At 67.9% G+C, this 57,671-nt stretch carries 44 protein-coding genes, 2 tRNA genes and 1 riboswitch (2 of these 47 running past the window's edge); of the genes, 22 read left to right on the forward strand and 24 right to left on the reverse strand.

All coding sequences use genetic code 11. The features are described 5' to 3' along the window. The 13 genes from AAFN46_RS00495 to AAFN46_RS00555 all read right to left on the reverse strand — a co-directional run. Positions 1–599, reverse strand: partial view of an ABC-type transport auxiliary lipoprotein family protein gene (locus AAFN46_RS00495; RefSeq protein ID WP_347806724.1) — the 5' portion only. Its footprint begins 109 nt before the window's first position; the window shows 599 of its 708 coding nt (coding positions 1–599); it begins with the start codon at positions 597–599; the stop codon falls past the left edge of the window. A 96-nt stretch (positions 600–695) separates the two neighbouring features. Continuing rightward, positions 696–1,262, reverse strand: a complete 567-nt coding sequence (locus AAFN46_RS00500; RefSeq protein WP_347806725.1) for a PqiC family protein — start codon at positions 1,260–1,262, stop codon at positions 696–698. Next, positions 1,259–2,209 carry an MlaD family protein gene (locus AAFN46_RS00505; RefSeq protein WP_347806726.1) on the reverse strand — a complete coding sequence of 317 codons (951 nt, stop codon included), beginning with the start codon at positions 2,207–2,209 and terminating at the stop codon, positions 1,259–1,261. Before AAFN46_RS00505 ends, AAFN46_RS00500 begins: the two co-directional genes overlap by 4 nt. After that, entirely contained in the window at positions 2,206–2,982 is a 777-nt protein-coding gene (locus tag AAFN46_RS00510; RefSeq protein ID WP_347806727.1) for an ATP-binding cassette domain-containing protein, read from the reverse strand. Before AAFN46_RS00510 ends, AAFN46_RS00505 begins: the two co-directional genes overlap by 4 nt. 1 nt (position 2,983) lies before the next feature. Continuing rightward, the gene (locus tag AAFN46_RS00515; protein WP_347806728.1) at positions 2,984–4,099 is read right to left on the reverse strand and encodes an ABC transporter permease; all 1,116 of its coding nucleotides are present in this window, start codon (positions 4,097–4,099) and stop codon (positions 2,984–2,986) included. Positions 4,100–4,227: 128 nt separating this feature from the next. After that, positions 4,228–6,489, reverse strand: a complete 2,262-nt coding sequence (gene parC / locus AAFN46_RS00520; protein ID WP_347806729.1) for a DNA topoisomerase IV subunit A — start codon at positions 6,487–6,489, stop codon at positions 4,228–4,230. Between the two features lie 7 nt (positions 6,490–6,496). Then, the gene (locus AAFN46_RS00525) at positions 6,497–7,021 is read right to left on the reverse strand and encodes a TIGR02281 family clan AA aspartic protease (RefSeq protein WP_347806730.1); all 525 of its coding nucleotides are present in this window, start codon (positions 7,019–7,021) and stop codon (positions 6,497–6,499) included. Continuing rightward, positions 7,018–8,004 carry an esterase-like activity of phytase family protein gene (locus AAFN46_RS00530; protein ID WP_347806731.1) on the reverse strand — a complete coding sequence of 329 codons (987 nt, stop codon included), beginning with the start codon at positions 8,002–8,004 and terminating at the stop codon, positions 7,018–7,020. The genes AAFN46_RS00525 and AAFN46_RS00530 overlap by 4 nt, the downstream gene beginning before the upstream one ends. Further along, complete coding sequence (gene parE, locus AAFN46_RS00535; RefSeq protein ID WP_347806732.1) at positions 8,001–9,899, reverse strand: DNA topoisomerase IV subunit B; 1,899 nt, start codon at positions 9,897–9,899, stop codon at positions 8,001–8,003. Before parE ends, AAFN46_RS00530 begins: the two co-directional genes overlap by 4 nt. A gap of 18 nt (positions 9,900–9,917) precedes the next feature. Then, positions 9,918–10,526 (reverse strand): YqiA/YcfP family alpha/beta fold hydrolase, encoded by a 609-nt coding sequence (locus tag AAFN46_RS00540; RefSeq protein WP_347806733.1) that lies wholly within the window; start codon positions 10,524–10,526, stop codon positions 9,918–9,920. A gap of 105 nt (positions 10,527–10,631) precedes the next feature. Next, positions 10,632–11,447: a 3',5'-cyclic-AMP phosphodiesterase gene (gene cpdA, locus AAFN46_RS00545; RefSeq protein ID WP_347806734.1), complete on the reverse strand. Its 816-nt coding sequence runs from the start codon at positions 11,445–11,447 to the stop codon at positions 10,632–10,634. Positions 11,448–11,593: 146 nt separating this feature from the next. Further along, complete coding sequence (locus AAFN46_RS00550; RefSeq protein ID WP_347806735.1) at positions 11,594–12,046, reverse strand: DUF1249 domain-containing protein; 453 nt, start codon at positions 12,044–12,046, stop codon at positions 11,594–11,596. Further along, positions 12,037–12,636, reverse strand: a complete 600-nt coding sequence (locus AAFN46_RS00555; RefSeq protein WP_347806736.1) for an NUDIX domain-containing protein — start codon at positions 12,634–12,636, stop codon at positions 12,037–12,039. Before AAFN46_RS00555 ends, AAFN46_RS00550 begins: the two co-directional genes overlap by 10 nt. A 234-nt stretch (positions 12,637–12,870) precedes the next feature. Between AAFN46_RS00555 and AAFN46_RS00560 the strand changes: the two genes are divergently transcribed. The 8 genes from AAFN46_RS00560 to AAFN46_RS00595 all read left to right on the forward strand — a co-directional run bounded on the left by AAFN46_RS00560 (position 12,871) and on the right by AAFN46_RS00595 (position 23,146). Beyond that, entirely contained in the window at positions 12,871–13,749 is an 879-nt protein-coding gene (locus tag AAFN46_RS00560; protein WP_347806737.1) for a PAS domain-containing protein, read from the forward strand. Between the two features lie 224 nt (positions 13,750–13,973). Further along, positions 13,974–15,722, forward strand: coding sequence for a ThiF family adenylyltransferase (locus AAFN46_RS00565; RefSeq protein ID WP_347806738.1), 1,749 nt, complete (start codon positions 13,974–13,976; stop codon positions 15,720–15,722). 2 nt (positions 15,723–15,724) lie between these two features. Continuing rightward, the gene (locus AAFN46_RS00570) at positions 15,725–16,933 is read left to right on the forward strand and encodes an acyl-CoA dehydrogenase family protein (RefSeq protein WP_347806739.1); all 1,209 of its coding nucleotides are present in this window, start codon (positions 15,725–15,727) and stop codon (positions 16,931–16,933) included. Next, on the forward strand, positions 16,930–19,452 hold the full coding sequence (locus AAFN46_RS00575) for an MMPL family transporter (protein ID WP_347806740.1): 2,523 nt from the start codon (positions 16,930–16,932) through the stop codon (positions 19,450–19,452). Before AAFN46_RS00570 ends, AAFN46_RS00575 begins: the two co-directional genes overlap by 4 nt. Then, entirely contained in the window at positions 19,445–20,332 is an 888-nt protein-coding gene (locus tag AAFN46_RS00580; RefSeq protein WP_347806741.1) for a hypothetical protein, read from the forward strand. The genes AAFN46_RS00575 and AAFN46_RS00580 overlap by 8 nt, the downstream gene beginning before the upstream one ends. Positions 20,333–20,343: 11 nt before the next feature. After that, complete coding sequence (locus AAFN46_RS00585) at positions 20,344–21,126, forward strand: outer membrane lipoprotein-sorting protein (RefSeq protein ID WP_347806742.1); 783 nt, start codon at positions 20,344–20,346, stop codon at positions 21,124–21,126. Then, positions 21,126–22,328: a DUF1302 family protein gene (locus AAFN46_RS00590; RefSeq protein WP_347806743.1), complete on the forward strand. Its 1,203-nt coding sequence runs from the start codon at positions 21,126–21,128 to the stop codon at positions 22,326–22,328. The genes AAFN46_RS00585 and AAFN46_RS00590 overlap by 1 nt, the downstream gene beginning before the upstream one ends. Before the next feature lie 68 nt (positions 22,329–22,396). Next, positions 22,397–23,146, forward strand: coding sequence for a DUF3298 domain-containing protein (locus tag AAFN46_RS00595; RefSeq protein ID WP_347806744.1), 750 nt, complete (start codon positions 22,397–22,399; stop codon positions 23,144–23,146). A 53-nt stretch (positions 23,147–23,199) separates the two neighbouring features. Here AAFN46_RS00595 and thiC read toward each other — a convergent pair whose 3' ends face one another. Next, positions 23,200–25,086 carry a phosphomethylpyrimidine synthase ThiC gene (gene thiC / locus AAFN46_RS00600; RefSeq protein WP_347806745.1) on the reverse strand — a complete coding sequence of 629 codons (1,887 nt, stop codon included), beginning with the start codon at positions 25,084–25,086 and terminating at the stop codon, positions 23,200–23,202. A gap of 81 nt (positions 25,087–25,167) precedes the next feature. Continuing rightward, positions 25,168–25,274: riboswitch (TPP riboswitch) on the reverse strand. A 179-nt stretch (positions 25,275–25,453) separates the two neighbouring features. Here thiC and AAFN46_RS00605 point away from each other — a divergent pair. Both AAFN46_RS00605 and AAFN46_RS00610 read left to right on the forward strand, forming a co-directional pair. Next, the gene (locus AAFN46_RS00605) at positions 25,454–26,899 is read left to right on the forward strand and encodes a TolC family outer membrane protein (RefSeq protein WP_347806746.1); all 1,446 of its coding nucleotides are present in this window, start codon (positions 25,454–25,456) and stop codon (positions 26,897–26,899) included. A gap of 130 nt (positions 26,900–27,029) precedes the next feature. Then, positions 27,030–28,964: a methyl-accepting chemotaxis protein gene (locus AAFN46_RS00610; RefSeq protein ID WP_347806747.1), complete on the forward strand. Its 1,935-nt coding sequence runs from the start codon at positions 27,030–27,032 to the stop codon at positions 28,962–28,964. 115 nt (positions 28,965–29,079) lie between these two features. On the opposite strand, the gene AAFN46_RS00615 is transcribed toward AAFN46_RS00610, so the two are convergent. Both AAFN46_RS00615 and AAFN46_RS00620 read right to left on the reverse strand, forming a co-directional pair. After that, positions 29,080–29,166, reverse strand: a tRNA-Leu gene (locus AAFN46_RS00615). 108 nt (positions 29,167–29,274) lie between these two features. Further along, positions 29,275–29,361, reverse strand: a tRNA-Leu gene (locus tag AAFN46_RS00620). A 196-nt stretch (positions 29,362–29,557) separates the two neighbouring features. Between AAFN46_RS00620 and rnr the strand changes: the two genes are divergently transcribed. From rnr to alr, 8 genes are all read left to right on the forward strand, one after another. Then, the gene (gene rnr / locus AAFN46_RS00625) at positions 29,558–32,074 is read left to right on the forward strand and encodes a ribonuclease R (RefSeq protein ID WP_347806748.1); all 2,517 of its coding nucleotides are present in this window, start codon (positions 29,558–29,560) and stop codon (positions 32,072–32,074) included. Continuing rightward, on the forward strand, positions 32,071–32,823 hold the full coding sequence (gene rlmB / locus AAFN46_RS00630; RefSeq protein WP_347806749.1) for a 23S rRNA (guanosine(2251)-2'-O)-methyltransferase RlmB: 753 nt from the start codon (positions 32,071–32,073) through the stop codon (positions 32,821–32,823). The genes rnr and rlmB overlap by 4 nt, the downstream gene beginning before the upstream one ends. Before the next feature lie 333 nt (positions 32,824–33,156). After that, the gene (gene rpsF, locus AAFN46_RS00635; RefSeq protein ID WP_347806750.1) at positions 33,157–33,570 is read left to right on the forward strand and encodes a 30S ribosomal protein S6; all 414 of its coding nucleotides are present in this window, start codon (positions 33,157–33,159) and stop codon (positions 33,568–33,570) included. A 28-nt stretch (positions 33,571–33,598) separates the two neighbouring features. After that, positions 33,599–33,829: a 30S ribosomal protein S18 gene (gene rpsR / locus AAFN46_RS00640; protein WP_021701047.1), complete on the forward strand. Its 231-nt coding sequence runs from the start codon at positions 33,599–33,601 to the stop codon at positions 33,827–33,829. 40 nt (positions 33,830–33,869) lie between these two features. Then, positions 33,870–34,763: a hypothetical protein gene (locus AAFN46_RS00645; RefSeq protein WP_347806751.1), complete on the forward strand. Its 894-nt coding sequence runs from the start codon at positions 33,870–33,872 to the stop codon at positions 34,761–34,763. 21 nt (positions 34,764–34,784) lie between these two features. Continuing rightward, positions 34,785–35,231, forward strand: coding sequence for a 50S ribosomal protein L9 (gene rplI / locus AAFN46_RS00650; RefSeq protein ID WP_347806752.1), 447 nt, complete (start codon positions 34,785–34,787; stop codon positions 35,229–35,231). 151 nt (positions 35,232–35,382) lie between these two features. Then, positions 35,383–36,777, forward strand: a complete 1,395-nt coding sequence (gene dnaB / locus AAFN46_RS00655) for a replicative DNA helicase (protein ID WP_347806753.1) — start codon at positions 35,383–35,385, stop codon at positions 36,775–36,777. A gap of 147 nt (positions 36,778–36,924) precedes the next feature. Beyond that, positions 36,925–38,004, forward strand: a complete 1,080-nt coding sequence (gene alr, locus AAFN46_RS00660; protein ID WP_347806754.1) for an alanine racemase — start codon at positions 36,925–36,927, stop codon at positions 38,002–38,004. 10 nt (positions 38,005–38,014) lie between these two features. On the opposite strand, the gene AAFN46_RS00665 is transcribed toward alr, so the two are convergent. Further along, complete coding sequence (locus tag AAFN46_RS00665; protein ID WP_347806755.1) at positions 38,015–39,913, reverse strand: diguanylate cyclase; 1,899 nt, start codon at positions 39,911–39,913, stop codon at positions 38,015–38,017. A 201-nt stretch (positions 39,914–40,114) separates the two neighbouring features. Between AAFN46_RS00665 and AAFN46_RS00670 the strand changes: the two genes are divergently transcribed. The 4 genes from AAFN46_RS00670 to AAFN46_RS00685 all read left to right on the forward strand — a co-directional run bounded on the left by AAFN46_RS00670 (position 40,115) and on the right by AAFN46_RS00685 (position 49,516). Then, positions 40,115–42,424, forward strand: a complete 2,310-nt coding sequence (locus AAFN46_RS00670) for a YgiQ family radical SAM protein (protein WP_347806756.1) — start codon at positions 40,115–40,117, stop codon at positions 42,422–42,424. A 272-nt stretch (positions 42,425–42,696) separates the two neighbouring features. Next, positions 42,697–46,008: a transglutaminase family protein gene (locus tag AAFN46_RS00675; protein WP_347806757.1), complete on the forward strand. Its 3,312-nt coding sequence runs from the start codon at positions 42,697–42,699 to the stop codon at positions 46,006–46,008. Positions 46,009–46,121: 113 nt separating this feature from the next. Then, a complete protein-coding gene (locus AAFN46_RS00680) occupies positions 46,122–48,614 on the forward strand; it encodes a circularly permuted type 2 ATP-grasp protein (RefSeq protein ID WP_347806758.1) in 2,493 nt (830 codons plus the stop codon). Further along, on the forward strand, positions 48,611–49,516 hold the full coding sequence (locus AAFN46_RS00685) for a transglutaminase family protein (RefSeq protein WP_347806759.1): 906 nt from the start codon (positions 48,611–48,613) through the stop codon (positions 49,514–49,516). Before AAFN46_RS00680 ends, AAFN46_RS00685 begins: the two co-directional genes overlap by 4 nt. Here the strand turns inward: AAFN46_RS00685 and betA are convergent. The 7 genes from betA to AAFN46_RS00720 all read right to left on the reverse strand — a co-directional run. Beyond that, positions 49,485–51,185 carry a choline dehydrogenase gene (gene betA, locus AAFN46_RS00690; RefSeq protein ID WP_347806760.1) on the reverse strand — a complete coding sequence of 567 codons (1,701 nt, stop codon included), beginning with the start codon at positions 51,183–51,185 and terminating at the stop codon, positions 49,485–49,487. The two genes, AAFN46_RS00685 and betA, sit on opposite strands and share 32 nt — an antisense overlap. Before the next feature lie 102 nt (positions 51,186–51,287). Next, positions 51,288–52,760 (reverse strand): betaine-aldehyde dehydrogenase, encoded by a 1,473-nt coding sequence (gene betB / locus AAFN46_RS00695; RefSeq protein WP_347806761.1) that lies wholly within the window; start codon positions 52,758–52,760, stop codon positions 51,288–51,290. Positions 52,761–52,846: 86 nt separating this feature from the next. Further along, the gene (gene betI, locus AAFN46_RS00700) at positions 52,847–53,497 is read right to left on the reverse strand and encodes a transcriptional regulator BetI (protein WP_347806762.1); all 651 of its coding nucleotides are present in this window, start codon (positions 53,495–53,497) and stop codon (positions 52,847–52,849) included. 167 nt (positions 53,498–53,664) lie between these two features. Further along, entirely contained in the window at positions 53,665–54,516 is an 852-nt protein-coding gene (locus AAFN46_RS00705) for a glycine betaine ABC transporter substrate-binding protein (protein WP_347806763.1), read from the reverse strand. Between the two features lie 181 nt (positions 54,517–54,697). Next, positions 54,698–55,642 carry a choline ABC transporter substrate-binding protein gene (locus AAFN46_RS00710; protein WP_347806764.1) on the reverse strand — a complete coding sequence of 315 codons (945 nt, stop codon included), beginning with the start codon at positions 55,640–55,642 and terminating at the stop codon, positions 54,698–54,700. Between the two features lie 34 nt (positions 55,643–55,676). After that, a complete protein-coding gene (locus AAFN46_RS00715; RefSeq protein WP_347806765.1) occupies positions 55,677–56,564 on the reverse strand; it encodes a proline/glycine betaine ABC transporter permease in 888 nt (295 codons plus the stop codon). Between the two features lie 2 nt (positions 56,565–56,566). Beyond that, positions 56,567–57,671 carry the 3' portion of a glycine betaine/L-proline ABC transporter ATP-binding protein gene (locus AAFN46_RS00720; protein WP_347806766.1) on the reverse strand. Its footprint extends 92 nt past the window's final position, so only the last 1,105 of its 1,197 coding nucleotides appear in the window; its start codon lies beyond the right edge, outside the window — the gene reads right to left on this strand; it ends in the stop codon at positions 56,567–56,569.

A 57,671-nucleotide genomic window follows, 5' to 3' on the forward strand; every position in this document is an offset into this window, starting at 1 on the left:
GCCTCGGCCGTCGGCTGGTTGCGCAGGGGTTCGATGGCCTGGGCCAGCTGCTCGGCCAACTGGCGCAGCAGGCGGCTCTGTGCCTGCACCTGGTCGGCGACGCTGCCTGTGTGAGGCTCCTGCAGGCGCAGCAGGCGGCTGTCGCGCAGCTGGCCGGTGCGGTCGAGCAGGCGCCACTGCGCCTCCAGCACGGCCGGCTGATCCGGGCCGGAGTCGAGGCGGATGACGCTGAGCAGCACCTGCACCTCGGCCTTGAACTCGGCGGTGGTCGGGGCCAGCACGGTGCGCTGGCTGTCCAGACGCCAGGCCAGCTGGCGTAACAGCAGCTGGTCGATGTCGGCGGCCAGGCTGCCGGCCCAGCGCGCGTCCTCTGCGACCAGCAGGCTGCCGTCGGGCTGGCGCTGCAGGACGGTCTCGCGCTGCAGGTAGTCGGCGATGGAGATCGGGCCGAGCAGCACGGCCAGGCCCTGCTCCTGGCGCGGCGGCTGGGCGTCGCCGTTGTCCAGCTGGTACAGCGGCAGCGTATGGCGCGCGGTACAGCCGGCCAGGCCGAGCAGGCCGGTCAGCAGCAGGACGACGGAGAGGCGCAGCGCAGTCATTTCTTCACCCGGAAGCCTTGGTACGGAAAGCGGCGGGCAGCGGCCCGCGGCCGCGTATCATCCGCCAAAGTGCGGCCGGACTCCAGCGCCGGCCGCTCAAGTGCCTGGCGGCAGACCGCGCACGGCCTCGGCCAGGCGCTCGCCGAGCCGACGCAGCAAAAGGCCCTGGGCCGCCACCTGGCCGTCCAGGCTGCCGTCGTGGGGCTGCTCCAGGCGCAGCAGGTCGCTGCCCCGCTGCCGGCCGTCGCCATCCAACAGCCGCCAGCGCGCCTCCAGCACCGCCGGCTGCGCGGGACCGGAGTCGAGACGGGTGATCTGCACCAGCAGCTGGGCGTCGGCGGCGAAGCCGACCCGGTCTGGGTAGAGCGCCAGATTGTCGCTGGGCAGGCGCTCGGCCAGGGTCGCCAGCAGCAGACGGCCGACGTCGTCCTTCAGGCTGCCGGCCCAGCGCGCCTGCTGGCTGACTTCCAGGCGCTGCTCGCTGTGGCGCTGCAGCAGGTTCTCGCGCTGCAGGTAGTCGGCCAGTTGCAGCGGGCCGAGCAGCACCGCCGGACCGGGACCGGCGGCGTTCAGCGGCGGTGCCGGCAGCTGGTAGAACTGCGGCGGCGGGCCGCTCGCGCAGCCGGCGAGCAGGAGCAGGGCGAGCGGCAACAGGGCTTTCATGGCTGGGGCTTCCCGAAGATCAGCGCTTGCGGTTGCTGGTCGAGGCCCTCGGCGGTGCGCTGCAGTGCCTTGCTGGCGCGGCCGAGATCGTCGAGGGCGCGGCTCAGCTCGTATTGCAGTTCGGACTGCGGGCCCAGGCTGCGGCGGCTGTCGACGAGCAGGGCGTTGGCCTGCTCCAGCGCCTGGCGCAGGCCGGCCGAGGCCTGGCGGATTTCCCTCAGGGTGGCGTCGAGCTCGCCGCTGCTGCGTTGGGCGGCATCGAGCAGGGCGGGCAGGCGCCGCTCCAGTTGCAGGCTGAGGCGGTCGAGGTTGGCCAGGGTGCCCGAGAGGCTGTGCAGCCCCTGGTTCAGGTCGTCCGAACGGGTCAGGCGCTCGATGCCCCTGAGCGCTTGGGTGGCCGAGTCGATCAGCTCGCGCAGGGGCAGTTCGCGCATCTCGGCGACCAGGTCGCCCAGCAGGGTGGCGGCCTGGTCGATGCGCGAGGGCACGCTGGGAATGACGGGCAGGTCGACCTCGTTGGGCTCGCGCACATAGCCGGGCTGGCCGGGGAACATGTCCAGCGCCACTATGGCCTTGCCGGTGAGCAGGCTGGGGGTCTGCAGCTGGGCGCGCAGGCCGCGCTTGACCAGCTGCGCCAGGACCTTGTCGAAGCTGCGCTTGCCGGCCGTGCGCTCGGGCTGGATGCGCAGTATCACCGGCATCACCACGTCCTTGATCTTGCGATCGTAGGACAGGCGGATCTCGCGCACGTTGCCGATCTTCACCCCGCGGTAGGTGACGTCGGCGCCGACGTCCAGGCCGTCCAGCGCGCCGGTGAAGTACACCACGTACTCGCTGGGCTGGCTGAACCAGCTCTCGCGCGACAGCAGCAGGATGCCGGCCACCAGCAGTGCCAGGCCACCGAGCAGGAAACTGCCGATCAGCAGCGGCTTGCGGCTCTCGCTCATGGCGCCTCCTCGGCCAGGCGCGTGTCGCGGCGCAGGAAGCGCTGCACCGCCTGCGGGCCGTGGGCCAACAGCTCGGCGGGCGGGCCCAGGGCCAGCTGGGTGCCGCTCTGACCGTCGAGGAACAGGCAGGTGTCGGCCACGGTGAAGATGCTCGGCAGCTCGTGGGTCACCAGCACGATACTGGCGCCGAGGCTGTCGCGCAGTTGCAGGATCAGCTCGTCCAGGGCCATGGAATTGATCGGGTCGAGGCCGGCCGAGGGCTCGTCGAGGAACAGCATCTGCGGGTCCAGGGCCAGGGCGCGGGCCAGGGCGGCGCGCTTGCGCATGCCGCCGGACAGCTCGGCCGGATACAGCTCGTCGCAGCCGCCGAGGCCGACCAGCGCCAGCTTGAGCGCGGCCAGCTCGGCCAGTTCGGCGCGGCAGAGGTTGGGCCGGTAAGCCTCCAGCGGCAGGCAGATGTTCTCGCGCAGGGTCATCGCGCCCCACAGCGCGGCGTTCTGGTAGAGCACGCCGAAGTCCTGCTGCAGCTTGGCGCGGCGCGCCACGGGCTGGGCCCAGAAGTCCTCGCCGTTGAACAGCATGCGCCCGCCCAGCGGCGCCTGCAGGCCGATCAGGTGGCGCAGCAGGGTGCTCTTGCCGCAACCGCTGGCGCCCATGACCACGAACACCTCGCCGCGCCGCACGCTGAACTGCAGGTCGCGCTGGATCACCCGTGTGCCGTAGCCGGCGTCGAGTCGCTCGGCGACCAGCACGGCATCCATCATGCTCGGCATCTCAGATGCCCAGCTGGGTGCAGATCAGGGTGATCAGCGCATCGGCGATCACCAGGGCGACAATGATGCTGACCACCGCGCGGGTGGTCGCCTGGCCCACGGCCTGGGCGTTGCGCCCGCTGGAGAGGCCGTAATGGCAGCCGATCAGGCCGATCAGCACGGCGAACACCAGGCTCTTGAACAGGCCCAGCAGGAAGTCGCCGAGGCTGAGCATCGCCAGGCTCTGGTTGAGGTACTGGGCGGCGGAGATATCGAACAGCCCGGCGCCGATGATGAAGCCGCCGAGAATGCCGAGCGCGTCGGCGAAGGCGCACAGCAGCGGCATGGCCAGCAGCAGGGCGAGCAGGCGCGGCAGCACCAGGAACTCCAGCGGCGGGAAGCCGAAGGTCTTCAGCGCGTCGATCTCCTCGTTGGCCTGCATGCTGCCCAGTTCGGCGGCGTAGGCCGCGCCAGTGCGCCCGGCCATGATCACCGCGGTCATCAGCGCGCCCATCTCGCGGGTCATGCCGATGGCCACCATGTTGGCGATATACAGCTGGGCGCCGAACACCTGCAGCTGGGCGGCGCCGACGAAGGCGAGGATCAGGCCGACCAGAATGGCGATCAGCGCGACTATCGGCAGGGCGCCCGGGCCGCACTGCTGCAGGGCCAGCCAGAAGTCGCCGGCGCGCATGCGCGCCTGGCCGCGCAGCAGGCCCCACAGGGCCAGGCAGATGTCGCCGAGGAAGGTGGCGGCGTTGAGCAGGCTGGCGCAGGCGTCCATGGCCAGCAGGCCCAGGCGGGTCAGCGGACCGCCGGGGCGGGCCCGGCCGTCGGGTTGGATGGGGTGCGCGCTGCCCAGTTGCAGCAGGCGTTCGACGTCCGTCGGCAGCTCCAGCCAGCGCAGGGTCAGCTGGCGCTCCTCGGCCTGGCGCAGCAGGCGGCGCAGCAGGGCCAGCAGGCTGCTGTCCCAGCTCGCCACGCTGACCCTGACCGGCAGCTCGCCGGCCTCGTCGACGCAGGCGTCGAGCACCGTCTGCAGGTCCGGCTTGCGCATGGCCAGGGTCCAGTGGCCGCTGACGCAGAGATGCGTGCGGCCCTGGGAGTCCTGTTGCCAGCGCAATTCGGCGGCAGCCATGTCGCTTCTCCTTGCCGGTCGTTGCGCGGCCTCGGCGCTGCCGCAGGGTGATCGCCTTGTCCCTCGCCCGATTTGGACGCGAGGGGGCACTGACCGGCGGCCTGCTCCCGGAGATGGGGCGAGGCGCCTCAGGCGCCCGGCGTCTCCACCAGCAGCGAGTCGACCCGCTGGAAGCCGCGCGGCAGCTTGTTGCCGCGGCGGCCACGCTCGCCCTTGTAGTGCTCCAGATCGTCCGGCCTGAGCGACAGGGTGCGTTTACCGGCCTGTAGTACTAGCGTAGCGCCGCTCGGCAGTACGGCGAGGTCCGTGAGGTATTCCTCGCGCGACGCCACCCGCTCGCCGGGGATGCCGATGATCTTGTTGCCCTTGCCTTTGCCCAGTTGCGGCAGGTCCGCGACCTTGAACAGCAGCAGGCGACCCTCGGTGGTCACCGCCGCCAGCCAGTCGTTCTCCAGGCTGGCCACCGGCTTGGGCGGCACCACCTGCGAGCCGCTGGGCAGGGTCAGCAGGGCCTTGCCGGCCTTGTTCTTGGCCTGCAGGTCCTCGCCCTTGACCACGAAGCCGTAGCCGGCGTCCGAGGCGATCACATAGAGCGCGCTGTCGTCCGGCAGCAGCAGGCATTCGAAGGTGGCGCCCGGCGGCGGCTGCAGACGGCCGGTGAGCGGCTCGCCCTGACCGCGCGCCGAAGGCAGCGAATGGGCGGCCAGCGAGTAGCTGCGCCCGGTGGAGTCGATAAACACCGCGTACTGGTTGGAACGGCCGGGCGCTGCGGCCTTGAAGCCGTCGCCGGCCTTGTACGAAAGACCGGTGGCGTCGATGTCGTGGCCCTTGGCGCAGCGCACCCAGCCCTTCTCCGACAGCACCACGGTGACCGGCTCGGTCGGCATCAGCTCGGTTTCCGACAGGGCGCGGGCCTCGGCGCGGGCGACGATGGGGGAGCGGCGTGCGTCGCCGTATTTCTCGGCATCGGCGAGGATTTCGCTGCGCACCAGCTTCTTCAGCTTGGCCTCGCTGCCGAGCAGGGCCAGCAGCTTGTCGCGTTCCTTGGCCAGCTCGTCCTGCTCGCCGCGGATCTTCATCTCTTCCAGGCGCGCCAGCTGACGCAAACGGGTGTCGAGGATGTAGTCGGCCTGCACCTCGGTGAGGCCGAAGGCGGCCATCAGCACCGGCTTGGGCGAGTCCTCGGTGCGGATAATGCGGATCACTTCGTCGAGGTTGAGGAAGGCGATGAGCAAGCCTTCCAACAGGTGCAGGCGCTTCTCAACCTTGTCCAGGCGGAACTGCAGGCGCCGCCGCACGGTGCCGACGCGGTACTGCAGCCACTCGCTGAGCAGGGTGCGCAGGTCCTTGACCTGCGGCTTGCCGTCCAGGCCGATGACGTTGAGGTTGACCCGGTAGCTCGACTCCAGATCGGTGGTGGCGAACAGGTGGGTCATCAGCTCCTCGGCGTCGACCCGGTTGGAGCGCGGCACTATGACGATGCGGCAGGGGTTCTCGTGGTCCGACTCGTCGCGCAGGTCGGCGACCATCGGCAGCTTCTTGGCCTGCATCTGCGCGGCGATCTGTTCCAGCACCTTGGAGCCGGAGACCTGATGCGGCAGGGCTGTGACCACTATGTCGCCGTCCTCCACGCGGTACACGGCGCGCATGCGCACCGAGCCGCGGCCGCTCTGGTAGATCTTCAGCAGGTCGGCGCGCGGGGTGATGATCTCCGCCTCGGTGGGGAAGTCCGGGCCCGGCACGTGCTCGGTGAGCTGCTCGACCGTGGCGCCCGGCTCGTCGAGCAGGCGCACGCAGGCGCTGGCGACTTCACGCAGGTTGTGCGGCGGCACGTCGGTGGCCATGCCCACGGCGATGCCGGTTGTGCCGTTGAGCAACAGGTTGGGCAGGCGCGCCGGCAGGGTCGCCGGCTCGTCCATGGTGCCGTCGAAGTTCGGCACCCAGTCCACGGTGCCCTGGCCCAGCTCGTCGAGCAGCAGCTCGGAGTAGCGCGACAGGCGTGCCTCGGTGTAGCGCATGGCGGCGAAGGACTTGGGATCGTCCGGCGCACCCCAGTTGCCCTGGCCGTCGACCAGGGTGTAGCGGTAGCTGAACGGCTGCGCCATCAGCACCATGGCCTCGTAGCAGGCACTGTCGCCGTGCGGGTGGTACTTGCCGAGCACGTCGCCGACGGTACGCGCCGACTTCTTGTGCTTGGCGTCGGCATCCAGGCCCAGCTCGCTCATGGCGTAGACGATGCGCCGCTGCACCGGCTTCAGGCCGTCGCCGATATGCGGCAGGGCGCGGTCCATGATCACGTACATGGAGTAGTTCAGGTAGGCCTGTTCGGTGAAGTCGGCCAGCGACCGGCGTTCGACGCCTTCCAGGCTCAGATCGAGGGTTTCGCTCATGCGGGCCTCATGGTTGGGTGTTTTGGCGCAGCACCAGGGTGCCGCCTTTCTGAGTGAATTCGAGTTGCTTGAGGGCGCTCATGCCGAGCAGTACCTCTTCGCCGTCCATGCCGGGGGTGATCAGCGCCGCCACGTCGTGCAGGCGGATATCGCCCAGCTGCAGCAGGCCCAGGCGGGTGCGCCAGCCGGTGACGGTGCCGTTGGCGGTGCGGATGCGCACCTCGCCGCCGCGCACCAGGCCGAGCCGTTCGGCCAGGTCCTGGGGCACGGCCACGGCGCTGGCGCCGGTGTCGAGGAGGAAGGTCAGGCTATGGCCGTCGATCTGCCCGTCCAGCAGGTAGTGGCCGCCGCGCGAGGCGGCCAGGCTGATCTCGATATAGCCGTCGCCATGCACCGAATGCAGCTGGCGATTGGGGTGGGCCTGGCGCTCCTCCCAATCGCCGAACCAGTAGGTGGCCATGGCCAGCGCGGCGATCCAGGCCAGCGCCAGCATCACCCGGGCGGCGCGCTGGCCGGCGACGGGCTCGCTCATTTCGCCCCCCAGCCGCCGGCGGGTGCCTTGAACTGCCAGAGCAGCGAGCGGCGCTCGCCGTCGCCGCGCACCTGGCCGTCGTTGTCCAGGCCGACCCAGGCGCCCTCGGCGTTCAGCACCAGGGCCTCGGCCGAGCCCCAGGGTTGCGGGTAGCGGCGCGCTGCGGGACTGGCGGTGTCGGCGAAGGACCAGCACTTCTCCTGCTCGCCGTTGCTCGGGTCGCGCCGGCAGATCAGGTGCTCCAGACGCTGCAGGGTGAACAGCTTGCCCTCGTGCAGGACCAGGTCGGAGAAATCCAGCGGATGGCGCTTGTCGCTCTGCGCCTCGAGCGGCGAGCGGCGCTGGCCGGACTCGCTCTGCAGCACGCAGCCGCCGCTGCAGCGCCAGCGACTACCGCTCTTGTGCAGTACCAGCAGGCCGCGGCGCTCGCGCTCGGCGGCCAGCCACAGGGTCTCGCCGTTCGGCGCCACGGCCAGGCCCTCGAACAGGGCGTTGTGGCTCAGCAGCATGCCGCTGGCACGGGCCTGGCGGATCAGCGTGTCGGGCAGCTGCAGCCACTCGGCCGGGCCGCCGGGGGCGATGCGCAGAACGCCGGCGTAGGCCTCGCTGAGCAGGTAGCGGTTGCCCTGGGCATCGCAGCTCAGCGCCTCGAAATCGAGCATGCCGCCGCGCAGCCGGCCGACCGTCCAGGTGCGTGCGCGCAGGCCCCAGGGCAGGGCCGAGGCGGGCGGTGGCGGGGCGTCGAAGCGCAGGGCCTCGGCCTGCCAGGCCTGCTCGCCCGGCTGCAGGCGGTAGAAGCGCTCGTCGTCGCGGTCGGACAGCGCCAGCCATTCGCCGCCGCAGCGGGCCAGGCCGGACAGGTGGCCGCTCTCCAGCCCCTCGATACGGTGTTCGGCGACCAGGCTCAGCGCCTGTGGCTCCCGTTCCTGCGCGCCGGCCAGGCCGGCGCCGAGCAGGGCGAGCAGGGCGACGGCGCGCCTCACGCCAGGACCTCGGCCAGGTTGCCCTTGGTCTCCAGCCAGCTCTTGCGGTCGCCGGCGCGCTTCTTCGCCAGCAGCATATCCATCATCTCGTGGGTGGCCTGGAAGTCGTCCAGGCCCAGCTGCACCAGGCGGCGGGTGTTGGGGTCCATGGTGGTCTCGCGCAGCTGCAGCGGGTTCATCTCGCCGAGGCCCTTGAAGCGGGTGACCTGCGGCTTGCCGCGCTTCTTCTCGGCGGTCAGGCGCTCGAGGATGCCGTCGCGTTCGGCCTCGTCGAGGGCGTAGTAGACCTCCTTGCCCAGGTCGATGCGGTACAGCGGCGGCATGGCCACGTAGACGTGGCCGGCCTCCACCAGCGGACGGAAGTGGCGGACGAACAGGGCGCAGAGCAGGGTGGCGATATGCAGGCCGTCGGAGTCGGCGTCGGCGAGGATGCAGATCTTGCCGTAGCGCAGCTGCGACAGGTCGCTCGAACCCGGGTCGATGCCGATGGCCACGGCGATATCGTGCACTTCCTGCGAGGCCAGCACTTCGCCGCCGTCGACTTCCCAGGTGTTCAGGATCTTGCCGCGCAGCGGCATGATGGCCTGGAACTCCTTGTCGCGGGCCTGCTTGGCGCTGCCGCCGGCGGAGTCGCCCTCGACCAGGAACAGCTCCGAGCGCAGCGGGTCCTGGCCCGCGCAGTCGGCCAGCTTGCCGGGCAGCGCCGGGCCCTGGGTGATCTTCTTGCGTTCGACCTTCTTGCCGGCCTTGAGGCGGCGACCGGCGTTGCCGATGGCCTGTTCGGCCAGCAGCAGGCCGGTTTCCGGGTGGGCGTTGAGCCACAGGCTGAAGGCGTCTTTCACCACGCCCGAAACGAAGGCGGCGGCCTCGCGCGACGACAGGCGCTCCTTGGTCTGGCCGGAGAACTGCGCCTCCTGCATCTTCATCGACAGCACGAAGGCGATGCGTTCCCAGACGTCTTCCGGCGCCAGCTTGACGCCGCGCGGCAAGAGGTTCCTGAACTCGCAGAACTCGCGCATGGCGTCCAGCAGGCCCTGGCGCAGGCCGTTGACGTGGGTGCCGCCCTGGGCCGTGGGGATCAGGTTGACGTAGCTTTCCTGCAGGCTCTCGCCGCCTTCCGGCAGCCACAGCAGGGCCCAGTCGACCGCCTCCTTGTTGCCGGCCAGGCTGCCGCAGAACGGCTCGTCGGGCAGGCGGGCGTATTCGCTGACGGCGTCGGTGAGGTAGGAGCGCAGGCCGTCCTCGAAGTACCAGCGGGTGGTCTCGTTGCTGTTCTTGTCGCAGAAGGTGACTTCCAGGCCGGGGCAGAGCACGGCCTTGGCCTTGAGCACGTGCTTGAGGCGGCTGATGGAGAACCTGGGCGAGTCGAAATACTGCGCATCCGGCCAGAAGCGCACGCTGGTACCGGTGTTGCGCTTGCCGACGCTGCCTATCACTTCCAGGTCGCTGGCCTTGAAGCCGTCGGCGAAGCACATGCGGTACTCGCTGCCGTCGCGCTTGACCTTGACCTCGACCTGGTTGGACAGGGCGTTGACCACTGAGATGCCGACGCCGTGCAGGCCGCCGGAGAACTGGTAGTTCTTGTTGGAGAACTTGCCGCCGGCGTGCAACTTGGTGAGGATCAGCTCGACCCCGGGAATGCCCTCTTCCGGGTGGATATCCACCGGCATGCCGCGGCCGTCGTCTATCACTTCCAGCGAGTTGTCCTCGTGGAGGATCACCTGGATGACCTTGGCGTGGCCGGCCAGCGCCTCGTCGACGCTGTTGTCTATGACTTCCTGGGCCAGGTGGTTGGGCCGCGCGGTGTCGGTGTACATGCCCGGGCGCTTGCGCACCGGGTCCAGACCGGACAGTACTTCGATGGCATCGGCGTTATAGGCGTTCTGTTGAGCCATAAGCGGTTCTGGTCTTCTTCAAAGAGTGGAAAAGTCGAAATCGGCCCACAGCTGCGGGGCGAAGCCGGCCAGCGCGAGGATCTCCGGGATGCGCCGGGCGAAACCCTGGTAGCCGTGGTCGCCGCCCTGCTGGATGTCCAGGCTGCAGCCTGCGTAGTAGGCCTCGGCCTGGCGGTAGTCCAGCGTCTCGTCGGCGGTCTGCAGCCACACCCGATAGCGCGCGGCGTCGCGCGGCTCGGTCACTTCCAGCTCGGCCAGGGCGGCGACATGGTCGTGGGTCAACAGCCAGGTCTCGCCGCTGTAGTAGTTGCGCTGCAGCTCTTCCTTGCCGCCAAACAGCAGGTGCGGGCGCACCGCCGGATTGATCAGCAGGGCGCTCAGCCCGTGCCGCTCGGCGAGATGGGTGGCGTAGAAGCCGCCCAGCGAGCTGCCGACCAGCAGCGGGCGGCCCAGCTCGGCGATGGCCGCCTCGAGCTGAGGCATGGCCTGGCGCGGATGGTGGTGCAGCGCCGGCACGCGCAGTTGGGCGGAGATGCCGCAGTGTTCGGCGACTTTCAGCAGCTGGCTGGCCTTGAGCGAGGCCGGCGAGCTGTTGAGGCCGTGGATATAGAGGATGCTCGGAGTCATGGGGCGGGAGGCTACTAGCCGCAAGCTGCAAGCTGCAAGCTTCAAGCGCCAAGTCCGCGTCGATCGCTCGAGCTCGAGGCTTATGGCTTGAAGCTTGTCGCTGCCCTAATAGCCCTTGACGCTGTAGTCGACCTCGAAGTCGATGCCGGTGACCCGCGACACGCCGGTCTCCAGCCGTCCGTCGGCGTGCAGACGCAGCCAGCGATAGCCGGGGGCCTCGCTGTCGACCTGGAATTCCTCGCTGCCGGGGGCGAACTGCACGCAGGTGGAGGGTGAGGCGAGCAGGCGGATGCCGCCGCGCATCTGATCGAATTCCTGATGGATATGGCCCCAGAGCAGCGCCTTGACCTTGGGGTGGCGCTCCAGCACGGCGAACAGGGCGTCCGGGTTGCGCACGCCGATCGGCTCCATCCAGCGGCAGCCGATGGACACCGGATGGTGGTGGAAGCACACCAGATGATGGCGCTCGGGGGCCTCGCTCAGGGCCTGGTCCAGCAGCTGCAGCTGGTCGTCGGCGAGAAAACCGGGCACGGCGCCGGGAATCGAGGAGTCGAGCAGGGTGATGCGCCAGTTGCCGAGGTCGGCCACCGGCTGCAGCAGGTCGCTGCCGGTGCAGACTTCGCGCATCGCCGGCAGCTCGTCGTGGTTGCCGGGGAACCAGCGCACCGGCGCGCCGAGCCGCTCGCTGAGCGCGCGAAAGCGCCGGTAGGAGGCCAGGCTGCCGTCCTGGGAAAGGTCGCCGGTGGCCAGGATCAGGTCGATGTCCTGCTGTTCGGCCTGCACCCGCTCGATCACCTTTTCCAGGCTTTCGCGGGTGTTCATGCCGAGCAGCTTGCCGTCTTCCTCGGCAAACAGGTGACTGTCCGACAGCTGCACCAGCAGCACCGGGCGATCGGTGGCGAGGGACGACGGGCGCGACAAGGGCCAACTCCTGAACGGGTTCCCAGAATTATGGTGGGTGAAACGCGATTCGGTAAACCCGGCAAGCGTGAACCCGTCACATTTGCGTGGTTGTGCCGGGGATATGTCGCCGTTTCGCCGCTATGGCGCCGCGAAACCTAACAGTCCTAGAGCACCGGCACCAGTTCGTGACCGCAGGCGATGCAGTGGCTCAGCCACTCGCCGAGGAACAGGTTGAGCTGGGTCTTCTCGTCCGGCTGGTGCATGGCGGCGTTGGGGTAGGGGTAGATGCCGCGCAGGCGCCGGGCGTTCTCCGCGCCTATCACCTCGGCCATGCGCGCGTCGTGGTAGGCGCGTACCTCCAGGCGCGGCACCGGCAGCCAGGGCAGGCTGTGCTCCTGGCGCACTTCCAGGGTGGTGGTGTAGGGGCAGTTCTCCAGCACGCGGATCAGCAGCACGCCGAGCAGCAGGTCGCCCTGGCTCAGTGCCACGCGGCGTTCACCTTGGGCGGCGCGCATGTCCGGCAGCAGGCGCAGCAGGCGCGCGTAGTTGGCTTCGCAAGCGGCCTGCAGCTCGACCAGGTCGACCCGGTAACGCTCGCGCAGCAGGTTCATGACCACAGTCCCCGTACTTCGTCGCGGTTCAGCGCCAGCCATTGCAGGGCGATGATGCCGGCGGCGTTGTCGATACGGCCGTCCTTCACCGCCCGCAGCGCATCCTCCAGCGGCCAGACATGCACGCGGATGTCCTCGCCTTCCTCGGCCAGGCCGTGCACGCCGCCGGCGCCGCTGCTGTCGCAGCGGCCTATATAGAGGTGCACGCGCTCGTCGGAGCCGCCGGGGGAGGGGTAGTACTGGCTGATGGGCCACAGCGCGCCGAGGTGCAGGCCGGCTTCCTCCTCGGCCTCGCGGCGGGCCACCTCCTCGGGCTGCTCGTCCTTGTCGATCAGCCCGGCGACCAGCTCCAGCAGCCAGGGGTGGGCACTCTTGTCCAGGGCGCCGACGCGGAACTGCTCGATCAGCACCACTGCGTCGCGCTGTGGGTCGTAGGGCAGCACGCAGACCGCGTCGTGGCGCACGAACAGCTCGCGCCGCAGCTGCGGGCCCATGCCGCCGGCGAACTGGCGGTGGCGCAGGTGCAGGCGATCCAGGCGATAGAAGCCCTGGAAGCAGGTCTCCCGCTGCAGCACCTCGACATCGGCATGTGGCATGAGATTCCCCTGTGGTGAAACCGGACCCCGCGGGTTTTCCGGTGGTGATGATGAATGTGCGCGCCGCGACCGCGCTTTGGCAAGCGTCGCTCAGCCTGGCTGGCGGGGCTGCTTCACCGCGCCGTGGCGGCATTTTGCCATTTAGATTGGCATTTCTCGTCATTGACAGCCTTTTTCTTTGGCCGCCGCGAGTATACTCGGCGACGTCTGTCACGACCCAACAGGGAGGTAGGAATGCGCGCTGCAGAGCTGATCGACCTGCTCCGGCAATATGATCCGGACACTGACATTCCGGTGGCCTACACCGACGCCGAGTTCGGTGCGCAGCCCCAGTTGCAAGTCGCCAGCTGCTATAGCACGGGCGACACCCGCTGCTATCAGAACCTGGTGGAGCAGGCCCAGGAAGGTCTGGTGGTGCTCGACCCCGCCGGTCGCATTACCTACATGAACCCCTTCATGCAGCAATTCCTCGGCTATGCGCCGGCCGAGGTGCTGGGCCGGCCGCTGGCCCAGGTGATTTCCGCCGACCTGGTCGAGGTGGTGCTGTTGCAGCGCCGCCAGGGCCCGGATGCCGAGCGCTATCCGATGCGCATTCAGGCCAGCGACGGGCGGGTGCGTTGGGTGCAGATGAGCGCCGCGCCCATCCCCAGCGCCGATGGCAGCGACCGTGGCAGCCTGCTGACCGTCACCGACATTTCCCACCGCGAGCACCATGCGGACAAGCTCGCCGATCAGGAGAGCCTGGGACACAAGGTCTGGCGCATCTCCGAGCAGCTGAACAACCTGCGCTCGCTGCGCGTCAACCTGCTGGCCGAGTTCGAGGCCCTGCAGGACTCGCCGCGCATCGCCGCCACGCCCTACTGGCATCAGCAGCGCTATCTCTATCTGGTGCGTCCGCAGAAAGACGGCAAGCGCGTGCGCGAGTACATAGGCGCGCAGCCGGAGCGGGTCAGCGAAGCCCTGGCCGCGGTGCGCCGCGAGCAGCGCTTCCAAGAAGTCTGCCGCGAACTGCAGGAGATCGAGGAGAAGATTCGCACTTCCACCTTCAAGCTCGACAGCTTTCTCTGGGAGTTGGCCAGGGTGCCGCAGGACCTGCACAAGCTAGTGAGTTAGGCGGTTGTGCGGTGTATTTTCGATGACAGTTCCATGACATGCCGCCCCATTCCGGGGCGGTTGTCGTTCGTGTCTCTCACAAACTGTGATCACAGATAAAATATCTATATAAAACAATAGCTTATATGGTTGTTTGATTAATGACAGCGAGGGGGTATTGGTCCTTGTTGTGCCATTAAAGCGCTGAATAGGATGCCCGCCTCCCTAGTCAGCAGGACGCAACCATGACCCTCTCCCAACCTATCCTCGATCGCGACCAGTTTTACCGCGAGCTCACCCTGCGCAATGCCGGCTTCATCGACGACGACGACCAATGTGCTTTGCGCGAGGCGGTGATTCTCATTGCCGGCTGCGGCTCCACCGGCGGCAGCGTGATCGAGCTGCTGGTGCGCAGCGGCGCCGAGCATCTGATTCTCGCCGACAACGGCAGCTATGAACTGAATAACGCCAACCGGCAGAACATGGTGGCCAGCGATGTTGGTCGCGCCAAGGTCGAGGTGTTCGCCGAGCGGCTGCGCAACATCAACCCCTATGTCAAGCTGGAGCTGCACGGTCGCGGCGTCACTGCGGACAACGTCGAGGCCATGGTCGCCCAGGCCGATATGGTGGTGGATGCCATCGACGTCACCGGCCGCTCCGGGCTGGAGATGAAGTACCTGCTGCATCGTGTCTGCCAGCGTCAGTACAAGCCGGTGGTGTGCGGCTACGACATGGCCGCAGCGCAGTACATCCCGGTGTTCGATTATCGCAATCCGGATCTGGCCGTGCTGGGCGGCCAGCTGAGTGCCGAGCAGGTGGCCACGCTCGAGCCGATGCAGGCCTGCGCCCTGCTGATACCGCTGGAGTGCGTGCCGCTGGAGATGTATGGCGAGCTCGATCGCCACCTGGCCGGCAAGGACTACACCTCGCAGCTGGGCATCGCCGCCCACCTGTTCGGCACCCTGGCCACCGCCCTGGTGATCGACCTGGTCAACGGTCGGCCGGTGCGCGACAACATCTATGTCGATGTCTGGGAGTTGATCCGTCAGCGTGACGCCAGCGCCGAGCGCGAGCACCAGAACCTGCTGCGCCAGGGGCGCGAGGCCCTGGCGCAGTGGCGCCAGCAACCGCCGGGACGCCCCGATGCCTTCTTTCTCGAGCGCTCGGTGGCGCACTACCAGGCGCCGCGGCTGCCAGGCCTGAGCGCCTACGAGCAGTTCTGCATCGACCGGCGCGCCGGCATCGCCAGCTATGCCATCCCCAACTACCAGCTGGACAACGGCCTGACCCGTCAGCTGTTGCGCTTCGCCTTCGTCCACTATGCCAAGGTTGGCTTCATCAACCCGCAGGTGGCGGCGCTGCGCCAGCTGCACGCCGAGCCGCTGGAAAACCTGGCGCAGGAGGACGTGCACATAGTGCTGGTGCGCGAGAGCGACCAGCAGCTGCTGGCCTACTCCACCCTCAAGGCGCCGATCGCCCGTGGCCTGCGTTTCGATGATCAGTCGCGGCCGGCCTTCGGCGTCGAGAACGCTTTCGGCCGCGAGCTGTACGCCGAGATCGCCGAGCTGCAGGCGCTGCCGGTGGAGCAGGTGCGCGAGATCGGTCGGGTGACCAAGGCCCAGCTCGGCGATCCGGTGCTGGAGGCCAAGGCCGGCATGCTGCTGCTCAGTGCCTACGGCAAGTTGCTGTGCGCGGCCGACAGCGGTGTGGCCGCCATGGTCGGTGATGGCGAACGCCAGGTGACCCTGCGCAACCTCAGCTTCTTCGGTTTCGGCCCGCAGATCATGCCGGCGCGCAGCGCCTGTATCGAGCCCCAGCACCTGTATGCCAACCGCTATCAGGGCCGCGAGGTGTACCCCTTCTGGCTGCGCCTGGACGCCGTGGATCATGCCCGGGTGGCGCAGATCGAGGCCCTGATCGAACTCGAGGGCGACGAATTCCTTTCCCGGCTGCGCGACGCCAAGCAGCAGAACACTCTGCACATAGGAGCATGAACATGAAAAGCATCTGGAACCAAGAGCAGCAGGCCATCCGCGAACATTACCTGCGGGTCGGCCGCGAGCTGGTGCGTCCGACCTCGGCCCTGCGCGACCGCGAGCTGGGCTTCGATCGCGAGCTGTGGCTGGCCCTGGGCAGCAGTGGTCTGTTTGGCGTGCACATGCCCAAGCAGTACGGTGGGCAGGGGCTCGGCGTGTGGGAGTTCTCCGCCGCCCTGGAAGGTTTCTCCGAGGGCTGCCAGGACATGGGCGTGCTGGTCTCCTTCGTCGCCCAGGTGGCCCTGGTGCAGGCGGCGCTGCTCAGCTACGGCAGCGCTGAGCAGCTGCAGCGTTGGCTGCCGCCGCTGATCAGCGGCGAGAAGATCGGCTGCTTCGCCATCACCGAGCAGGGCTGCGGCTCCGACGTGCGCTCGCTGAAGCTGGCCGCCCGTCGCGACGGTAGCGGCTACCGCCTCAACGGGATGAAGTGGAACATCACCAATGCGCCGGTGGCGGACATCTGCATGACCTTCGCCCGCCTCGAGGACGGCGAAACCATCTCCTGCTTCATCACCGAGACCGCCAAGCCAGGCCTGGTGCAGTCCGCGCCCTTCGAGCTGATGGGCAACCGCGGCACGCCGATCGGCAGCCTGAGCTTCGACGAGGTGGCGCTGGATGCCGACAGCCTGGTCGGCAGCGAGGGGCAGGGGCTGCGCGTGCTGTATTTCGGCTTCCTGGTCGAGCGCATCTTCACCGGCGTCTCCATCGTCGGTTGCATGCAGCCGGTGATCGACGAGTGCCTGCAGTACAGCCTCAAGCGCGAGGCCTTCGGTCGGCCGATCAGCGACAACCAGTATGTCCAGGGCCACATCGTCCAGGCCTACACCCAGCTGGAGCTGCTGCGCAGCGTGGTCAGCCGCGGCCTGACCGAGCTGGAAAGCGGACGCGACTGCTCGACCCTGGCCTCGATCATCAAGGTGCTGGCCAGCGAGGCGATGCATGAGGCCTGCCTGAATGCCATGCGTATCCACGGCAACTACGGCTACCGCCGCGACCATCACTACGAGCGCCTGCTGCGCGACTCCATCGGCCTGTTCTTCGCCGGCGGCACCAGCGAGATCCACAAGACGGTGATCTGGGCCAACCTGGTGGCCGAGGCGCAGCAGCGCAGCAAGGACAAGGACGATCTGCGCCTGGACGCCTACACCGGCGAAGGAGCCGCCGCATGAAGACCCGCGCCGACGCGCTGCTTTCCTGGATGCTGCATCGGCCCTGGCCGATGCTCGCCCTGCTGTTGCTGATCACCGCCCTGGCGGTGGTCGCGATGGGCCGCCTGGAGATCAACAGCACCCCCTACATGATCGACAAGAGCCACCCCAGCCGGGTCGCCGATGCCGACACCAAGCGCCTGTTCTCCAATACCGGCGAGCAGGCCTTCGTCGCCCTGGAGAGCCCTCAGGGCAATGTCTTCAACCCCCAGAGCCTGGCCCTGGTCGCCGAGCTGACGCGGGCCTTCCAGGCCATCGAGCTGGTGCAGCCGGGCGACAGCGACAAGCTGCGGGCCCTGGGCGCGGATCCGCGCCTGCAGGAGCAGGTGGCGGCCATTCTCGACGGCGGCCTGACGCCGGCCGACCAGCCGCTGCTGGCCACGCTCAAGCAGCGCCTGGGCGAGCTCGGCGAGCTCAGCCACACCCAGGAAACCTGGCTCGACAGCCTGCAGACCCGTCTGGTTCCGATCCGCAAGGTGCGCAGCCTGGTGACCATCGAGAACCTGCTGACCGTCGACGAGGCGCTCGACGTGCATCCGCTGATGCCGCGCGCGCCCGCCGATCAGGCCGGGATCGACGCGTTGCGCGCCGAGGTCATGGCCAATCCGCTGTTCCTCGACAGCCTGGTCGCGCGCGACGGTAGCGCCACCTCCATCCAGGTCGAGTTCAACATCGCCCAGGATGATTCGCCGGCCATGCTGCAGGCCTACCAGGCCATCGTCGCCATCACCGACAAGGTCCAGAGCGACGACCGCATCTACCTCAGTGGCCCGCCGATGATCGCCGCGCAGACCGCGGCGAACATGGAACAGGACAACCAGAGGCTGCTGCCGGCCGTGCTGCTGGTGATAGTGCTGGTGCTACTGGTCAGCTTCGGTCGCCTGCAGGGGGTGCTGGCGCCGCTGCTGATCGCGGTGTTCAGCCTGCTCTGGACGCTCGGTCTGATGGCCGCCTGCGGCGTCAAGCAGAACATCATCAGCTCGATCATGCCGGTGTTCATCATCTCCATCGCGGTGTGCGACGCCATCCACTTCCTCGCCGACTACTATCGCGCCCTGCCGGCCAATCCGGATCGTCAGGCGCGCATCGATACGGCGCTGGCCGTGCTGCGGCAGCTGTTCTGGCCGATGTTCGTGACCTCCATAACCACGCTGGTCGGCTTCTTTGCCCTGGCCTGGACCGATGTCACCTTCATTCGCGAGTTCGGCGTGTTCACCGGCTTCGGCATCTTCTTCGCCTGGCTGATCAGCGTCGTCTTCCTGCCGACCATCGTCATCCTGTGGAAGGCCGAGCCGCCGCGCCGCGGCCTGCTGGTCAGCGCGCGTCTGGATCGCCTGGTAAGCGGCCTCGGCGGTTTCGCCCGTTACGGCAAGCGCCTGGCCCTGGGCATGCTGGCGGCCATCCTGCTGTGCAGCTGGTATGTGCTGGAGCACCTCGGCGTGGACAATCAGGTGATCGGCTACTTCGAGCAGGACAGCCGCATTCGTCAGGACGACGCGGCGATCAACGCCAAATTTGGCGGCACCACGCCGATCAGCCTGACGCTGGAGAGCGACAGGGTCGACGCCTTCAAGGATCCGGCGGTGATCGCGGCGGTGGCCAAGCTGCAGGATCACCTGCGCCAGCAGCAGCTGGTCGGCTTCACCTATTCGGCCGCCGACTTCATCAAGCGTCTGCACCAGGTCACCCAGGATGAGTTCGCGGCGGCGCAGTACCGCCTGCCGGACGACATCAGTGCCTCCTTGCTGGCGCAGTATTACCTGCTCTACGAGAACGCCAACGGTCGCGATCTGTTCGACGTGGTCGACCGCCGCTTCCAGAACGGCCGGGTGCTGGCCACCCTGCACAGCGACCGCTCCTCCGAGGTCGCCGCGGTGATGCGCGATGCCCTGGCCTACGCCAGCGAGGTGCTGCCGGCCGGCATGCGTGTGCGCGTGTCCGGTTATGGCGAGGTGCTGGTGGCCACCACCGATGCGGTGGTCTGGGGGCAGGTCAGCAGCATTCTGTCGTCGCTGGTGCTGATCGCCCTGATGGTCATGGTCATGTTCCGCTCGATCCGCCTGGGGCTGGTCGCCCTGCTGCCGCTGCTGTTCACCCTGATCGGCATCGGCACGCTGATGGCGCTGAGCGGCACCGACCTGGATATCGGCACTTCGATCATCGCGGCCATCTCCGTGGGCATCGGCATCGACTACGCGATTCATGTGATTGCCGCCATGCGCCGCAGCCATGGCGGCATCGAGCAGCTCACCATGAATGCCTTGCAGCACTGCGGCAAGCCGATCCTGATCAACACCCTGGCCCTGGGCCTGGGGTTCCTGGTGCTGTGCCTGTCGGGCTACCAGTCGCTGGTCAACCTGGGCATCTTCATCTCCCTGACCATGCTGCTCGCCGCGCTGTTCGCCCTGCTGGTGCTGCCGGTGTTCGTGAGAAGCCGCCAGGTCGCGCCGGCCGCGCAACTGGAGCCGGCCAATGCGTAAACAACTGCTCTGGCTGCTCTGCGTCGCCCTGCCGGCCAGCGCCCAGGACTGGCTGGCGCTGACCCTGTACCCGGGTGGCGGGCTGTATCAGGCCGAGCACCTGCAGCGGCTGGTCGGCGCCACCGAGAACCTGTGGCAGGTCAAGGACGCCGAGGGGCACACGCCGATCCGGGCGCTGGACAGCCTGGCCAGCACCAACGCCATCGCCGCCCAGGGCGACGAGGTGCGCTTTCGCCGCCTGATCGAGACCCGCGAGCTGACGCCCGCGGGTCTGCAGACCCTGGAAGCCCTGGTCGAGCGGCATCCGCTGCTCGGCCCGCGCCTGGTCAGTGGCGAGCGCGACGGCACGCATTTCTGGCTGCGCCTGGCGCGTCCCTATGCCGAGGCCGACAAGGCCGAGCTGCTGCTGCACTACGCCAAGCGCCTGGCCGCCGACTACGGCCCTGGCTGCCGGGTGGCCAGTGGCGACAAGGGCGCCCTGCAGGGCTATCACCTGCAGGAGTGGACGCTGCAGGCCACCGGCCAGGTGCCGCCGCACACGGCCACTCTGCAGGCCCTGCAGCAGGCCACCGGTGGTCTGCGCGAGCGCAGTCAGCAGGCCTATTCGGCCGCCGACATCCTGGTCTACCTGCGCCAGGTGCTCAATGGCGAATCCGGCCTGCCGGCCAGCGACGGCGAGGTGGCGCAGTTCTATCTGGTCGCCGAGAGCCTGCGCAGTCGCGATCTGCAGGATCTGGCGCGGCCCGATTTCCAGCGCCTCAAGCTGGTCGCCCTGGGCCGCGAGCGCGCGGCATCGCCAACCCTTCCGGGCTACCAACTCGAGGCCAAGGCCCAGTGGTCGTCCACCCCGAACAGCTACCTGACAGTCGACTGTCGTTGAGGAGTTTCATCATGCGTATTCCCCTGCTTGCCATCGGCCTGCTGCTGAGCCTGCCGACCCTCGCCGAGGCCATCGATCCGATTTCCATCATGCGCGCCGTGCGCGACCGCGACGAAGGCCAGGACCGCCGCTCCGAGGTGTCCCTGGTGCAGACCATGGCCGACGGTTTCGTCCGCGAGCGCAAGTTGCTGATGCTGGAGAAGGAGTATGGCGAGGAGCGCAAGTCCACCCTGTACTTCACCGCGCCCAGCGACACCGCCGGCACCGGCATCCTGATGCACAGCTACGCCGAGGAGCAGGCCCGCGAGGACGACCAGTGGCTGTACCTGCCGGCGCTGCGCAAGACCCGGCGCATCGCCACCAATTCCAAGGAGGGCCCCTTCCTCGGCACCGACTTCTCCTTCGCCGACATCGAGCGCATGCGCGTCGACGACTACCAGTACCAGCTGCTGCGCGAGGAGGAGTACAAGGGCCGCCCGGTTTTCGTGATCGAGGCGCGCACCGCCGATGGCCTGGAGAACCCGCGCACCGGCTACAGCCAGCGCCTGGTCTATGTCGACCGCGAGCGTAACCTGATCCTGCGCGACGAGTTCTTCCGTGGCGGGCGCCAGATCAAGACCTTCGAGGTGCTGGAGGTGGCCGAGGTCGAGGGCTTCTGGACGGTCAAGGAGTCGTTGATGAGCAACCTGGTCGAGGGCGGCCAGACCCGCCTGCTGCGCACCGCCGCCGACTACAACCTGGACCTGGGCGACCAGAACTTCAGCGAGCGCGCCCTGCGCAACGGGATTCGCTGATGCGCGCCCCGTTCGCCTGTCTGCTGTGCCTGGCCAGCCTGCCGCTGGCCGCCGCGAGCCTGAGCAGTCGCGGCCACCTGGAAGACAGCTACCACCACGACACCAGCGGCGCCAGCAGCTCCGGGCACCGCGTCGAGGCGCTGCTGGAGAGCCGCATCGGCCAGGGCAACTGGACCCTGGACAGCGTGCTGCTCGGCCGTTACCGCAGCCAGTACGACGATGCCGGCGGCAAGCTGGAGGATCGTATGGAGTCCGATCAGGAGCTGCGCGAGCTGTACCTGACCTGGGCCGGCGACGACTGGCAGTGGCGTATCGGCCAGCAGCAGATCGCCTGGGGGCGCGGCGACTACTTCCGCCTGGTCGACGTGCTCAACCCGTTGGACCTGCGCGAGTTCCTGCTGCCCTATATCGACGACTACTCCCTCGGCCGGCAGACCCGGCCGATGGCGGTGGTGGAGATCTATGGCGACAGTCTGGAGCAGCAGTTCGTCGTCGCGCCCAAGGCCAAGACCACGCGCTACGCCCCGGCCGGCGCCGACTTCGCCGTGGCCGGCCGCCCCGAGGGGCTGGACGAGGACGACGAGCACGAGCGGCCTGACATCGGCTGGCGCGGCAAGACCTTCGTCGACGGCACCGACCTGGACTTCTACCTGTTCGACGGCCTCAGCCCCGACCCGCTCTACGTGCTGAAGGAGGGGCGGATGGTCGAGCAGCAGCGCCGGCGCAGCCTGGTCGGCGCCTCCTTCGCCCGCCCGGCCGGCGACTGGGTGGTGCGCGGCGATCTGGTGCACCTGTTCAACGAGCCGCTGCAGACCCCGGAGGGCGCCGACAACGTGCCCAAGTCGGCGGCGCTGCTCGGCCTCGACCTGACCCGCAACGAATGGACGGTCAACCTGCAGGCCACGGTCAGCCACCGCCACGGCGCGCCGGACAGCCTGGCCCGCGAGACCGGCTGGGAGGCCTCGGCGGCGGTGCTCAAGGACTGGTCCAAGCAGCGTCTCAACGCGGGTATTCTGTGGATGTACAACCGCGATGTGCAGAGCAGTCATCTGCTCAAGGCCAACCTCGGCTATCGGCCCTGGAATCAGTGGTATCTGGAGGCCGGCTACATCGCCTTCAACGGCGGCCAGACCACCCAGTACGGCCAGTTCGACAATCGTGATCGCGTCTACCTGCAGGTGCGCCGCGACTTCAGCCTCTGACCTGGGCCTTGGATGTGCGCGCGAGGGCGGCGACAATGGCCGCCGCCCATCGCTGCCGAGGAACCTCCATGCGTCCCATCGCCGTCGCCGGCCTGCTGTCCCTGTCGCTGTTGCTCGGCGGCTGTCAGGCGCTGCTGCTCGCCGCCAGGCCCGACTCTGGCCTGGCCACCAGTCGCCAGGCCTGGGAACAGCGCGCGCCGGGTTGTCAGGGCAAGGACTGCGCGTTGGTCAATATCGACCTGCAGCGTTTCGACGACCTGCCCGAGCTGAATGCGCGCATCGAGCAGGAGCTGCTCAAGCTGACCGTCGAGCTGCCGGGCGATCCGCCGGCGCCCTCGCTGCAGGTCTACGAGGAGGCGTTTCTGGCCAATGCCCGGCCGGGCTGGATGAGTTACCTGCAGGCCAAGGTGCTGGAGCAGCACGACCGCCTGGTGGTGATCGAGCTGTCCAGCTACCGCTTCACCGGCGGTGCCCACGGCATCCCCGGGCGCGCCTACCTCAACTACGACCGCGAGAAGGGCCGCCTGCTGAGCCTGGACGAGCTGCTGCTGCCGGGCGGTCAGGCGGCCTTCTGGCAGCAGGCCGAACAGGCTCACCTGGCCTGGCTCGAGGCTAATGGCCTGAGCGAGGACCAGCAATACCGCGCCATCTGGCCCTTCGTGCGCACCGCCAACGTGGCCCTGCTGCGCCGTGGGGTGATGCTCAAGTACGAGGTGGCGCGCATCGCGCCCTACGCCAGCGGCCATCCGGAACTGTGGATTCCCTACGCGCGGCTGGGCGGCATTATCAAGCCCCTGTACTTCCCCGGACGCGGCTGAGCGCCCATGAAAAAGCCGGGGCATGCCCCGGCTTCTGCGTTGCCGCTCTGCGATCAGACCTGCTTGTAGATCACCGAGCCTTCGTCCTTGAAGCGTTCGGCCTGCTCCTTGAAGCCGGCCTCGACCGCCAGGCTTTCGTCGGACAGGCCGTTCTCCTTGGCGTAGTCGCGCACTTCCTGGGTGATCTTCATGGAGCAGAACTTCGGCCCGCACATGGAGCAGAAGTGCGCCACCTTGGCCGACTCCTTGGGCAGGGTCTCGTCGTGGAAGGCGCGCGCGGTGTCCGGGTCCAGGCCCAGGTTGAACTGGTCTTCCCAGCGGAACTCGAAACGCGCCTTGCTCAGGGCGTTGTCGCGGATCTGCGCGCCCGGATGACCCTTGGCCAGGTCGGCGGCGTGCGCGGCGATCTTGTAGGTGATGATGCCGGTCTTCACGTCATCCTTGTTCGGCAGGCCCAGGTGCTCCTTGGGCGTGACGTAGCAGAGCATGGCACAGCCGAACCAGCCGATCATGGCGGCGCCGATGCCGCTGGTGATGTGGTCGTAGCCGGGGGCGATGTCGGTGGTCAGCGGGCCGAGGGTGTAGAACGGCGCCTCGTCGCAGCATTCCAACTGCTTGTCCATGTTCTCCTTGATCAGCTGCATCGGCACGTGGCCGGGGCCCTCGATCATGGTCTGCACATCGTGCTTCCAGGCAATCTTGGTCAGCTCGCCGAGGGTCTCCAGCTCGCCGAACTGTGCGGCGTCGTTGGCGTCGGCGATGGAGCCGGGGCGCAGGCCGTCGCCCAGCGAGAAGCTGACGTCGTAGGCCTTCATGATTTCGCAGATTTCCTCGAAGTGGGTGTAGAGGAAATTCTCCTGGTGATGCGCCAGGCACCACTTGGCCATGATCGAGCCGCCGCGCGAGACAATGCCGGTCACTCGTTTCGCCGTGAGCGGCACATAGCGCAGCAACACGCCGGCGTGGATGGTGAAGTAGTCCACGCCCTGTTCGGCCTGCTCGATCAGGGTGTCGCGGAACAGCTCCCAGGTCAGGTCCTCGGCGATGCCGCCGACCTTCTCCAGGGCCTGGTAGACCGGCACCGTGCCGATCGGCACCGGCGAGTTGCGGATGATCCACTCGCGGGTCTCGTGGATGTGCTTGCCGGTGGACAGGTCCATCACCGTGTCCGAACCCCAGCGGATACCCCAGGTCAGCTTGGCCACTTCTTCTTCGATCGAGGAGCCGAGGGCCGAGTTGCCGATATTGCCGTTGATCTTCACCAGGAAGTTGCGGCCGATGATCATCGGCTCCAGCTCCACGTGGTTGATATTGGCCGGAATGATCGCTCTGCCGCGGGCGATCTCGCTGCGCACGAACTCGGGGGTGATTTCCTTGGGAATATTGGCGCCGAAGCTGTGGCCGGCGTGCTGCTCTTTCAGCAGTCCCGCTTCACGCGCTTCCGTAAGCTTCATGTTCTCGCGGATGGCGACGTATTCCATCTCGGGGGTGATGATGCCCTGCTTGGCGTAGTGCATCTGGCTGACGTTCTTGCCGGCCTTGGCCCGGCGCGGGTTGCGCACATGGGCGAAGCGCATGGCCGCCAGCTCGGCGTCGTTCAGGCGGCGCTGGCCGAACTCGGAGCTCAGGCCCGACAGCCTCTCGGTGTCGCCGCGGTCCTCGATCCAGGCGCTGCGCACGTCGGCCAGGCCCTTGCGCACGTCGATCTGTACGTTCGGATCGGTGTAGGGGCCGGAGGTGTCGTAGACGGTGACCGGCGCGTTGATCTCGCCGCCGAAGGCGGTGGGCGTCACGTCCAGGCTGATCTCGCGCATCGGCACGCGGATGTCCGGGCGCGAGCCCTGCACATAGACTTTCTGCGAACGGGGAAAGGGCTGGATCGACTGCTGGTCGACCTGGGCGCTCTCGCTGAGGTTTTTCTGTTGTTGTTTGACGCTCATCGGCTCGGCTCCTGGTGGGATGTCGGAGCGAACCTGGGGGCGCAAGGCGCACCGGGGGCGGTGCGAGAGGGATCGCCGGTCTGGCGAGCACATCTTGTTCCCTACGCAGGCCTTAACCTGATCAGGTTCAACGGGATCCGGAACTGTCCGATCTCAGCCCACGAATCTGGGCACCCCGACAAGAACGGATGGCAGTCTAATGCAAAGCGGGCGAGGAACACCAATACGCCGGTCGGAAAGCTCGGATTGTTGCAATGCGGCAACAAAGCTTGTCGCAAACTGCCTGTCGTATCTGCCTGCGGCGCCTTGACCGCTGTCGGCCACCCCCTTAGCCTTGCCCGATTCCACCCCGAATCTAGGACTGATCATGCTACGCAGACTCTCTCTGGCGCTCGCGGTAGCTGCTGCCACCACCGGAATGGCTTGGGCCGAAGACGCCCCGCTGGCAAGCAAGACCGATCTGGTCACCGTTTATAACGAGGCGGTGAAGAATAATGCCGACCTGGCCGCCGCCCGCGCCGGTTACGAGGCCGCCCGCGAAGTGGTGCCGCAGGCCCGCGCCGGCCTGCTGCCGAATATCTCCGCCGGGGCCGACAGCCAGAACACCGACACCAATGTCGATCGCCGCAGCGTCGGCGATCTGGACGCCTCGCGCAGTGGCCTGTCCTATCGCGCCAGCCTGAGCCAGCCGCTGTTCCGTGCCGACCGCTGGTACCAGTACCGCGCCGCCAAGGCCGTCGACCAGCAGGCCGCCCTGCAGCTGTCGGCCACCGAGCAGAACCTGATCCTGCAGAGCGCCGAGACCTACTTCGCCGTGCTGCGCGCCCAGGACACCCTGGCCTCGACCAAGGCCGAGGAGGCGGCGTTCAAGCGCCAGCTGGACCAGGCCAACGAGCGCTTCGACGTGGGCCTGTCGGACAAGACCGACGTGCTCGAGGCCCAGGCCGGTTACGACACCGCGCGGGCCAACCGCATCCTCGCCCAGCGCGCCGTGGAAGACGCCTTCCAGGCCCTGGTGACCCTGACCAATCGCGAGTACGGCGCCATCGAGGGCATCCAGCACACCCTGCCGGTGCTGGCGCCGGTGCCGAACGATGCCAAGGCCTGGGTCGACACCGCCGCCCAGCAGAACCTCAATCTGCAGGCCGCCGCCTATGCCGTCGACGCCGCCGAGGAGACCCTGCGCCAGCGCAAGGCCGGCCATGCGCCGACCCTGGATGCCGTGGCCCAGTACCAGAAGGGCGACAACGACTCGCTGGGCTTCACCAACAGCGACCTGGGCTCGCCCTACGATGGCGATGCCGAGCAGACCACCATCGGCCTGCAGCTGAACATTCCGATCTACAGCGGCGGCCTGACCAGTTCGCAGGTGCGCGAGGCCTACCAGCAGCTGAACCAGACCGAGCAGCAGCGTGAGAGCCTGCGCCGCAAGGTGGTGGAGAGCACCCGCAACCTGCACCGCGCGGTGAACACCGACGTGGAGACCGTGCAGGCGCGCAAGCAGTCGATCATCTCCAACCAGAGCGCCCTGGAGGCCACCGAGATCGGCTACCAGGTCGGTACCCGCAACATCGTCGACGTGCTCGATGCCCAGCGTCAGCTGTACGGCTCGGTGCGCAACTACAACGATGCACGTTACGACTACATCCTCAACAACCTGCGCCTGAAGCAGGCCGCCGGCACCCTGGCGCCGTCGGACCTGGAGGCGCTGACCGCCTTCCTCAAGCCGGACTACGATCCGGACAAGGACTTCCTGCCGCCGGATCTGGCCAAGGCCGCGGAAGCCCAGCTCCAGGGCAACCCGGCCTACTGAGCCAGGCAGTCGACCAGCCCCGCCCCGTGCGGGGCTTTGTTTTTGGCCTATACCTTGCTCTTATCTACAGCTTTTCTGAATGCGGCCGATGCACAGGCATCGAGGTCGCCCGGTCGGAAGGAGTATCGCTGTGTCCGTTCTGTTCTCGCTGTTGCGCAGCCGCCTGTTGCGCCCCGTGTTCATCGCGCTCGGCCTGGCCATGCTGGCCCAGGTCGGCATCGCGGTCTGGCTCACGCGCGCCACGGTCGATGGCCTGGTCAGCGACCTGACGCGACGACTGGGTAGCGAGAGTCAGCGTCTGGCCGATGAGCTCGACAGCGCGGAGAAGGAGATGAGCGCCGGTCTGGTCGCGTTGTCCAGCAACACTCGCGAACGCCTTTCCAGCGGCCTTTCGACCCAGCTCAAGGGCGAGCAGGCGCAGTTGCGCAAGGTGCTGGAGGAGAACCTCAAGCAGTCCGGCAGCTCCATCGCGCAGATGCTCGCCGGCGTGGCGCCCAAGGCCATCTGGGACAGCGACGTGCCGGCGCTGACCGCCCTGACGCGCATCGTCCAGCGCGACCCGGCGGTGCTCTTCGCCGTGTTCTACGACGCCCAGGGCCAGCGCCTGACCCGCAACTTCAACCGCAGCAGCCCGAAGGTGCGCGAGCTGGTGGCGGCCGGGCAGGGCGACACCGCGCTGGCCAAGCTGGTCGATGCCGCCTCGCGTGACCCGCAGGTGCATATGGTCGAGGTGGAGATCAATCCGATGGGCGCCTCCATCGGCAAGGTCCAGCTGGGCATGTCGCTGGATGGCGTGGAGCAGGAGCTGAGCGCCCTGGACGCGCGCTTCGCCACCCTGGTCGGCAGCGCCGGCGAGCTGGTCGACAAGAGCCTGTCGGGCGCCGCGCAGGACAGCACCCGGGCCCTGCAGCAGCGCCTGCAGGCGGCCGAGCAGGCGACTGCGGAGATGGCGCGCAACGGCAGCGAGACCGTGCAGCAGGCCGCCGAAGGTCTGCGCTGGCGCATCGCCACGGGGTTGCTGGTGGTCGGCCTGCTGACCCTGGCGGTGGTAGCCCTGGTGCTCGGCTGGCGGGTGCTCAGCCGCCTGCAGCTGCTGATCGCCGCGCTCAAGGACCTGGCCGCCGGCGAGGGCGACCTGACCCGTCGGGTGCAGCTCGACAGCCAGGATGAGGTCGGCGAGATGGCCGCCGCGGTCAACCAGTTCATCGCCAAGCTGCAGCCCATAGTGCGCGAGGCCGGCGAGGTGGCGCGGCGCACCGGCGAGGAGATTCGCAGCCTGGCCCAGCGCAGCGCGGCGGCCGAGGCGGCGGCCAGTCGCCAGCGCGACGAGGTGGCCGGCAGCCTGCAGGCCCTGGAGGACATGGCCGCCGCTGCCCAGGCCGAGAGCCAGGCCATGCGCGAGGCCCAGCAGCGGGTCGCGGCCATTCGCCAGGCGGCCCACGAGAACGCGGCCATCGCCGCCAAGGTCGGCGGCCTGATCGAGGCGCTGGTGGCGAGGGTCGACAGCGGTTCGGCGGTGATCGAGAAGCTGGCCCAGCAGAGCCAGCAGATCGAGGTGGTGCTGACGGTGATCCAGTCCATCGCCGAGCAGACCAACCTGCTCGCCCTGAACGCCGCCATCGAGGCGGCGCGGGCCGGCGAGAGCGGGCGCGGTTTCGCCGTGGTGGCCGACGAGGTGCGCGCCCTGGCCAGCAAGACCCAGCAGTCCACCGGCGATATCCAGGCGCATATCACCGCGCTGCAGCAGGGTGCGCGCGAGGCGGTCGAGGTCATCGGTCAGGCCGGCGGCCAGGCCGCAGAAGGGCTGCAGGCCCTGCGCGACAGCGCGCGTCTGCAGCAGTCGGTGCAGGCCTCGGTGGACGAAGTGCACGGCGCCATCGACAGCGCCACCCGTTCCGCCGCCCACCAGGCCGAGGGTGCCTCGGCGGTGCGTGGGCGGGTCGAGGTAATCCACAGCGAGGCCCAGCGTGCGGCGCAGGCGGTCAGCGAAACGGCGGCCAGCGGCCGGGTGGTGGATGGGCTGGTGGCCCAGCTGCGCGCCAGCTTCGCCCAGTTCAAGGTGTGAGGCGGGTAGGGTGGGTTAGCCGCTTTGCGGCGTAACCCACCTGGCGAGGCCGGTCATGATTAATGCGGGCCAGAAACGAAAAAACCGAGCCTGAGCTCGGTTTTTTCTTGAAGAGTGGTGCCCAGGAGAAGACTCGAACTTCCACGGTGTTGCCACCGCTAGGACCTGAACCTAGTGCGTCTACCAATTCCGCCACCTGGGCACATTGCGACGATCGCTCGCCGGCTTTTTGCAGCATTCACCGCTTGCGGCGGTACGGAAGCTGCTCCGTTAAAGTCGAAACCGAGCCTTCGGCTCGGTTTCTGAAGAGTGGTGCCCAGGAGAAGACTCGAACTTCCACGGTGTTGCCACCGCTAGGACCTGAACCTAGTGCGTCTACCAATTCCGCCACCTGGGCACTGAAAGCTATGATTGCTCAATCGCTTCCGTGTTACAACGTCTCAGCAACGTTGTGGGCGCGAACTATACGGAGGCGGTTTTTGCTTGTAAACCCCTGATGGCAGAAAAATTATTCTGCTGACCCCCGATGCCGTTTCGCGCTTCAATACACACATGGCAAGCCATCTATATATGCGTAAAGGTGATTTCACTTAATGGCCGATTGGCAATCCCTCGACCCCGAGGCCGCCCGCGAGGCGGAAAAATACGAGAACCCCATCCCCAGTCGCGAGCTGATTCTGCAGCACCTGTCCGAGCGCGGTTCGCCCGCCGCCCGTGAGGAGCTGGTGGAAGAGTTCGGTCTGACCACCGACGAGCAGCTGGAAGCGCTGCGTCGTCGCCTGCGCGCCATGGAGCGCGACGGCCAGCTTATCTATACCCGCCGCGGCACCTACGCGCCGGTGGACAAGCTCGACCTGATCCGTGGTCGCATCAGCGGCCATCGCGACGGCTTCGGCTTCATGGTGCCGGACGACGGCAGCGACGACCTGTTCCTCAGTCCGGCGCAGATGCGCCTGGTGTTCGACGGCGACCGCGTGCTCGCCCGCGTCGCCGGCTTCGACCGCCGTGGCCGCCGCGAAGGCGCCATAGTCGAGGTGATCGAGCGCGCCCACGAGACCATAGTCGGCCGCTACTTCGAGGAGGCCGGCATCGGCTTCGTCGAGGCCGACAACCCGAAGATCCAGCAGGAGGTGTTGGTCACTCCCGGGCGCACCGCGGGGGCCAAGATCGGCCAGTTCGTCGAGATCAAGATCACCCACTGGCCGACCGCGCGCTACCAGCCGCAGGGCGACATAGTCGAGGTGATCGGCAACTACATGGCGCCGGGCATGGAGATCGACGTCGCCCTGCGCAGCTATGACATCCCGCACGTCTGGCCCGAGGCCGTCATCAAGGAGGCGCGCAAGCTCAAGCCCGAGGTGGAGGAGAAGGACAAGGAACACCGGGTCGACCTGCGTCACCTGCCGTTCGTCACCATCGACGGCGAGGACGCCCGCGACTTCGACGATGCCGTCTACTGCGAGAAGAACAGCGGCCGCTGGAAGCTGTTCTCCGGCGGTTGGAAGCTCTACGTGGCCATCGCCGACGTGTCGCACTACGTCAAGGTCGGCTCGGCGCTGGACGAGGAAGCCGCGCGGCGCGGCAACTCGGTGTACTTCCCCGAGCGTGTGGTGCCGATGCTGCCGGAGGAGCTGTCCAACGGCCTGTGCTCGCTGAACCCGCATGTCGACCGCCTGGCCATGGTCTGCGAGATGAGCATGTCCAAGTCCGGCGAACTGGTCGACTACCAGTTCTACGAGGCGGTGATCCACTCCCATGCGCGGCTGACCTACAACAAGGTCAGCTACATGCTGGAGCAGCCCAAGAGCAGCGAGGGCAAGGCCCTGCGCGAGGAGTACCGGGAAGTCCTGCCGCACCTCAAGCAGCTCTATGCCCTGTACCAGGTGCTGCTGGCCGCCCGCCACGAACGCGGCGCCATCGACTTCGAGACCCAAGAGACGCGCATCGTCTTCGGCGAGGGGCGCAAGATCGCCGAGATCCGGCCGACCCAGCGCAACGACGCGCACAAGCTGATCGAGGAGTGCATGCTGGCGGCCAACGTGGCCACCGCACGCTTCATGCTCGACCACGCCATGCCCTCGCTATACCGGGTGCACGACGGCCCGCCGGCCGAGCGGGTGGAGAAGCTCAAGGCCTTCCTCGGCGAGCTGGGCCTGGCCCTGCACAAGGGCAAGCAGGGGCCGGCGCCGAAGGACTATCAGAAGCTGCTGGCCAGCATCCAGGGGCGCCCGGACTTCCAGCTGATCCAAACCGTGATGCTGCGCTCGCTGAGCCAGGCGGTGTACAGCGCCGATAACAACGGCCACTTCGGCCTCAACTACGAGGCCTACACCCACTTCACCTCGCCGATCCGCCGCTACCCGGATCTGCTGGTGCATCGCGCCATCCGCAGCGTGATCCGTTCCAAGCGCGAGACCAAGCACGTGCAGCGCGCCGGCGCGGCGAGCATGCCCAAGGCGCGCATCTACCCCTACGACGAGGCGGCGCTGGAGAAACTCGGCGAGCAGTGCTCGATGACCGAGCGGCGCGCCGACGAGGCGACCCGCGACGTGGTCAACTGGCTCAAATGCGAGTTCATGCAGGATCGCGTCGGCGAGACCTTCGAGGGCGTGATCACCGCGGCGACCGGCTTCGGCATCTTCGTCGAGCTGAAGGACATCTATGTCGAGGGCCTGGTCCACGTCACCGCGCTGCCGGGCGACTATTACCACTTCGACCCGGTGCACCATCGCCTGTCCGGCGAGCGCAGCGGGCGCAGCTTCCGCCTCGGCGACAGCGTGGCGGTGAAGGTCATGCGCGTCGATCTGGACGAGCGCAAGATCGAGTTCGAACTGAGCGAGAGCAAGGCAGCGGCGGCGCCGGGTGGCCGTGGGCGCGGCGGCGACAGCCGCAAGAAGCCGGCGGCCAAGTCTGCCGGCCCTGGCAATACCGACGTGCAGAAGAGCCGCGACGTGAAGAAGGCGCTGCTCGACGGCGCCAGGAAGGGCGGCGGCAAGGCGCCGGCCAAGTCTGGCTCCGGCAAATCCTCCAGCCATCGCAAGGGCGCGCCCAAGTCGGGTGGTGCCGCCCCCGCGGCCGGCAAGCCGAGCAAGCGTAAGGCCAAGCGATGAGTCAGCTGGAGAAGGTCTACGGCGTGCACGCCGTCGAGGCGCTGCTGCGCCACCACCCCAAGCGGGTCAAGCAGTTGTGGCTGGCCGAGAGCCGGCATGACCCGCGGGTGCAGGCCCTGCTCGAACTGGCCGCGCAGAATCGCGTGGCGGTCGGCCACAAGGATCGCCAGGAGCTGGACGAGTGGGCCGAGGGCGTGCACCAGGGCGTGGTCGCCGAGGTCAGCCCCAGCCAGGTGTGGGGCGAGAACATGCTCGACGAGCTGCTCGAGCGCACCGAGGGGCCGGCGTTGCTGCTGGTGCTGGACGGCGTGACCGACCCGCACAACCTTGGCGCCTGCCTGCGCACCGCCGACGCCGCCGGCGCCCAGGCGGTGATAGTGCCCAAGGACAAGTCGGCCACCCTCAACGCCACCGTGCGCAAGGTGGCCTGCGGCGCCGCCGAGGTGATCCCGCTGGTGGCGGTGACCAATCTGGCCCGTACCCTGGAAAAGCTGCAGAAGAAGGGCCTGTGGGTGGTCGGCACCGCCGGCGAGGCCGACCAGGAGCTGTACCAGCTCGACATGACCGGCCCCACGGTGCTGGTGATGGGCGCCGAGGGCAAGGGCATGCGCCGCCTGACCCGCGAGCACTGCGACTACCTGGTGAAGCTGCCCATGGGCGGCAGCGTCAGCAGCCTCAATGTCTCGGTCGCCACCGGCGTCTGCCTGTTCGAGGCGGTGCGCCAGAGGCGCAGCGGCAAGCCTCGGTAGAGCAGCTGCAAGCCCCAAGCTGCAAGCCACAAGTAACAGCCAGAGCGCCGTGCTTGATCGTCCGAAGTGCGCTCTTACCCTGATTCGCTTGCAGTTTGCAGTTTGCAGTTTGCAGTTTGCAGTTTGCAGTTTGCAGTTTGCAGCTTGCAGCTTGCAGCTACTGCTCAAATAATCGCCAATTCGCCTTGCGTGGGGCGGGGGGCTTCTCTAGAATGTCGCCCCTTGCCGTGACGGCAGGCGCGCCCGCGCCTTCGCTTCGGCAAGTTCAAACGAGTCATTCACTCCTTGCCTGACCACATTTTGTTGGCAGGCTACAACCCGTAAGGAGCATTCATGCGTCATTACGAAATCATCTTCCTGGTCCACCCGGACCAGAGTGAGCAAGTCGGCGGCATGGTCGAGCGTTACACCAAGCTGATCGAAGAAGACGGCGGCAAAATCCATCGTCTGGAAGACTGGGGTCGTCGCCAGCTGGCCTACGCCATCAACAACGTTCACAAGGCTCACTACGTGATGCTGAACGTCGAGTGCAGCGGCAAGGCCCTGGCCGAGCTGGAAGACAACTTCCGCTACAACGACGCCGTGATCCGCAACCTGATCATCCGTCGCGACGAAGCCGTTACCGGCCAGTCCGAGATGCTCAAGGCCGAAGAAAACCGCAGCGAGCGCCGCGAGCGCCGTGAGCGCGTTGAAACCGAAACCGCCGAAGGCGATGACGGTGACAACAGCGACAACGCTGACGAGTAATCCACGGATCTATTGAGGAGCCAATTTCATGGCACGTTTCTTCCGTCGTCGTAAATTCTGCCGTTTCACCGCCGAAGGCGTGAAAGAGATCGACTTCAAGGATCTCAACACCCTGAAGGCCTACATCTCCGAAACCGGCAAGATCGTTCCTAGCCGCATCACCGGTACCAAGGCCAAGTACCAGCGTCAGCTGGCCGTCGCTATCAAGCGCGCCCGCTACCTGGCCCTGCTGCCCTACACCGACAGCCACGGCCGTTGATAGCAGCAGACAGTCGATTTCGTAGTAAGGGATAAACCGCATGCGCGCCTTGGCTGATTTCATCATGCGCGGCCGTATGCAGGCCACCCTGGTGGTGGTCGGTTCGGCGGCGGTGCCGCTGTTGTTCTGGTTGAGTGCCGCCGCCAGCTGCCTGGTGCTGCTGCGGCGGGGGCCGAGAGATGCCATGGGCATTCTCGCCTGGGCGATGCTGCCGGCCCTGGGCTGGTGGCATTTCGGTGAGCCGCGCACCCTGTTGGTGCTGCTCGGTGCGCTGGGGCTGGCGCTGTTGTTGCGCGCCGGCCACGCCTGGAGTCGGGTGGTGCTGCTGAGCATTCCCGTCGGCCTGGTGTATGGCGTGGTCCTGGGTACGGTGCTCCGTGAACCCATCGCCGCTCTGGCGGGCGAGCTGCACAAGCTCATGCCGCAGATGCTCGATGGGGTCTACCAGCAGATGTCGGTAGAAGAGCGGACCCGCCTGGAGGCGCTGATCGCCCCGGTACTCACCGGACTGATGGCTGCTCTGCTGCAGCTCGCCAGCCTGCTCTGCCTGATTCTGGGGCGGTACTGGCAAGCGGCGCTGTACAACCCCGGCGGTTTCGGGCGCGAGTTTCGTGCCCTGCGCCTCCCCGCACCGCTGGCCCTCGGGCTGGTGGCGGTGATGTTCCTGGCGCCCAATCTGGGCCTGGAACTGGCGCTGCTGACGCCGTTGTGCAGCGTGCCACTGGCGCTGGCAGGCGTCGCCCTGTTGCACGGCCTCGCGGCCGGTGGGCGCCTGGCCAGGTTCTGGCTGGTGGGGCTGTATGTGTCGATGCTGCTGTTTACGCAGCTGGTTTATCCGTTGCTGGTGGTTCTCGCCACCATCGACAGTCTGATGGATTTTCGCGGTCGCCGCGCCGGCAATGACGGTGCAGGCCCCGCGAACGGTGAAGGTTAAAAGTTAAGAGGTAAGACCCAAATGGAAGTTATCCTGCTGGAAAAAATCGCCAACCTGGGCAACCTGGGCGACAAGGTGAACGTCAAGGCCGGTTACGGTCGTAACTACCTGCTGCCGCAGGGCAAGGCCACCGCCGCTACCGCCGAGAACGTTGCCGCGTTCGAAGCTCGTCGCGCCGAGCTGGAAGCCGCCGCTGCCGCCAAGAAGGCCTCGGCCGAAGCTCGTGCCGCTCAACTGGCTGAGCTGGAAGTCACCATCACTGCCGTGGCCGGTGACGAAGGCAAGCTGTTCGGTTCCATCGGCACCCACGACATCGCCGAAGCCCTGACCGCTTCCGGCGTTGAAGTGAGCAAGGCCGAAGTGCGCCTGCCGAACGGCACCATCCGCCAGGTCGGCGAGTTCGACGTAGCTGTGCACCTGCACACCGACGTCGAAGCCACCGTCAAGGTGATCGTGGTAGCCGCCTAAGGCGAGCGACCCGCGGGCCTTGCACGAGAGTGCGGGCCTGCCGACAATCGGGCACTCATCGCTTCGCGATGCGTGCCCGTTGTTTTTTGCGAGAGCCTTTTGCAGAGCCCGCCTCCGTAAAAGCCCCTGAATTCCCGGAATCACAGGTGCCATGAACGATATCAGCGTCCCCCAGCAGTACGACCTGGAAACCGCCGCACTCAAGGTGCCGCCGCATTCCATCGAGGCCGAGCAGGCCGTGCTGGGCGGCCTGATGCTCGACAACAACGCCTGGGAGCGGGTCTCCGACGCGGTCTCCGATGGCGACTTCTATCGGCATGACCATCGCCTGATCTTTCGCGCGATCTTCACCCTGGCCGAGCGCAACTCGCCGTTCGACGTGGTGACCCTGTCCGAGCAGCTGGACAAGGAAGGCCACCTGAGCCAGGTCGGCGGCCTGGCCTACCTGGGCGAGCTGGCCAAGAACACGCCGTCGGTGGCCAACATCAAGGCCTATGCGCAGATCATTCGCGAGCGCGCCACCCTGCGCCAGCTGATCGGCATCAGCAACGACATCGCCGACATGGCTTACGCGCCCCAGGGCAAGAGCGCGGTGGAGGTGCTCGACGAGGCCGAGCGGCAGATCTTCCAGATCGCCGAGGCGCGGCCCAAGGCCGGCGGTCCGGTGGGGATCAACGAGATCCTGGTCAAGACCATCGACCGCATCGACGAGTTGTTCAACACCAACGAGGGCCTGACCGGCATCTCGACCGGCTTCACCGACCTGGACAGCATGACCAGTGGCCTGCAGCCGGCCGACCTGGTGATCGTCGCCGGCCGTCCGTCCATGGGTAAGACCACCTTCGCCATGAACCTGGTGGAAAACGCCGTGCTGCGCACCGAGAAGGTGGTGCTGGTGTTCTCCCTGGAGATGCCCAGCGACTCGATCGTGATGCGTATGCTGTCCTCGCTCGGCCGCATCGACCAGACCAAGGTGCGCTCCGGCAAGCTGGACGACGACGACTGGCCGCGCCTGACCTCGGCGGTCAACCTGCTCAACGAGCGCAAGCTGTTCATCGACGATACCGCCGGTATCTCGCCGACCGAGATGCGCGCCCGCGCCCGCCGCCTGGCCCGCGAGCACGGCGAGATCGCCATGATCATGGTCGACTACCTGCAGCTGATGCGCATCCCGGGCTCCAGCGGCGACAACCGCACCAACGAGATCTCCGAGATCTCGCGCTCGCTCAAGGCGCTGGCCAAGGAATTCAACTGCCCGGTGATCGCCCTGTCGCAGCTCAACCGCTCCCTCGAGCAGCGCCCCAACAAGCGCCCGGTCAACTCCGACCTGCGTGAATCCGGGGCCATCGAGCAGGACGCCGACATCATCATGTTCGTCTATCGCGACGAGGTGTATCACCCGGAGACCGAGTACAAGGGCGTGGCCGAGATCATCATCGGCAAGCAGCGTAACGGTCCGATCGGTACCTGCCGCCTGGCCTTCATCGGCAAGTACACGCGCTTCGACAACCTCGCCCCGGGTATCTACAACTTCGAGGAGGATTGATCTCTGCAGGGCAGGTGTGCGGCGAGTCGCCTAGGACGCCCTCACCCCGCCCCTCTCCCGGAGGGAGAGGGGGTGCGGTTCCAGATCAATGAAAACGGGCGCCCAGCGGTTAAGATGGGCGCCCGTTTTCGTTTCCGGATGTTCCTCATGCGCCCCCTAGTCGCCACCGTCGATCTGGCCGCCATCGTCCACAACTACCGCCTGGCCAAGCGCTGCGCGCCGGGGCGCCAGGCCTTCGCCGTGGTCAAGGCGAATGCCTACGGGCATGGCGTGCGCGAGGTGGTCAGCGCCCTGCACGAGGAGGCCGACGGCTTCGCCGTGGCCAGCCTGGAGGAGGCCGCCGAAGTGCGCGCCCTGCATGGCGAGGCGCGCATCCTGCTGCTGGAGGGCTGCTTCGCCGCCGAGGAGCTGCCGATGGCGGCGCAGCTGAATCTGGACCTGGTGCTGCAGGGCTGCGAGCAGGTCGAGGCGCTGCTGGCGGCCAGGCTGCCGCGGCCGCTGAATGTCTGGCTCAAGCTCGACTCCGGCATGCACCGCCTGGGCCTGGCCGCCGATGCCGTTCGCGCGCTGCACCCGCGCCTGCGCGGCGCCGCCCAGGTGGCCGAGCTGAACCTGATGAGCCACTTCGCCTGCGCCGACGAACGCGGCCATGCGCTGACCGAGGCGCAGCTGGAGTGCTTCCTCGATCTGCTCGATCTGGATTTCGACCAGCGCAGCCTGGCCAACTCGGCGGCGCTGCTGACCATCCCGGCGGCGCATATGGACTGGCTGCGCCCCGGCATCATGCTCTACGGCGCCACGCCTTTCGCCGAGCTGTCCGCCGCCGAACTGGGCCTCAGGCCGGTCATGAGCCTCACCGCCCAGCTGATCGCCGTGCGCGAGGTGGCGGCCGGGGAGAGCGTCGGCTATGGCGCGAGCTGGGTGGCCGAACGGCCATCGCGCATCGGCACGGTGAGCTGCGGCTACGCCGACGGCTATCCGCGCCATGCGCCGAGCGGCACGCCGCTGCTGGTCGGCGGGCAGCGCGCGGCGCTGGTCGGGCGAGTGTCGATGGATATGCTCACGGTGGATCTCACCGACCTGCCCGAGGCCAGGGTGGGCGATGCGGTGGAGCTGTGGGGCGCCAGCCTGCCGGTGGACGAGGTGGCCCAGGCCGCCGGCACCATCGGCTACGAGCTGCTGACCAAGGTCACCGCGCGGGTACCACGGCGCTATACCCAGGGATAGCGCCAGGCGCTCAGCTCAGCCCGCTGGGGACTTTCAGCACGTCCAGCATCAGGCAGCTGCGCTGGCTCAGCTCGCCGTCGCAGCCCTGCAGCACGAAGCCCGAACGGCCCTTCTGCTTGGCCCGGTACATGGCCTCGTCGGCCGCCTTGTACAGGCCGGTGAACTGCGAGGCATGCTGCGGATAGAGGGCGCCGCCGATGCTGATGGTCACCGCCAGGCGGTTGGCGCCGTACAGCACCGGCCGCGCCAGCTCGGCGAGCAGGCGTGCGGCGATCTCCTGGGCGTGCTGGCGCGCCTCCGGGCCGCAGACCAGCACGGCGAACTCGTCGCCGCCCAGGCGCGCCACCATGTCGTTGGCCCGCACATGCTCGCGCAGGCGCTGGCCGATGGTGCGCAGCAGCAGGTCGCCGGCATCGTGGCCGTACTTGTCGTTGATCGGCTTGAAGTGGTCGAGATCGACCAACATCAGGGCCACCGACTCGTTGCGCCGCTGGGCGTCGGCCAGTGCCACTTCGGCGCGTTCGATCAGATAGCGACGGTTGGGCAGCTCGGTCAGCGGATCGTGGAAGGCGGCGTGCTGCAGGCGCTGCTCGCGCTCGCACAACTGCTGGTTGGCCAGGGCCAGCTCGGCGGTGCGCAGGCGCACGGCCTCCTGCAGCTCGTTCGCGCTGGCCTGTATCTGCGCCAGGCGCGCAGTCTTCTCGCGGTCGGCCTGCAGCACGGCCAGGGCTTTTTCCTGCTTGAGCATCTGAATGCGATAGGCCAGGGCGAAGGAGAACAGGATGGACTCGGCGGCCACCGCCAGGGGGAACACGTAGGCGTTCCAGGTGGCCGGCTGCAGCAGGCCGGTGGCGCGCATCAGCGCCAGGCTGATGCTGCCGAGGATCAGGCCGTAGCCGAACAGGTAGAGCAGGGCGGGGAAGTAGCCCTGGCGCCAGCGGATCATGGCCGAGCCGAGCGCCGCCGGGATGCTGGTCAGCGACAGCAGGGCGATCAGCCAGGCCGCGCCGCCGCGCAGGCCGAAGGCATCCAGGGCGATGGCGATCACGTAGCAGGCGCAGGCCAGGCTCAGCAGATGGTGCGCCCAGCGCACATGCTGGCGGGTCTGCAGCAGGGTCTGGGTGAAGCGGCAGGCGCAGAAGCCCCAGAGCGAGGGCAGGGTGATGCGATCCAGCCAGAAAGGCACCGGCCCTTCCGGCCACAGGTACTGGAAGCCGTGGCCGCTCATGCTGACGATCATCAGCAGGGCGCCGGCGGTGGTCAGCACGTACCAGAAGTAGGCGGCGTCGCGCAGGCTGAAGAAGATGAACAGGTTGTACAGCAGCAGGGCGGCGATGATGCCGTAGACCAGGCCCAGGGCCAGGTTCTCCTCGCCGGCCTGCTGCTGCAGGTCGTCCAGCTGCCAGGCGCGCAGCGGAAAGGAGTTGCCGGCCGGGTCGAAGCTGCGCAGGTAGAAGGTGGTCGGGGTGGTGCCCAGTTCGGGCAGCTCCAGGATCATGCGCCGGTAGTCGTGGTCGCGCCCCTCGGCGAAGCCGACCCGCTCGCCGGACTGACGCATGCGCCAGCCGCCCCTGCCGTCGGGCAGGTAGAGCTGCAGGTCGAGCTGGGTCACCGCGCCGATCTCCAGCCACCAGCGGCTCGGCGCGTCGGCGGCGCGCTGCAGCTGCAGCTTGATCCACCAGGGATTGGCGCTCTGCCCGACGCTGGCACGATCCTGGGAGGGCTGGAAGCGTTGCTGCACGCCGGGGTCGGCCATATCGGCGATGCTCAGGCGGCCGCCGACGTCCTCCAGCAGTTCGATCTGCCCGTTCAGCTCACGGCCGCTATCGCCCTGCAGCAACAGGGTCGGGGCGGCCATGGCCTGGCCGCCCAGCAGGGCCAGGCACAGTGCCAGCAGCAGTGCCGGCATGCTCGGGCATCGCACTGATCACGCTCCTTGTTATGGGAATGGGTAAGCGTTGGCAAGCGGCTGCGAGTATAGCCACAAGTGCTACTGTGATCACAAAATGATGGCACGGCTCGCCCGGGTTCATCCGCGTGCCAGGCTCGGAATCTGTATATTTTTTGTGCTATATTCCGCGCCCCCGTGAATCCCGGTTGATCAAAAAACATGCAAGCCGCCAAGCCGTTGTTCGACTATCCGAAGTACTGGGCCGAGTGTTTCGGGCCGGCGCCTTTCCTGCCGATGAGCCGGGAAGAGATGGATCAGCTGGGCTGGGATTCCTGCGACATCATCATCGTCACCGGCGACGCCTATGTGGATCACCCCTCCTTCGGCATGGCCATCATCGGTCGCCTGCTGGAAGCCCAGGGCTTTCGCGTCGGCATCATCGCCCAGCCGGACTGGCGCTCGAAAGACGACTTCATGAAGCTCGGCGAGCCGAACCTGTTTTTCGGCGTGGCTGCCGGCAATATGGACTCGATGATCAACCGTTACACCGCGGACAAGAAGATCCGCAGCGACGACGCCTATACCCCCGGCGGCGTCGCCGGCAAGCGCCCGGACCGCGCCAGCCTGGTCTACAGCCAGCGCTGCAAGGAGGCCTTCAGCCATGTGCCGGTGATTCTCGGCGGCATCGAGGCCTCGCTGCGCCGCATCGCCCACTACGACTACTGGCAGGACAAGGTGCGCCGCTCGATCCTGATGGACGCCACCGCCGACATCCTGCTGTACGGCAACGCCGAGCGCGCCGTGGTCGAGATCGCCCAGCGCCTGGCCTTCGGCGAGAAGGTCGAGGACATCACCGATGTGCGCGGCACCGCGTTTATCCGCCGCGACACGCCAGAGGGCTGGTACGAGGTGGATTCGACCCGCATCGACCGCCCGGGCCGGGTCGACAAGATCATCAACCCCTATGTGAACACCCAGGACACTGCCGCCTGCGCCATCGAGCAGGAGAAGGGCGCGCCGATCGAGGACCCCAACGAGGCCAAGGTCATCGAGCTGCTGCCCAGCCCGAAGATGACCCGCGCCAAGACGGTGATCCGCCTGCCGTCGTTCGAGAAGGTGCGCAACGACCCGGTGCTCTACGCCCACGCCAACCGCGTGCTGCACCTGGAGACCAACCCGGGCAACGCCCGCGCCCTGGTGCAGAAGCACGGCGAGGTGGACGTCTGGTTCAACCCACCGCCCATCCCCATGAGCACCGAGGAAATGGACTATGTGTTCGGCATGCCCTACGCGCGCGTGCCGCACCCGGCCTACGGCAAGGAGAAGATCCCGGCCTACGAGATGATCCGCTTCTCGGTGAACATCATGCGTGGCTGCTTCGGCGGCTGCACCTTCTGCTCGATCACCGAGCACGAGGGGCGCATCATCCAGAACCGCTCGCACGACTCGATCATCCGCGAGATCGAGGAGATGCGCGACAAGGTGCCGGGCTTTACCGGGGTCGTTTCAGATCTGGGTGGTCCCACCGCCAATATGTACCGCATCGCCTGCAAGGACCCGGAGATCGAGAAGCACTGCCGCAAGCCGTCGTGCGTGTTCCCCGGCATCTGCGAGAACCTAAATACCGACCACAGTTCGTTGATCGAGCTGTACCGCAAGGCCCGCGCCCTGCCCGGGGTGAAGAAGATCCTGATCGCCTCGGGCCTGCGCTACGACCTGGCCGTGGAGTCGCCGGAGTACGTCAAGGAGCTGGTCACCCACCATGTCGGCGGCTACCTGAAGATCGCCCCGGAACACACCGAGCGCGGCCCGCTGGACAAGATGATGAAGCCGGGGATCGGCAGCTACGACCGCTTCAAGCAGATGTTCGAGAAGTTCTCCAAGGAGGCGGGCAAGGAGCAGTACCTGATCCCGTACTTCATCGCCGCGCACCCGGGCACCACCGACGAGGACATGATGAACCTCGCCCTGTGGCTCAAGCGCAACGGTTTCCGCGCCGACCAGGTGCAGGCCTTCTACCCCTCGCCGATGGCCACCGCCACGGCCATGTACCACTCGGGCAAGAACCCGCTGCGCAAGGTCACCTACAAGTCGGACGGCGTGACCATCGTCAAGAGCGAGCAGCAGCGCCGCCTGCACAAGGCCTTCCTGCGCTACCACGACCCCAAGGGCTGGCCGATGCTGCGCGAGGCGCTGGAGCGCATGGGCCGCAGTGATCTGATCGGCAACGGCAAGCACCAGCTGATCCCGACCTACCAGCCGCAGACCGACGAGTACCAGAGCGCGCGGCGGAAGAACTCCACCCCGGCCGGCAGCAAGAAGGTCGGTGGCGGCGACAAGGGCAAGACGGTCGGTCGCATCCTCACCCAGCACACCGGCCTGCCGCCGCGCGGCAGCGACGGCAGCAAGGCCTGGGACAAGCGCGAGCAGGCCAAGGCCGCCGCCGAGGCGCGGCGCAAGGCGGAGAAATCCGGCGCCGGCAAGGGTGCCGGCAAGAAGCCGGGCAAGCGCCCGGTGGCGCCGCGCTGAGGTTGTTTTACTCCCTCTCCCGTTTACGGGAGAGGGTTGGGGCGGCCCGCGTAGGGAGAGGGGCGGCCGATACCCTCTCCCCCGGCCCCTCTCCCACAAGTGGGAGAGGGGGGAATAGTGCGGCGCCTTTTCCGTGCGCCCTTGTGGCGCGGACCCGGACGTCGCCCCATTCCGGTGCCGGCAGGCTCGCAGCAGACGCGCAAAGCCTGAAAAATCCACTGGCATAACTCTTGCGCGGTCCGGGTATCGCCCTGGCTCGCAGGAGGCACGCCGTGTCGATCCATGTCGCACTGCAGCACGTCACGCACTATCGCTACGACCGCCCGATCAACCTCGGCCCGCAGGTGGTTCGCCTGCGTCCGGCACCGCACAGCCGCACGCGCATCCTCTCCTATGCGCTGCAGGTCGAGCCGGGCGAGCACTTCGTCAACTGGCAACAGGATCCGCAGGGCAACTACCTGGCGCGCCTGGTGTTTCCGGACAAGACCGAGCGGCTCAAGGTCAGCGTCGACCTGGTCGCCGAGATGGCGGTGTTCAACCCCTTCGACTTCTTCCTCGAACCGCATGCCGAGAAGATCCCTTTCGCCTACGGCAAGGAGGAACAGCGCGAGCTGAGCCCCTACCTGGCCAACCTCAAGGGCGGCCCGCTGTTCAGCGACTACCTGGCCGGCATCGACCGCAGCTCGGCGCCCAGCGTCGACTTCCTGGTGGCGCTGAACCAGCGGGTGGCCGGTGATGTGCGTTACCTGATCCGCCTGGAGCCGGGCGTGCAGAGCCCCGAGGAAACCCTGGGCCTGGGGTCCGGTTCCTGCCGTGACTCGGCTTGGCTGCTGGTGCAGTTGCTGCGCCACCTGGGGCTGGCGGCGCGTTTCGTCTCCGGCTACCTGATCCAGCTCAGCGCCGACCAGAAGTCCCTCGACGGCCCGAGCGGCACCGAGGTGGACTTCACCGACCTGCACGCCTGGTGCGAGGTGTACCTTCCCGGCGCCGGCTGGATCGGTCTCGACCCCACCAGCGGCCTGTTCGCCGGCGAGGGCCACATTCCCCTGGCCTGCAGCCCGGAGCCGTCCTCGGCGGCGCCGATCAGCGGCGTGCTCGACGAGTGCGAATGCGAGTTCGAGCACGAGATGCGCGTCGAGCGCATCTGGGAGGCGCCGCGGGTCAGCAAACCCTACAGCGACGAGCAGTGGCGGGAGATTCTCAGCCTCGGCCACCAGGTCGATGCCGAGCTGGCCTATGGCGACGTGCGCCTGACCATGGGCGGCGAGCCGACCTTCGTCGCCCTCGATTATCCGGACGACCCCGAGTGGAACACCGAGGCCCTGGGGCCGAACAAGCGCCGCCTGGCCAGCGAGCTGTTCCAGCGCCTGCGCGAGCACTATGCGCCGCAGGCGCTGGTGCACTTCGGCCAGGGCAAGTGGTATCCCGGCGAGCAGCTGCCGCGCTGGTCGCTGAACTGCTTCTGGCGCAAGGACGGCGAGCCGATCTGGCAGGACCCGGCGCTGTACGCCGACGAAAGCCGCTACTACGGCGCCGATGCGCGCCTGGCCGGGCGCTTCCTCAGCAGCCTGACCGGGCACCTGGGCCTGGATGCCGAGCACGTGTTCCCGGCCTACGAGGACTGGCTCTACTACCTGTGGCGCGAACGGCGCCTGCCCGGCAACGTCACCCCGGACGATCCGCGCCTGGCCGACCCGCTGGAGCGCGAGCGCCTGCGCAAGGTGTTCTGCCGTGGCCTGGGCGAGGTGGTCGGCCAGGTGCTGCCGCTGATGCGCAGCGCCGACGCCAGCGAGTGGCTGACCGGCCCCTGGTTCCTGCGCGACGAGCACTGCCGGCTGATTCCCGGCGACTCGCCGCTGGGCTATCGCCTGCCGCTGGACTCGCAGCCCTGGGTCGGCGAGCTGGATTACCCCTACGTCTCGCCGCAGGACCCGCACCAGCCGTTCCAGCCCTTGCCCAGCCGGCAGAGCATCCAGCAGCAGCTGCGCAAGCCGCTGCATCCGTCGAGTCATGGCAAGGCCGCGGCCGAGGGCGAGGGGCCGCAGGCGCCGGATTTGTTCGAGTCGGCCGCCGGCGTCGTGCGCACGGCGCTGTGCGCCGAGCCGCGCGACGGCTGCCTGTATATCTTCATGCCGCCGCTGCAGCGCCTGGACGACTACCTGGAGCTGGTCTCCGCCATTGAGGCCACCGCCCGCGAGCTGCGTTGCCCGGTGCTGCTGGAAGGCTACGAGCCGCCGCAGGACCCGCGCCTGACCCAGTTCCGCGTCACCCCGGACCCGGGCGTGATCGAGGTGAATATCCATCCGGCGAAGAACTGGGACGAGCTGGTCGAGCGCACCGAGTTCCTCTACGCGGCCGCGCGCGAGTGTCGTCTGTCCAGCGAGAAATTTATGCTCGACGGCCGCCACATCGGTACCGGCGGCGGCAATCACTTCGTCCTCGGCGGAGCGACTCCCGCAGAATCGCCCTTTCTGCGCCGGCCCGATCTGCTGCGCAGCCTGATCGGCTACTGGCACAACCACCCGTCGCTCTCGTACCTGTTCAGCGGCTTGTTTATCGGCCCCACGTCACAGGCACCCAGAGTGGACGAGGCGCGCAACGACGCGCTGTACGAACTGGAGATCGCCTTCGCGCAGATGCCCGAGCCGGGCCGCGAATGCCCGCCCTGGCTGGTCGACCGCCTGCTGCGCAACCTGCTGGTGGACGTCAGCGGCAACACCCACCGCGCCGAGTTCTGCATCGACAAGCTGTACTCGCCGGACTCCAGCAGCGGCCGCCTCGGCCTGCTGGAACTGCGTGCCTTCGAGATGCCGCCGCATGCGCGCATGAGCCTGGTCCAGCAACTGCTGCTGCGTGCACTGGTGGCGCGCTTCTGGCACGAGCCCTATCGCCCGGCCAGGCTGGCGCGCTGGGGTACCGAACTGCACGATCGTTTCCTGCTGCCGCATTTCGTCGAGCAGGATTTTGCCGACGTCATCCAGGAGCTCGACGCCGCCGGCTACCCGCTGCGCGCCGAGTGGTTCGCCCCGCACCTGGAGTTCCGTTTCCCCAAACTCGGTGATTACGCGGTCAAGGGCATCGACCTGGAACTGCGTCAGGCCCTGGAGCCCTGGCACGTACTGGGCGAGGAGGGCGCCATCGGCGGCACCGTGCGTTATGTCGACTCGTCGCTGGAGCGGGTGCAGGTCAGGCTCGCCGGCCTGGCGCCGGATCGTTACCTGCTGACCTGCAACGGCGTGCCGGTACCGCTGCGCCCGACGGGCATCGTTGGCGAGTTTGTCGGTGGCGTGCGTTATCGCGCCTGGCAGCCGGCCAGTTGCCTGCAACCGACCATCGGCGTGCATGTACCCTTGGTGTTCGATCTGGTCGATACCTGGATGCAGCGCTCGCTCGGCGGCTGCCAGTACCATGTGGCCCACCCCGGCGGGCGCAACTTCGAGGCCCTGCCGGTCAATGCCTATGCCGCCGAGAGCCGGCGCCTGGCGCGCTTCTTCCGCCATGGCCACAGCCCGGGCGAGCTGTCGGTGACGGCCGCGGTCAACAATAATGAACTGCCCATGACCCTGGATCTGCGCCGCGTCTAGCTCCCTCTCCCGCTTGCGGGAGAGGGTCGGGGAGAGGGGCAGACTGATACCCTCTCCCCCGGCCCCTCTCCCATAAATGGGCGAGGGGAGTGCTGCGCCCCATAGAGCCTGCCATGCCCAACCTGCTTGCCGACTACCCGCGTCCCGCTGCGGCCTACCACGAACTGCTCGATGCCCAGGGCCAGGTGCGCCCGCACTGGCGGCGCCTGTTCGAGCACCTGCAGCGCAGCAGTCCGGCGCTGCTGCAGCAGCGCCAGGCCCTGCTGGAGCGGCAGATCCAGGAAAACGGCGTGACCTACAACGCCTACGCCGACCCGGATGGCGCCGACCGCCCCTGGGAGCTGGACTTGCTGCCCAACCTGATTCCCGCTGAGGAATGGCAGCAGATCGCTGCCGGCGTGGCCCAGCGCGCCGGCCTGCTGAATGCCGTGCTGGCCGACCTGTACGGCCCGCAGCAGCTGCTGGCCGAAGGCCTGCTGCCGGCCGAGCTGATCTTCGGCCACGACAACTTTCTCTGGCCGTGCCAGGGCATCCAGCCGCCGGGCGGCACCTTCCTGCACCTGTATGCGGTGGACCTGGCCCGCGCCCCGGACGGCCGCTGGTGGGTCACCGCCGACCGTACCCAGGCGCCCTCCGGCGCCGGTTACGCACTGGAGAACCGGCAGATCCTCTCGCGCGCCTTTCCCGAGCTGTACCGCGACCTGAGCGTGCAGTACCTGGCCGGCTTCTTCCGCACCCTGCAGGACACCCTGGCGCGCCAGGCGCCGGCCGACGGCGAGACGCCGCTGGTGGTGCTGCTCACCCCCGGGCGCTTCAACGAGAGCTATTTCGAGCACCTGTACCTGGCGCGCCAGCTCGGCTACCCGCTGGTCGAGGGCAGCGACCTGACCGTGCGCGACGCCAAGCTCTACCTCAAGACCCTGGCCGGCCTGCGCCGCGTGCATGCGCTGCTGCGCCGCCTGGACGACGACTATTGCGACCCGCTGGAGCTGCGCAGCGACTCGGCTCTCGGCGTGCCCGGCCTGCTCGATGCCGTGCGCCAGGGCAATGTGCTGGTGGCCAATGCGCTGGGCAGCGGCGTGCTGGAGTCGCCGGGGCTGCCGGGCTTCCTGCCCGGCATCGCCGAGAAGCTGCTAGGCGAGGAGCTGCTGCTGCCGTCCATCGCCAGCTGGTGGTGCGGCGAGCCGCCGGTGCTGGACGAGGCGCTGGAGCGGCTCGATGAACTGCTGGTGCGCCCGGCCTTTCCCTCGCAGAGCTTCGTGCCGCTGTGTGGTCGCGATCTCGACCCGGCCGCCCGCGCCGCGCTGGCCGAGCGCATTCGCGCGCGGCCCTATGCCTATGTCGCCCAGGCCCGCGCCCAGCTGTCGCAGGCGCCGGTGTGGCAGGGCGCATCCGGCGGCCTGGCGCCACGCGCCATCGGCATGCGCGTGTTCGCCGTGGCCAGTGCCGACGGCTACCGCGTGCTGCCCGGCGGCCTGACCCGGGTGGCCGCCGATGCCGGCGCCGAAGTGCTGTCGATGCAGCGCGGCGGGGCGAGCAAGGACACCTGGGTGCTCGGCGAGCGCCATCCCGGTGGCGAGCCCTGGCAATGGCTGCGCCCGCTGGGCGTGGCCGATCTGGTGCGCAGCGACCCCTACCTGCCGTCGCGGGTGGTGGAGAACCTGTTCTGGTTCGGCCGCTATGCCGAGCGCTGCGAGAACGGCGCGCGCCTGCTGCGCATCATGCTGGCCCGCTATGTCGACGACGATGACGACCCGCTGGCCCTGCAGGCCGCGCTGACCCTGGCGGAGAGCCTGGGCCTGCTGCCCGGCGCCGGCCACGGCAGCCTGGAGCAGCGCCTGTGCGACGCTACCCTCGGCGCCAACCGGCCGGCCAGCCTGCGCGGTTGCCTGCAGAGCCTGCAGTGGTCGGCCGGCAGCGTGCGCGGCAAGCTGTCCCAGGCCAACTGGCAGGCCCTGCTGGAGCTGCAGCGCGAGGCCCAGGAGCTGGATGGCCGGGAGGCCGACTGCGGCGAGCTGCTGGATTTTCTCAACCGCCTGCTGATGTCGCTGGCGGCGCTGTCCGGCTTCGCCCTGGACGACATGACCCGCGACGACGGCTGGCGATTCCTGATCACCGGCCGCTGCATCGAGCGCCTGCAGTTCCTCTGCGACAGCCTGGCCGGCTTCCTGCGTGGTCGCGCGGCGCAGGACCAGTCGGCCCTGGAGTGGCTGCTGGAGCTGGGCAACAGCAGCGTCACCTACCGCACCCGCTACCTGGCCAGCGCCCAGCCGATCCCGGTGCTCGACCTGCTGCTGCTCGACGAGCAGAACCCCCATGCGGTGATCTTCCAGCTGCGCCAGCTGCAGCGTTCGCTGGAGCGTCTCGGCGATGCCTACGACCTGGTCGCCGATCAGCGCCTCGATGAGCTGGAGCAGCGCCTGGCCAGCCTGCGCCTGGAGAATCTCGAAGGCGACCTGTTCGGCCCCGCCGGCGTGCGCGCCGTGCTGGGCGGCCTGGCCGAGCTGCTGGAGCAGGTGTCCGCCGCCGCCGGCGAGGTCTCCGACCGCCTGGCCCTGCGCTTCTTCGTGCATGTCGACGCCAGCCGCGGGACGCAATCGCCATGAGCCGCAGTGCCCACTACCAGGTGCTCCACGACACCCACTACCGCTACAGCGAGCCGGTGTCACTGGCCCAGCAGCAGGCCCACCTATGGCCGCGCGACTGCGCTTGGCAGCGCTGCCTGGAGCGCCACCTCAGCGTCACTCCGCAGCCCTGCCGGCGCCACGATGGCCTGGACGCCTTCGGCAATCCGCTGACCCGCCTGGCCTTCGAGCGTCCGCATGAGCAGTTGCGGGTGATCGCCAGCCTGCGCGTCGAGGTGCTGGCCCGCGACGCCTTCGAGCTGGCCGACTCGCCGGCCTGGGAGGCGGTGGTGGCGGCGCTGGGCTACGGCGGCCAGCCGCTGTCCGCCGAGCTGCTGGAGGCCGCGCGCTACCGCTACCAGTCGCCCTACGTGCACCTCAAGCGCCGCTTCGCCGAGTTCGCCGCCGACTGCTTCACTCCGGGCCGGCCGCTGCTGCAGGCGGCCGATGCGCTGATGCGGAAGATCTTCGCCGAGTTCACCTTCGCTGCCGGCGCCACCCAGTTGGCGACCCCGCTGATCCAGGTGCTGGAGGAGCGCCGCGGCGTGTGCCAGGACTTCGCCCACCTGATGCTCGCCTGCCTGCGCTCGCTGGGCCTGTCGGCGCGCTATGTCAGCGGCTACCTGCTGACCCGGCCGCCGCCCGGCCAGCCGCGGCTGATCGGCGCCGACGCCTCGCACGCCTGGGTCTCGCTGTACTGCCCGCAGCGGGGCTGGGTGGACTTCGACCCGACCAACAACCTGCGGCCCAACCTGGAGCACATCACCCTCGGCTGGGGCCGCGACTTCTCCGACGTGTCGCCGCTGCGCGGGGTGATCCTCGGCGGCGGCGAGCACGAGCCGGAGGTGCGCGTCACGGTGATGCCGTTACCGGCACCGGGCTGAGTCCGGCGCCGCGCACCGGGCGCGCGCCGGCCACGTAATAGGCCGCCGTGCTGCGCGGCAGCGGCTGGCGGCCGCGGATGCGGTCGGCGATCTTCTCGGCGAGCATGATGGTGGTGGCGTTGAGGTTGCCGGTGATGATCTCCGGCATGATCGACGCATCCACCACGCGCAGGCCCTGCAGGCCGTGCACGCGGCCCTGGCCGTCGACCACGGCCATCTCGTCGCTGCCCATCTTGCACGAGCAGGAGGGGTGGAACGCGGTCTCGGCGTGGTTGCGGATGAACTCGTCCAGCTCGGCGTCGCTCTGCAGATGGGCGCCGGGGCTCAGCTCGCGGCCGCGGAAGGCGTCCAGCGCCGGCTGCGCCATGATCTCGCGGGTGATGCGGATGCCGTCGCGGAACTCCTGCCAGTCCTGCTCGTGGGCCATGTAGTTGAACAGGATGCTCGGGTGCTGGCGCGGGTCGCGCGACTTCAGGCGCACGCGCCCGCGGCTGGGCGAGCGCATGGAGCCCATGTGCGCCTGGAAGCCGTGCTCCTTCACCGCGTTGCTGCCGTTGTAGTTGATCGCCACCGGCAGGAAGTGATACTGGATATTCGGCCAGGCAAACTCTTCCCGGGTGCGGATAAAGCCGCCGGCCTCGAACTGGTTGCTGGCGCCCAGGCCGCTGCCGAGGAACAGCCACTCGGCGCCGATGGCCGGCTGGTTCCACCACTGCAGCGCCGGGTAAAGCGACACCGGCTGCTTGCAGGCGTACTGCAGGTACAGCTCCAAGTGGTCCTGCAGGTTGGCGCCGACGCCCGGCAGGTTGTGCACCAGCGGGATGTCCAGCTCGCGCATCAGCGCGGCGGGGCCGACGCCCGAGCGCTGCAGTATCTGCGGCGAGGCGATGGCGCCGCCGCACAGCAGCACCTCACGGCGGGCGCGGACGACCACCGGCTCGTCGCTGCTGCCATGCAGGTAGGCGACGCCGCTGGCGCGCTTGCCGTCGAACAGGATGCGGTCGGTCAGGGCGTGGGTGACGATGCTCAGATTGGTCCGGCCCCTGGCCTGATCCAGATAGCCGCGCGCCGTGCTGGAGCGCCGCCCCCGGGGCGTGACGGTGCGGTCCATGGGGCCGAAGCCTTCCTGCTGGTAGCCGTTGAGGTCGTCGGTGGCCGGGTAGCCGGCCTGCACGCCGGCCGCGATCATGGCCTGGAACAGCGGGTTGTTGCCGGCCTTGGGCGTGGTCACGCAGACCGGGCCGTCGCCGCCGTGGTAGTCGTTGGCGCCGATGTCGCGGCTTTCCGCCTTGCGGAAATACGGCAGGCAGTCCAGATAGCTCCAGTCTTCAAGGCCCGGCTGCTTGGCCCAGTTGTCGAAGTCCAGGGCGTTGCCGCGGATGTAGCACATGCCGTTGATCAGCGAGGAGCCGCCCAGGCCCTTGCCGCGCCCGCACTCCATGCGCCGGTTGTTCATGTGCGGCTCGGGGTCGGTCTCGTAGGCCCAGTTGTAGCGCTTACCCTGCAGCGGGTAGGCGAGGGCGGCGGGCATCTGGGTGCGGAAGTCCAGGCGGTAGTCGGGACCGCCGGCTTCCAGCAGCAGCACGCTGACCTCGGCGTCCTCGCTCAGGCGGGTGGCCAGCACGTTACCGGCCGAGCCGGCGCCGATGATGATGTAGTCGTATTCCATGGGGCAGCACCTTCGGTGAGAGCGGCAAGCTTCAAGCTGCAAGTGGCGGTGTGCCGCCGGCTTTTCTTGCGGCTTGTAGCTTGCGGCTTGTGGCTGTTTTCGTCAGAAAACCGAGAAGTAGTCGCCCAGTTCGACCTGCACCGACTTGATCCGGGTGTAGTGGGCCAGGGTGGTCAGGCCGTTCTCGCGGCCGACCCCGGACTGCTTGTAGCCGCCCACCGGCATTTCCGCCGGCGACTCGCCCCAGGTGTTGATCCAGCAGATGCCGGCCTCCAGGCGGTGGATCATGCGGTGCGCGCGGGCCAGGTCGCGGGTCACCACGCCGGCGGCCAGGCCGTAGTCGCTGGCGTTGGCGCGGCGGATCGCTTCCTCTTCGTCGTCGTAGGCGAGGATGCTCATCACCGGGCCGAAGATCTCCTCGCGCACTATGGTCATGGCGTCCGTGCAGTCGCTGAACACGGTGGGGGCCACATAGGCGCCCTTGGCGAACTCGCCCTCGCTGACGCGGGTGCCGCCGATCAGCAGGCGCGCGCCTTCCTCGCGGCCCTTGTCGATATAGCCGAGCACGCTGTCCATATGGGCGAAGCTGGTCAGCGGGCCGAAGTTGGTGCGCTCATCCTGCGGGTCGCCGAGGCGGATGCGTTTGACCCGCTCCAGCACCAGGGCCTCGAAGTCCGCCTGCAGCACGCGCGGCACGAACACCCGGGTGCCGTTGGTGCAGACCTGGCCGGAGCTGAAGAAGTTGGCCATCACCGCGATGTCGGCGGCGCGCTCGAGGTCGGCGTCGGCGCAGACGATCAGCGGCGATTTGCCGCCCAGCTCCATGGTGACTTCCTTGAGCGAGGAACTGGAGGCGCTGGCCATCACCTTCTTGCCGGTGGCGGTGCCGCCGGTGAAGGAAATCTTCTCGATCAGTGGGTGCTCGGTCAGCCACTGGCCGACTTCGCGACCGCTGCCGGTGAGCACGCTGAACACGCCGTCGGGCAGGCCGGCCTCGGTGTAGATCTCGGCCAGCTTGAGGACGCTCAGCGGGGTGACCTCGCTGGGCTTGAAGATCATCGCGTTGCCGGCGGCCAGCGCCGGGGCGGACTTCCACAGGGCGATCTGGATCGGGTAGTTCCAGGCGCCGATGCCGGCGACCACGCCCAGCGGCTCGCGGCGGGTGTAGACGAAGCTGCTCTCGCGCAGGGGGATCTGCTCGCCTTCGATGGCCGGAATCAGCCCGGCGTAGTATTCGAGCACGTCGGCGCCGGTGACTATGTCCACTGCCCGGGTCTCGCTCAGCGGCTTGCCGGTGTCCAGGGTCTCCAGCTCGGCCAGTTCGTCGTTGCGCGCGCGCAGTATGTCCACGGCGCGGCGCAGGATGCGCGAGCGCTGCATGGCGGTCATTGCCGCCCACTGCTTCTGCCCCTCGATGGCGCAGGCCACGGCTCGCTCGACATCTGCCTGGCCGGCTCGCTGCACGCGGGCCAGCACCTCGCCATTGGCCGGGTTGATGGTGTCGAAATACGCGGCGCTGCTGGCATCGACATAGCGGCCGCCGATGTAGAGCTTCTGGTCGGGGAAACGGGGCATGGCGCGGTCCTCGGAACGGGGCCGGCTCGGCGCTGGCGCGACCGGCGTAGAGTGTCCGGGCACGCTAAATGACTTTTATTGGACGATCAATCAACAAAAACGACAGGGGGCAAGCCGTCCGCGACATCGCGGCTCAGCGGGGGCGCGGCGTCGCCCTTGGCCAGCTGCACATCGAGGTAGTCGTAGGCGATGTTCAGCGCCTGCTGGATATCGAAGGTGGTGCCGGACAGCGCGCCGCGCAGCCACAGGCCGTCGATCAGCGCGGCCAGGCCGCGGGCCGCGCTGCGCGCTTCGGTCTGCTCCAGCACGCGGCGGAACTCGCAGCACAGGTTGGAGTACAGGCGGTGGTCGTTGATCTTCTGCAGGCGGCGCAGGGAGGGCTGGTGCATGCTGGCGGCCCAGAACGCCAGCCAGGTCTTCATCGCCGGGCCGCTGACCTGGCTGTCGTCGAAGTTGCCATCGATGATGGCGCGCAGGTGGGCGCGCGGGCTGGCGTCCTGCAGCGCCGCGCGGCGCTGGCGCACGGCATTGCTCAGCGCCTGCATCAGGTGGCGCATGGTGGCCTCGAGCAGGCTGTTCTTGTCCTGGAAATAGTGGCTGATGATGCCGTTGGAGACCCCGGCGAGGCGGGCGATGTGGGCGATGCTCGCCTCGCCCATGCCGACCTGGTCGATGGCCTTGAGGGTGGCGGCAATCAGTTGCGAGCGGCGGATCGGCTGCATTCCGACCTTGGGCATCGATCTCTCCGGCGCGGGGGGACTAGGATGGGCCTAGTCTAGGGGGCGCCCGAAGATGCCGGCAACCGGGCGCGTCGCGGGTGGAGATGACTTACCGGTCCGCGCCATGCGGGCGCCGCGGCAGTGCGATACGGGGCCGGCCCGTACCGCCTGCCTGCACGGCGCGGTTACTGCAGCCAGCCGGCTACCCGCTCGGGGTTGTTGGCGACCCAGTCCTTGGCCGCCTGCTCGGGCTTGGCGCCTTCGCGGATGGCCAGCATCACGGCGCCGACTTCCTCGCCGTTCCAGGAGAAGTTCTTGAGGAAGGCGGTGGCGTCGGCGGCCTTGCTCTGCAGGCCCGGGTTGACCACGGTGTCGACGTGCTCGTCGTCGCCGTAGACCTTCTGCGGGTCTTCGAGGAAGCGCAGCTTCCACTTGGCGAACATCCAGTGCGGGATCCAGCCGGTGACCACGATCGGCTTCTGCTCCTTCTCGGCGCGGGTCAGGGCGGTGGCCATGGCCGGGCCGGAGCTAGCCATCAGGCGGATGCTGCTCAGCTGGTATTTCTCGATGGCGTCCTCGGTGCGACGCATCACCCCGGCGCCGGCGTCGATGCCGGTGATCTTGCCGTCGAAGTCCTTGGCGTACTTCTCCAGGTCGGCGATGGTCTTGGCTTCCACGTAGTCGGGCACGATCAGGCCGATCTTGGCGCCTTCGTAGTTGGCGCCGAGCACCACCACCTTGTCCTTGAGCTTGGCGAAGTACTCGCCGTGGGTGGCCGGCAGCCAGGCGGAGAGGGTGGCGTCGAGGTCGCCGCGGGCCACGCCCTGCCACATGATGGCCGGCTCGACCGGCTGCAGCTGCACCGGGTAGCCGAGCTTGCTGTGGAGGATCTCGCCGGCCACGTGGGTGGCGGCGACGCTGTCGTCCCAGCCGTTGACGTAGCCGATCTTCAGGGTGGGTTTGTCGGCGGCGAGGGCGCTGCCCATGCCGAGGGCCAGGGCGGCGGCGCCGAGGCAGAGAGTTTTCAGTACGCGCATGTTCTGGTGCTCCGGTGGTTGAGTGGCAGTTCAGGCGTGTTGCGGGCTCTTTCTTATGGGTTGTGGGGATGGCCGCCTCGCGGGAAAGCGGCCATGGCGAGTCCGACCGGGCCGTCCAGTGGGCGGCCCGGGGCGGAACAGGGGGAAGAGAGGGCCGCCGCGAGGCGGCGGCCGGGTGGGCTCAGAGGCCGATGAACATCTTCACGGCGGCGCTGCCGTCCTGGCCGTCGAAGGTGGTCACGCCGGCCAGCCACTGGTCGAGGATCTGCGGGTTGGCCTTGATCCAGTCCCTGGCCACGGTGGTCGGGTTTTCCTTCTGCAGGACCCGGTCCATCAGCTGGCTCTCGATCTCGACGCTGAACTGCAGGTTGTTCAGCAGCTTGCCGACGTTGGCGCAACGCGCCTCGTAGTCCGGCGGCACCACGGTGTAGACCTTGGCCGCGCCGTAGTCGGGGCCGAACACCTCGTCGCCGCCGGCCAGGTAGGTCAGGTCGAACTGGGTGTTCATCGGGTGCGGTGCCCAGCCGAGGAACACCACCGGCTCCTGCTTCTTCACCGCACGCTGTACCTGCACTAGCATGCCGGCCTCGCTGGACTCGATCATGCGGAAGTCGCCGAGGTCGAACTGGTTGCCTTTGATCATCTGCTCGATCAGCAGGTTGCCGTCGTTACCCGGCTCGATGCCGTAGATCTTGCCGCCCAGTTGCTCCTTGAACTTGGCGATGTCCTGGAAGCTCTTCAGGCCGGCCTCGGCCGCGTAGGTGGGCACCGCCAGGGTGTACTTGGCGCCCTCCAGGTTGGGCTTGTCCAGCACCTTGACCCCGCCGTCCTTGGTGAAGGGCTCGATCACCGGGTCCATGGAGGGCGCCCAGTAGCCGAGGAACACGTCGATCTGCTTGTTCTTCACCCCGGTGAAGGCGATCGGCACCGAGGCCATGACCTTGCGCGGCTGGTAGCCCAGGCCTTCGGTCAGCACCATGGCCACCCCGGTGGTCGCGGAGATGTCGGCCCAGCCGATCTCGGCGAAGCGTACCTGCTTGCAGCTCTGTGGGTCCTGCGCCCAGGCGCCCTGGGCCAGGCTGCACGACAGCAGCCCGACGGCGGCGATGCTCTTGATCTTGTTCATCTGCGACTCCCTGAAGGTGGACGGATCGTGGTTGTTATTGGCGTTGCAGCTTGCTGCCGAACCAGCCGAGCAGGCCCGACTGCTTGCCGCTGCGGCGGGTGGCCGGGGTACCGAAGCTCTCGGTGATGCGGTCGAGGATGATCGCCAGCAGCACCACGGCCATGCCGCTCTCGAAGCCGAGACCGATGTCCAGGCGCTGGATGCTGGCCAGCACGTCGTTGCCCAGGCCGCCGGCGCCGACCATCGAGGCGATGATCACCATCGACAGGGCCATCATGATGGTCTGGTTGACCCCGGCCATGATCGACGGCATGGCGTTGGGCAGCTGCACCTTGAACAGCAGCTGGCGGCTGTTGCAGCCGAACGACTGGCCGGCCTCGACCAGCTCCTTGTTGACCATGCGGATGCCCAGGTTGGTCAGGCGCACGGCCGGCGGCATGGCGAAGATCACCGTGGCGATGATGCCCGGCACGCGGCCGAGGCCGAACAGCATGGCCGCCGGGATCAGGTAGACGAAGGCCGGCATGGTCTGCATGAAGTCGAGGATCGGCCGGATCACGTAGGCCACCCGCTCCTGGCGGGCCGCCCAGATGCCCAGGGGAATGCCCAGCAGCAGGCTGATCAGGGTCGAGGAGAAGGTCAGGCCGAGGGTGACCACCGTCTGCTCCCAGAAACCGGTGAGGACGATGAGGATGAAGGAGACCGCGGTGAAGGCGGCGAACTTGAAGCCGATGCGCCACAGGCCGAGGCCGACGAACAGGCTGATCAGCAGCCAGGCCGGCGGCAGCATGAGCAGCTGCTCGATGGCCTCGGAGAAGCCGTTGACCAGGTTGCCGATGCTCTCGAAACCGCCGCTGTAGTTGTCCAGCAGGTATTGCACGCCGTCGTTGACCCAGCTGCCCAGATCCAGTTTCTCGCTCATCGTCATTCCCCCTGCAGGCGGCTAAGCAGGCGCCCCTTGCTGATGGCGCCGGCGTAGCGGCCGTCGCCGTCGACCACCGGAATCGGCCCTTCGTTGATCACCAGGCGTTCGATCACCTGTTCCAGCGGCAGGTCTTCGGCGACCGGCTCGATCTGCTTGAGCAGCTCGGGGTTGAGTTCCTTGTGCAGGCCTTCCTCGACTATCAGGGCGATCCTTTCCAGGCTGATGGAGCCGCGGAAGCGGTTTTCCTCGTCGACGATGAAGGCGTAGTGCTTGTCCTGCGCCTGCAGCTCCTGGCACACCTGCAGCGCGTCCGGGGCGCGGCCGTTGTGCACGTAGAGCGGCACGCTGTCGGCCTTGAGCTGGCCGGCGGTGAGGTAGCGGCTGGTGTCTATGGTGTCGAAGAAGTTGCGCACGTAGTCGTTGGCCGGGTTGTCGATCAGCTCCTGCGGAGTGCCGACCTGGACCAGCTTGCCGCCCTCCATGATGCCGATGCGCGAGCCGATGCGGATCGCCTCCTCGATGTCGTGGGAGACGAAGATGATGGTGCGCCTGTGGGTCTTCTGCAGCTCCAGCAGCACGTCCTGCATCTCGCGGCGCTTGAGCGGGTCGAGGGCGGAGAAGGCCTCGTCCATGATCATCATCGACGGGTTGGTCGCCAGCGCGCGGGCCAGGCCGACGCGCTGCTGCATGCCGCCGGACAGTTCGTGCGGGTACTTGTGGGCGAAGCTGGCCAGGCCGACCTGTTCCAGCACTTCCATGGCCCGCCGTTCGCGTTCCTTGCGGCCTATGCCGGCCACTTCCAGGCCGAAGGAGGCGTTGTCCAGCACGCTGCGTGCGGGCATCAGGGCGAAGGACTGGAAGACCATGCTCATGTCGCGCCGACGCAGCTCGATGAGTTGCGACTGGGGCAGCTTGGCGACGTTCTGGCCGTCGATGAACACATCGCCGGCGCTGGGTTCGATCAGGCGGTTGATCAGGCGGATCAGGGTCGACTTGCCCGAGCCGGAGAGGCCCATGAGGACGAAGATCTCGCCTTCCTCGACGCTGAACGACACGTCGCTGACGCCGATCACCGCGCCTTTCTCGGCGAGGATCTGTTCCTTG

Source organism: Pseudomonas sp. CAU 1711 (assembly GCF_039888625.1).
Taxonomy (GTDB): Bacteria; Pseudomonadota; Gammaproteobacteria; order Pseudomonadales; family Pseudomonadaceae; genus Aquipseudomonas.

What these genes read in the sequence shown, in the direction of transcription:
- AAFN46_RS00500 (WP_347806725.1), bottom strand. Translation starts at nt 1,262, where the DNA reads ATGAAAGCCCTGTTGCCGCTCGCCCTGCTCCTGCTCGCCGGCTGCGCG.
- AAFN46_RS00505 (WP_347806726.1), bottom strand. Translation starts at nt 2,209, where the DNA reads ATGAGCGAGAGCCGCAAGCCGCTGCTGATCGGCAGTTTCCTGCTCGGT.
- AAFN46_RS00510 (WP_347806727.1), bottom strand. Translation starts at nt 2,982, where the DNA reads ATGCCGAGCATGATGGATGCCGTGCTGGTCGCCGAGCGACTCGACGCC.
- AAFN46_RS00515 (WP_347806728.1), bottom strand. Translation starts at nt 4,099, where the DNA reads ATGGCTGCCGCCGAATTGCGCTGGCAACAGGACTCCCAGGGCCGCACG.
- parC (WP_347806729.1), bottom strand. Translation starts at nt 6,489, where the DNA reads ATGAGCGAAACCCTCGATCTGAGCCTGGAAGGCGTCGAACGCCGGTCG.
- AAFN46_RS00525 (WP_347806730.1), bottom strand. Translation starts at nt 7,021, where the DNA reads ATGAGCGAGCCCGTCGCCGGCCAGCGCGCCGCCCGGGTGATGCTGGCG.
- parE (WP_347806732.1), bottom strand. Translation starts at nt 9,899, where the DNA reads ATGGCTCAACAGAACGCCTATAACGCCGATGCCATCGAAGTACTGTCC.
- AAFN46_RS00540 (WP_347806733.1), bottom strand. Translation starts at nt 10,526, where the DNA reads ATGACTCCGAGCATCCTCTATATCCACGGCCTCAACAGCTCGCCGGCC.
- AAFN46_RS00555 (WP_347806736.1), bottom strand. Translation starts at nt 12,636, where the DNA reads ATGCCACATGCCGATGTCGAGGTGCTGCAGCGGGAGACCTGCTTCCAG.
- AAFN46_RS00560 (WP_347806737.1), top strand. Translation starts at nt 12,871, where the DNA reads ATGCGCGCTGCAGAGCTGATCGACCTGCTCCGGCAATATGATCCGGAC.
- AAFN46_RS00565 (WP_347806738.1), top strand. Translation starts at nt 13,974, where the DNA reads ATGACCCTCTCCCAACCTATCCTCGATCGCGACCAGTTTTACCGCGAG.
- AAFN46_RS00570 (WP_347806739.1), top strand. Translation starts at nt 15,725, where the DNA reads ATGAAAAGCATCTGGAACCAAGAGCAGCAGGCCATCCGCGAACATTAC.
- AAFN46_RS00575 (WP_347806740.1), top strand. Translation starts at nt 16,930, where the DNA reads ATGAAGACCCGCGCCGACGCGCTGCTTTCCTGGATGCTGCATCGGCCC.
- AAFN46_RS00580 (WP_347806741.1), top strand. Translation starts at nt 19,445, where the DNA reads ATGCGTAAACAACTGCTCTGGCTGCTCTGCGTCGCCCTGCCGGCCAGC.
- AAFN46_RS00585 (WP_347806742.1), top strand. Translation starts at nt 20,344, where the DNA reads ATGCGTATTCCCCTGCTTGCCATCGGCCTGCTGCTGAGCCTGCCGACC.
- AAFN46_RS00590 (WP_347806743.1), top strand. Translation starts at nt 21,126, where the DNA reads ATGCGCGCCCCGTTCGCCTGTCTGCTGTGCCTGGCCAGCCTGCCGCTG.
- AAFN46_RS00595 (WP_347806744.1), top strand. Translation starts at nt 22,397, where the DNA reads ATGCGTCCCATCGCCGTCGCCGGCCTGCTGTCCCTGTCGCTGTTGCTC.
- thiC (WP_347806745.1), bottom strand. Translation starts at nt 25,086, where the DNA reads ATGAGCGTCAAACAACAACAGAAAAACCTCAGCGAGAGCGCCCAGGTC.
- AAFN46_RS00605 (WP_347806746.1), top strand. Translation starts at nt 25,454, where the DNA reads ATGCTACGCAGACTCTCTCTGGCGCTCGCGGTAGCTGCTGCCACCACC.
- rnr (WP_347806748.1), top strand. Translation starts at nt 29,558, where the DNA reads ATGGCCGATTGGCAATCCCTCGACCCCGAGGCCGCCCGCGAGGCGGAA.
- rlmB (WP_347806749.1), top strand. Translation starts at nt 32,071, where the DNA reads ATGAGTCAGCTGGAGAAGGTCTACGGCGTGCACGCCGTCGAGGCGCTG.
- rpsF (WP_347806750.1), top strand. Translation starts at nt 33,157, where the DNA reads ATGCGTCATTACGAAATCATCTTCCTGGTCCACCCGGACCAGAGTGAG.
- rpsR (WP_021701047.1), top strand. Translation starts at nt 33,599, where the DNA reads ATGGCACGTTTCTTCCGTCGTCGTAAATTCTGCCGTTTCACCGCCGAA.
- AAFN46_RS00645 (WP_347806751.1), top strand. Translation starts at nt 33,870, where the DNA reads ATGCGCGCCTTGGCTGATTTCATCATGCGCGGCCGTATGCAGGCCACC.
- rplI (WP_347806752.1), top strand. Translation starts at nt 34,785, where the DNA reads ATGGAAGTTATCCTGCTGGAAAAAATCGCCAACCTGGGCAACCTGGGC.
- dnaB (WP_347806753.1), top strand. Translation starts at nt 35,383, where the DNA reads ATGAACGATATCAGCGTCCCCCAGCAGTACGACCTGGAAACCGCCGCA.
- alr (WP_347806754.1), top strand. Translation starts at nt 36,925, where the DNA reads ATGCGCCCCCTAGTCGCCACCGTCGATCTGGCCGCCATCGTCCACAAC.
- AAFN46_RS00665 (WP_347806755.1), bottom strand. Translation starts at nt 39,913, where the DNA reads ATGCCGGCACTGCTGCTGGCACTGTGCCTGGCCCTGCTGGGCGGCCAG.
- AAFN46_RS00670 (WP_347806756.1), top strand. Translation starts at nt 40,115, where the DNA reads ATGCAAGCCGCCAAGCCGTTGTTCGACTATCCGAAGTACTGGGCCGAG.
- AAFN46_RS00680 (WP_347806758.1), top strand. Translation starts at nt 46,122, where the DNA reads ATGCCCAACCTGCTTGCCGACTACCCGCGTCCCGCTGCGGCCTACCAC.
- AAFN46_RS00685 (WP_347806759.1), top strand. Translation starts at nt 48,611, where the DNA reads ATGAGCCGCAGTGCCCACTACCAGGTGCTCCACGACACCCACTACCGC.
- betA (WP_347806760.1), bottom strand. Translation starts at nt 51,185, where the DNA reads ATGGAATACGACTACATCATCATCGGCGCCGGCTCGGCCGGTAACGTG.
- betB (WP_347806761.1), bottom strand. Translation starts at nt 52,760, where the DNA reads ATGCCCCGTTTCCCCGACCAGAAGCTCTACATCGGCGGCCGCTATGTC.
- betI (WP_347806762.1), bottom strand. Translation starts at nt 53,497, where the DNA reads ATGCCCAAGGTCGGAATGCAGCCGATCCGCCGCTCGCAACTGATTGCC.
- AAFN46_RS00705 (WP_347806763.1), bottom strand. Translation starts at nt 54,516, where the DNA reads ATGCGCGTACTGAAAACTCTCTGCCTCGGCGCCGCCGCCCTGGCCCTC.
- AAFN46_RS00710 (WP_347806764.1), bottom strand. Translation starts at nt 55,642, where the DNA reads ATGAACAAGATCAAGAGCATCGCCGCCGTCGGGCTGCTGTCGTGCAGC.
- AAFN46_RS00715 (WP_347806765.1), bottom strand. Translation starts at nt 56,564, where the DNA reads ATGAGCGAGAAACTGGATCTGGGCAGCTGGGTCAACGACGGCGTGCAA.